The 57,048-nt window shown below is 67.3% G+C and carries 49 protein-coding genes (2 of these 49 running past the window's edge); 9 read left to right on the top strand and 40 right to left on the bottom strand.

Going from position 1 to position 57,048, the window contains the following annotated elements; translation table 11 throughout:
* Positions 1-575, bottom strand: partial view of a cache domain-containing sensor histidine kinase gene (locus GE073_RS06015; protein ID WP_153783034.1) — the start only. The gene continues 1,180 nt to the left of window position 1, outside the view; 575 of the gene's 1,755 nt are visible here — the first part of the coding sequence; the start codon lies at positions 573-575; its stop codon lies beyond the left edge, outside the window.
* A 474-nt stretch (positions 576-1,049) separates the two neighbouring features.
* Here GE073_RS06015 and GE073_RS06010 point away from each other — a divergent pair, with 474 nt between their 5' ends.
* Together GE073_RS06010 and GE073_RS06005 are read left to right on the top strand one after the other, a co-directional pair.
* Entirely contained in the window at positions 1,050-2,036 is a 987-nt protein-coding gene (locus GE073_RS06010; RefSeq protein WP_028597898.1) for a glycoside hydrolase family 5 protein, read from the top strand.
* A 93-nt stretch (positions 2,037-2,129) separates the two neighbouring features.
* Positions 2,130-2,999 carry an AraC family transcriptional regulator gene (locus tag GE073_RS06005; RefSeq protein ID WP_153783033.1) on the top strand — a complete coding sequence of 290 codons (870 nt, stop codon included), beginning with the start codon at positions 2,130-2,132 and terminating at the stop codon, positions 2,997-2,999.
* A gap of 184 nt (positions 3,000-3,183) precedes the next feature.
* On the opposite strand, the gene GE073_RS06000 is transcribed toward GE073_RS06005, so the two are convergent.
* From GE073_RS06000 to GE073_RS05985, 4 genes are all read right to left on the bottom strand, one after another.
* Positions 3,184-4,350, bottom strand: coding sequence for a Gfo/Idh/MocA family protein (locus tag GE073_RS06000; RefSeq protein ID WP_153783032.1), 1,167 nt, complete (start codon positions 4,348-4,350; stop codon positions 3,184-3,186).
* 138 nt (positions 4,351-4,488) lie between these two features.
* On the bottom strand, positions 4,489-6,309 hold the full coding sequence (locus GE073_RS05995; RefSeq protein ID WP_153783031.1) for a glycerol-3-phosphate dehydrogenase/oxidase: 1,821 nt from the start codon (positions 6,307-6,309) through the stop codon (positions 4,489-4,491).
* Between the two features lie 194 nt (positions 6,310-6,503).
* The gene (glpK, locus tag GE073_RS05990; RefSeq protein WP_153783030.1) at positions 6,504-8,000 is read right to left on the bottom strand and encodes a glycerol kinase GlpK; all 1,497 of its coding nucleotides are present in this window, start codon (positions 7,998-8,000) and stop codon (positions 6,504-6,506) included.
* A 13-nt stretch (positions 8,001-8,013) separates the two neighbouring features.
* A complete protein-coding gene (locus tag GE073_RS05985) occupies positions 8,014-8,583 on the bottom strand; it encodes a glycerol-3-phosphate responsive antiterminator (RefSeq protein WP_153783029.1) in 570 nt (189 codons plus the stop codon).
* A 159-nt stretch (positions 8,584-8,742) separates the two neighbouring features.
* Between GE073_RS05985 and GE073_RS05980 the strand changes: the two genes are divergently transcribed.
* The gene (locus GE073_RS05980; RefSeq protein ID WP_228551315.1) at positions 8,743-10,131 is read left to right on the top strand and encodes a cytochrome P450; all 1,389 of its coding nucleotides are present in this window, start codon (positions 8,743-8,745) and stop codon (positions 10,129-10,131) included.
* A 416-nt stretch (positions 10,132-10,547) separates the two neighbouring features.
* Here the strand turns inward: GE073_RS05980 and GE073_RS05975 are convergent, their stop codons facing one another.
* The 3 genes from GE073_RS05975 to GE073_RS05965 are packed head-to-tail and all read right to left on the bottom strand — an operon-like array spanning position 10,548 to position 13,492.
* Positions 10,548-11,192: a bifunctional 4-hydroxy-2-oxoglutarate aldolase/2-dehydro-3-deoxy-phosphogluconate aldolase gene (locus GE073_RS05975; protein WP_153783028.1), complete on the bottom strand. Its 645-nt coding sequence runs from the start codon at positions 11,190-11,192 to the stop codon at positions 10,548-10,550.
* Positions 11,189-12,511 (bottom strand): A/G-specific adenine glycosylase, encoded by a 1,323-nt coding sequence (mutY, locus tag GE073_RS05970; RefSeq protein ID WP_153783027.1) that lies wholly within the window; start codon positions 12,509-12,511, stop codon positions 11,189-11,191. Before mutY ends, GE073_RS05975 begins: the two co-directional genes overlap by 4 nt.
* A 12-nt stretch (positions 12,512-12,523) precedes the next feature.
* Entirely contained in the window at positions 12,524-13,492 is a 969-nt protein-coding gene (locus GE073_RS05965) for a helix-turn-helix transcriptional regulator (protein ID WP_228551313.1), read from the bottom strand.
* A gap of 121 nt (positions 13,493-13,613) precedes the next feature.
* Between GE073_RS05965 and GE073_RS05960 the strand changes: the two genes are divergently transcribed.
* A complete protein-coding gene (locus GE073_RS05960; protein ID WP_153783025.1) occupies positions 13,614-13,952 on the top strand; it encodes a c-type cytochrome in 339 nt (112 codons plus the stop codon).
* Positions 13,953-14,989: 1,037 nt separating this feature from the next.
* Here the strand turns inward: GE073_RS05960 and GE073_RS05955 are convergent.
* From GE073_RS05955 to GE073_RS05845, 24 genes are all read right to left on the bottom strand, one after another.
* Positions 14,990-16,543, bottom strand: coding sequence for an ATP-grasp domain-containing protein (locus GE073_RS05955; protein ID WP_153783024.1), 1,554 nt, complete (start codon positions 16,541-16,543; stop codon positions 14,990-14,992).
* Between the two features lie 5 nt (positions 16,544-16,548).
* Positions 16,549-17,808, bottom strand: a complete 1,260-nt coding sequence (locus GE073_RS05950) for an ATP-grasp domain-containing protein (RefSeq protein ID WP_153783023.1) — start codon at positions 17,806-17,808, stop codon at positions 16,549-16,551.
* A 71-nt stretch (positions 17,809-17,879) separates the two neighbouring features.
* Entirely contained in the window at positions 17,880-19,235 is a 1,356-nt protein-coding gene (locus GE073_RS05945) for an MFS transporter (protein WP_228551311.1), read from the bottom strand.
* A complete protein-coding gene (locus tag GE073_RS05940; protein WP_153783021.1) occupies positions 19,232-19,906 on the bottom strand; it encodes a B3/B4 domain-containing protein in 675 nt (224 codons plus the stop codon). Before GE073_RS05940 ends, GE073_RS05945 begins: the two co-directional genes overlap by 4 nt.
* Positions 19,907-19,939: 33 nt before the next feature.
* The gene (locus GE073_RS05935) at positions 19,940-21,286 is read right to left on the bottom strand and encodes a nucleotide sugar dehydrogenase (protein ID WP_153783020.1); all 1,347 of its coding nucleotides are present in this window, start codon (positions 21,284-21,286) and stop codon (positions 19,940-19,942) included.
* A 16-nt stretch (positions 21,287-21,302) separates the two neighbouring features.
* A complete protein-coding gene (locus GE073_RS05930) occupies positions 21,303-21,713 on the bottom strand; it encodes a DUF6917 domain-containing protein (protein ID WP_028597889.1) in 411 nt (136 codons plus the stop codon).
* Positions 21,710-22,627 (bottom strand): Gfo/Idh/MocA family protein, encoded by a 918-nt coding sequence (locus GE073_RS05925; RefSeq protein WP_028597888.1) that lies wholly within the window; start codon positions 22,625-22,627, stop codon positions 21,710-21,712. Before GE073_RS05925 ends, GE073_RS05930 begins: the two co-directional genes overlap by 4 nt.
* 79 nt (positions 22,628-22,706) lie before the next feature.
* Positions 22,707-23,819, bottom strand: coding sequence for an Ldh family oxidoreductase (locus GE073_RS05920; protein WP_043111008.1), 1,113 nt, complete (start codon positions 23,817-23,819; stop codon positions 22,707-22,709).
* A complete protein-coding gene (locus tag GE073_RS05915) occupies positions 23,816-25,144 on the bottom strand; it encodes a M20/M25/M40 family metallo-hydrolase (RefSeq protein WP_028597887.1) in 1,329 nt (442 codons plus the stop codon). The genes GE073_RS05920 and GE073_RS05915 overlap by 4 nt, the downstream gene beginning before the upstream one ends.
* Positions 25,141-26,034, bottom strand: a complete 894-nt coding sequence (locus tag GE073_RS25325; RefSeq protein ID WP_043111007.1) for a sugar phosphate isomerase/epimerase family protein — start codon at positions 26,032-26,034, stop codon at positions 25,141-25,143. The genes GE073_RS05915 and GE073_RS25325 overlap by 4 nt, the downstream gene beginning before the upstream one ends.
* The gene (locus GE073_RS05905) at positions 26,027-27,154 is read right to left on the bottom strand and encodes a DegT/DnrJ/EryC1/StrS family aminotransferase (protein WP_153783019.1); all 1,128 of its coding nucleotides are present in this window, start codon (positions 27,152-27,154) and stop codon (positions 26,027-26,029) included. Before GE073_RS05905 ends, GE073_RS25325 begins: the two co-directional genes overlap by 8 nt.
* The gene (locus GE073_RS05900) at positions 27,151-28,284 is read right to left on the bottom strand and encodes a DegT/DnrJ/EryC1/StrS family aminotransferase (protein WP_043111006.1); all 1,134 of its coding nucleotides are present in this window, start codon (positions 28,282-28,284) and stop codon (positions 27,151-27,153) included. Before GE073_RS05900 ends, GE073_RS05905 begins: the two co-directional genes overlap by 4 nt.
* A 42-nt stretch (positions 28,285-28,326) precedes the next feature.
* The gene (locus GE073_RS05895) at positions 28,327-29,367 is read right to left on the bottom strand and encodes a Gfo/Idh/MocA family oxidoreductase (RefSeq protein ID WP_153783018.1); all 1,041 of its coding nucleotides are present in this window, start codon (positions 29,365-29,367) and stop codon (positions 28,327-28,329) included.
* Complete coding sequence (gene trpA, locus GE073_RS05890) at positions 29,360-30,169, bottom strand: tryptophan synthase subunit alpha (protein ID WP_028597884.1); 810 nt, start codon at positions 30,167-30,169, stop codon at positions 29,360-29,362. The genes GE073_RS05895 and trpA overlap by 8 nt, the downstream gene beginning before the upstream one ends.
* The gene (gene trpB, locus GE073_RS05885; protein WP_028597883.1) at positions 30,166-31,359 is read right to left on the bottom strand and encodes a tryptophan synthase subunit beta; all 1,194 of its coding nucleotides are present in this window, start codon (positions 31,357-31,359) and stop codon (positions 30,166-30,168) included. The genes trpA and trpB overlap by 4 nt, the downstream gene beginning before the upstream one ends.
* Complete coding sequence (gene trpC / locus GE073_RS05880; RefSeq protein ID WP_153783017.1) at positions 31,356-32,198, bottom strand: indole-3-glycerol phosphate synthase TrpC; 843 nt, start codon at positions 32,196-32,198, stop codon at positions 31,356-31,358. Before trpC ends, trpB begins: the two co-directional genes overlap by 4 nt.
* 201 nt (positions 32,199-32,399) lie before the next feature.
* Positions 32,400-33,191: a helix-turn-helix transcriptional regulator gene (locus GE073_RS05875; protein ID WP_101808661.1), complete on the bottom strand. Its 792-nt coding sequence runs from the start codon at positions 33,189-33,191 to the stop codon at positions 32,400-32,402.
* Positions 33,192-33,396: 205 nt separating this feature from the next.
* Positions 33,397-33,783 carry a holo-ACP synthase gene (gene acpS, locus GE073_RS05870; RefSeq protein ID WP_028597881.1) on the bottom strand — a complete coding sequence of 129 codons (387 nt, stop codon included), beginning with the start codon at positions 33,781-33,783 and terminating at the stop codon, positions 33,397-33,399.
* A gap of 10 nt (positions 33,784-33,793) precedes the next feature.
* Entirely contained in the window at positions 33,794-34,603 is an 810-nt protein-coding gene (gene nadE / locus GE073_RS05865; protein WP_153783016.1) for an ammonia-dependent NAD(+) synthetase, read from the bottom strand.
* A 34-nt stretch (positions 34,604-34,637) separates the two neighbouring features.
* Positions 34,638-35,072, bottom strand: coding sequence for a BrxA/BrxB family bacilliredoxin (locus GE073_RS05860; RefSeq protein ID WP_028597879.1), 435 nt, complete (start codon positions 35,070-35,072; stop codon positions 34,638-34,640).
* 166 nt (positions 35,073-35,238) lie between these two features.
* Entirely contained in the window at positions 35,239-35,574 is a 336-nt protein-coding gene (locus GE073_RS05855; protein WP_153783015.1) for a DUF3905 domain-containing protein, read from the bottom strand.
* A complete protein-coding gene (locus tag GE073_RS25765) occupies positions 35,574-35,702 on the bottom strand; it encodes a hypothetical protein (RefSeq protein ID WP_255309712.1) in 129 nt (42 codons plus the stop codon). Before GE073_RS25765 ends, GE073_RS05855 begins: the two co-directional genes overlap by 1 nt.
* A gap of 99 nt (positions 35,703-35,801) precedes the next feature.
* Positions 35,802-37,499 (bottom strand): two-component system sensor histidine kinase NtrB, encoded by a 1,698-nt coding sequence (locus GE073_RS05850; RefSeq protein WP_052333018.1) that lies wholly within the window; start codon positions 37,497-37,499, stop codon positions 35,802-35,804.
* Positions 37,500-37,574: 75 nt separating this feature from the next.
* Entirely contained in the window at positions 37,575-38,567 is a 993-nt protein-coding gene (locus GE073_RS05845) for an alpha/beta hydrolase (RefSeq protein ID WP_228551308.1), read from the bottom strand.
* Positions 38,568-38,650: 83 nt separating this feature from the next.
* On the opposite strand from GE073_RS05845, the gene GE073_RS05840 reads away from it, so the two are divergent.
* Positions 38,651-39,961: a BaiN/RdsA family NAD(P)/FAD-dependent oxidoreductase gene (locus GE073_RS05840; protein ID WP_153783013.1), complete on the top strand. Its 1,311-nt coding sequence runs from the start codon at positions 38,651-38,653 to the stop codon at positions 39,959-39,961.
* Between the two features lie 85 nt (positions 39,962-40,046).
* On the opposite strand, the gene GE073_RS05835 is transcribed toward GE073_RS05840, so the two are convergent.
* The 3 genes from GE073_RS05835 to xylA all read right to left on the bottom strand — a co-directional run bounded on the left by GE073_RS05835 (position 40,047) and on the right by xylA (position 44,180).
* Entirely contained in the window at positions 40,047-40,454 is a 408-nt protein-coding gene (locus GE073_RS05835; RefSeq protein WP_052333016.1) for a hypothetical protein, read from the bottom strand.
* Positions 40,455-41,359: 905 nt separating this feature from the next.
* Complete coding sequence (gene xylB, locus GE073_RS05830; protein ID WP_153783012.1) at positions 41,360-42,874, bottom strand: xylulokinase; 1,515 nt, start codon at positions 42,872-42,874, stop codon at positions 41,360-41,362.
* Positions 42,867-44,180: a xylose isomerase gene (gene xylA, locus GE073_RS05825; protein WP_153783011.1), complete on the bottom strand. Its 1,314-nt coding sequence runs from the start codon at positions 44,178-44,180 to the stop codon at positions 42,867-42,869. Before xylA ends, xylB begins: the two co-directional genes overlap by 8 nt.
* A gap of 195 nt (positions 44,181-44,375) precedes the next feature.
* Here xylA and GE073_RS05820 point away from each other — a divergent pair, with 195 nt between their 5' ends.
* Positions 44,376-45,545, top strand: a complete 1,170-nt coding sequence (locus tag GE073_RS05820; protein WP_153783010.1) for an ROK family transcriptional regulator — start codon at positions 44,376-44,378, stop codon at positions 45,543-45,545.
* 123 nt (positions 45,546-45,668) lie between these two features.
* Here GE073_RS05820 and GE073_RS05815 read toward each other — a convergent pair whose 3' ends face one another.
* A complete protein-coding gene (locus GE073_RS05815) occupies positions 45,669-47,027 on the bottom strand; it encodes a sodium-dependent transporter (protein WP_043111003.1) in 1,359 nt (452 codons plus the stop codon).
* A gap of 173 nt (positions 47,028-47,200) precedes the next feature.
* Between GE073_RS05815 and GE073_RS05810 the strand changes: the two genes are divergently transcribed.
* Complete coding sequence (locus GE073_RS05810; protein ID WP_153783009.1) at positions 47,201-48,790, top strand: catalase; 1,590 nt, start codon at positions 47,201-47,203, stop codon at positions 48,788-48,790.
* A 628-nt stretch (positions 48,791-49,418) separates the two neighbouring features.
* On the opposite strand, the gene GE073_RS05805 is transcribed toward GE073_RS05810, so the two are convergent.
* The 3 genes from GE073_RS05805 to GE073_RS05795 form a co-directional block, all read right to left on the bottom strand.
* A complete protein-coding gene (locus GE073_RS05805; protein ID WP_028597872.1) occupies positions 49,419-50,978 on the bottom strand; it encodes a methyl-accepting chemotaxis protein in 1,560 nt (519 codons plus the stop codon).
* Between the two features lie 176 nt (positions 50,979-51,154).
* Positions 51,155-51,931 (bottom strand): ThuA domain-containing protein, encoded by a 777-nt coding sequence (locus tag GE073_RS05800; protein WP_153783008.1) that lies wholly within the window; start codon positions 51,929-51,931, stop codon positions 51,155-51,157.
* Between the two features lie 409 nt (positions 51,932-52,340).
* Positions 52,341-54,560 carry an alpha-galactosidase gene (locus GE073_RS05795; protein ID WP_153783007.1) on the bottom strand — a complete coding sequence of 740 codons (2,220 nt, stop codon included), beginning with the start codon at positions 54,558-54,560 and terminating at the stop codon, positions 52,341-52,343.
* Between the two features lie 252 nt (positions 54,561-54,812).
* On the opposite strand from GE073_RS05795, the gene GE073_RS05790 reads away from it, so the two are divergent.
* Both GE073_RS05790 and GE073_RS05785 read left to right on the top strand, forming a co-directional pair.
* Entirely contained in the window at positions 54,813-55,430 is a 618-nt protein-coding gene (locus GE073_RS05790; RefSeq protein WP_153783006.1) for an NUDIX hydrolase, read from the top strand.
* A gap of 174 nt (positions 55,431-55,604) precedes the next feature.
* Positions 55,605-56,834 (top strand): MFS transporter, encoded by a 1,230-nt coding sequence (locus GE073_RS05785; RefSeq protein WP_153783005.1) that lies wholly within the window; start codon positions 55,605-55,607, stop codon positions 56,832-56,834.
* A 121-nt stretch (positions 56,835-56,955) separates the two neighbouring features.
* Here GE073_RS05785 and GE073_RS05780 read toward each other — a convergent pair whose 3' ends face one another.
* Positions 56,956-57,048, bottom strand: partial view of an MFS transporter gene (locus tag GE073_RS05780; RefSeq protein WP_028597867.1) — the 3' end only. The gene runs 1,143 nt beyond the window's last position; 93 of the gene's 1,236 nt are visible here — the last part of the coding sequence; the start codon falls outside the window, past its right edge; its stop codon occupies positions 56,956-56,958.

Below are 57,048 nucleotides of genomic sequence, written 5' to 3'. Positions count from 1 at the left end.
ATGCGGACGAGCAGATAGCCCGCGCTCTCGAACGAATGGTCCATCAGCCGCACGCTGCGGACGGCGAGGAAGTACGCCGGGTCCTTCGGATCCTCGCCGATCCACGCCAGCCGGCCGCTGCCGCGATCGGCGAGGGCGATCTGCTCCGGCTGCAGCCGGTCGGTCAGCCGGCTCTCGTCGAGCGGCGACAGGCTGCGGTAGTCGCGGGTGAACAGGTCGAACGAAGCGATGCCGTCGGAATACACCTGCAGCGTGCGCACGCTCTGCAGCAGCGACTGCCGCTGGCCGAGCGTCGAGCGGCGGCCGCGGGACTCCTGCAGCAGCAGCTGCTGCACCTCGGAAGCGGTCATCACCTGGCTGGACAGCATGTCCACCTGGCGGTAAAGCGTTTCCAAGCGGCCGATCGCCTCGATCGCCGTCTGCTGCAGCTGGCGCTCCGCGTTGCTTGTGATGACCGTCGATACCCGGCTGTACGTATAGAAGCCGACGAACAGCAGCACGAGCGCCATAACGAGCACGCAGACGGCGAGAATCTGGTTCCGCAGCGTATTGGCGTTGCGCAGCCGCGTTCTCATAGCGGATCTCCCTTTCGTGAAGTGGCTTGGGCTCGAGGGTGAAGCCGTGACTCATTATAGGAGCAGGCGCTCGCGGGACGCAAGGGGGCGGAAAGGCGAGCCGCATTCGGCGCCTGCGGCATGGAGCCGCGGCAGCTGACGGACTTTTGCCGGCATCCAGCGGGCATGGCGGCTCGCTATGAAAGCTTTTTACAATCTTGTAATCTGTTTGTAATCTTTCCTTCAGCTAGCCTTCATTTAACGGCTTTATAGTAGAGGCAGACCCCCCTTATTCATATATTCTCTCTAGGCCCGCGCCTCGCGCGGGCCGCTTTTTTTTGGAGCGGGGACGCCTTGGCCTGCAAAGCAAACCGCCGCCAAACAAACACCATAAGCAAAGACAAGAAATCCAAACGGATTCCATCTTTATCTTTTTCTGGGCGTGCTATCCTCTACCTATCCCCCCAGCAAAGGAGAGAATTGAAGATGAACAAGATGAAAGCGCTTAAGATGCTGCTCGCCTTGATGACCGCATGGACGCTCCTCGCCGCGATGCCGGGCCTGGAGCGCACCGCCCATGCCGCCTCCGGATTTTATGTCAGCGGCACGACGCTGTACGACGCGAACGGCAAGCCGTTCGTCATGCGCGGCGTGAACTATGCCCATACGTGGTTCAAGAACGACTTGAACACGGCTATCCCGGCGATCGCCGCGACCGGCGCCAATACGGTGCGCGTCGTCCTTTCCAACGGCAGCCAGTACACCAAGGACACCGCCCAAAATGTAAGCGCCATCCTATCGCTGCTCAAGCAGCATAAGATGGTCGCCGTCCTGGAGGTGCATGACGCGACCGGCAGCGACAGCGCCGCCGAGCTGGACAAGGCGGTGAATTACTGGATCGAGATCAAGAACGCGCTGATCGGGCAGGAGAAATACGTCATCCTCAACATCGCCAACGAGTGGTACGGCACCTGGAACGGCAGCGGCTGGGCCAACGGCTACAAAGCCGCCATCCCCAAGCTGCGGAACGCCGGACTGACCCATACGCTCATGGTCGACAGCGCGGGCTGGGGCCAGTATCCGGATTCCATCCGCGATTACGGCCAAAGCGTGCTCGCCGCCGATCCGCAGCGCAACACGATGTTCTCCATCCATATGTACGAGTATGCCGGCGGCAACGCGCAGACGATTAAGACGAACATCGACAACGTGCTGAACAAGGGGCTGTGCCTGACGATCGGCGAATTCGGCCAGTACCATACGAACGGCGACGTGGACGAGCCGACCATCCTCAGCTACGCGCAGCAAAAGAAGGTCGGCTGGACGGCCTGGTCCTGGCACGGCAACGGCTCGAGCTACGCCTACCTCGATCTCGCCCATAGCGCAGGCGGCGGCCTGACCGACTGGGGCAATACGGTCGTGTATGGCTTGAACAACGCGAACGGCATCAAGCAGACGAGCGTGAAGGCAAGCGTGTACTGAAGCCGACCCCGCCCTTGCCTCCCTTCGGACGGCTCGCTATCATGAGGAGAGCAAGGCCGCATCGGCAGCGGCCGCCCGAAGGGAGGACGCTTCATGCCCTATGAGGAAGGCACCGGCTTGAACGAGTCGCCGCTTTACTTCGCCTATCGCCGCGTCAGCTCCGGCTATCCGCATACGGAGACGTTCCACTCGCATCGGGGCATGGAGGTGCTGCTCGTCCACGAGGGATGGGGAACGCTGATCGTCGGCAACGTCAGCTACGCGATCCGTCCCGGCATGGTGTGCGTGTTCCAGCCCTACCAGCTCCATCATCTGAAGCTGGAGCACGGGGACGGCGGACGGTTCGAGCGCTCGCTGGCGATATTCGAGCCGACGCTGTTCGAGGCTTATTTCGAGCCGTGGCCCGCCCTGCATGCGTTTTACGGCGCGTTGTCCAACAGCCGGCTGCCGTCGCCCTGCCTATATGGAGCCGAGGAAGCGGGATTGGCGGAGCTGTTCCGCGACATGCGGTGCAGGCTCGATCGCCTGACGGAAGCCGAGCAGCTCGAGGAGATCTCGCTTTTTCTCGTGCAGCTGTTCCGCGTCCTGAAGGAGGCCTGGCGGCAAGAAGCCGCTCCGGCCGCTCCGCTGCCTTCCCGCAGCCAGCACCATGCCGAGCGCGTCCTCGACTGGATCGAGCAGCGCTATGCCGAGCGGTTCCAGCTCGAGGAGCTGGCCCGCGACCTTCATCTGTCTCCCCATCATCTGTCCCATCTGTTCAAGGAGGCGGTCGGCATCAGCATCACCGAGTACATGACGACGAGGCGGATGCACCAGGCGGTCAAGCTGCTCACGTCGACGGGCAAGCCGGTCGCGCTCGTTGCGGAGGAGGTCGGGTTTACGAACGCCTCCTATTTCTGCAAGCTGTTCAAGTCCCGCATGGGCGCGACGCCGCATCAGTACCGCTTGCGCGCCTCCCGCTAGCCGCAGCCGCCTTGCCCGGCCCAAAAGACGAACAAGCCCGGCCCCCGCATGAAGCGGAGGCCGGGCTTGCTGCGCGGCATGGAGGAATGCTGCCCTCGCCTGCCGGGAAGAGGGGGGCGCTTGGCGATCTGGGGGCTGGGGGCTGTGGCCTGGGGGCTGCGGTCTGTGCGGGCGCAAGGCAGCCTTACGGCCCGTTCTTCGGCTCGAGCGGACTGCCGGTCGTAATGCCGATGTCCGCGAAGTTCTCGACGGAGCTTTTCTTCTCGTGAAAACGAGGCGCATGGCGCAAGACGCCTTCCCGCGTATAGAACGGATCGTCCGGCTGCAGCGGCAGCCGCGCGGCCTCGCCGGTAGCGGCCGACTTGTAGATGGCCGTGATCAGCTCCAGCGCCGCCCGGCCGTCCTCCGCCCCGACAAGCGGCTGCACGCCGGCCTCGATCGCGCTCAGCACGTCGTCGATCTGGCCCGCATGGCCTTCATGGGCGAGGCTCGGCAGGCTTTCGTAATGGCGGCACAGCTTCTCCTCGAGCTCGCGGTTCGGCTCGGGAAAGCCATTCGCGCGAGAGGTCGAGGCGACGGCCTTCCACGGCGCGGAGACGCGGGCGTTCGTTCCCTGGAACACGAGCTGCTGCTCCTCCCCGTGATGGACGACCGAGCTGGCGATCTGGCCGAGCGTGCCGTCGGGATAGCGGAGCATCGCGATCGACAGATCCTCGACCTCGGCATTGTCATGGGCGACGTTGCCCATGAACGCCATCACCTCGCTCGGGCGGCCGCGCATCCAGAGCAGCGCGTCGATATGGTGGACGGCATGGTTGAGCGTCGGCCCGCCGCCTTCCTTTTCCCATGTCCCGCGCCACCACAGATCGTAATAGCTATGCCCCCGCCACCAATAGGAATCCGCCTGGGCGTGCAGGATCCGGCCGGCGAGGCCGCTGTCCAGAACGGACTTCAGCTTCATCATCGGATCGCGGAACCGGTTCTGCGCGACGACGGAAACGAGGCGTCCCGCTTGCCGCGCCGCGTCCGCGATCCGGTCGCATTCCTCGAGGGAAGCGGCCATCGGCTTCTCGATCAGGACGTCGCTGCCCGCGCGCAGGAAGTGGATCGCAGTCTCGGCATGCGTGTACGGCGGCGTGCAGACGGAGACGAGATCGAGGTGCATGCCGCCCAGCTCGCGCCAGTCGGAGACGACTTTTGCGTCGAGGCCGTACCGGTCGGCTCGGGCTTGCGCCTTCTCGGGATAGAGATCGCAGATCGCGACGATGCGGCAGCGCTCCGGGAAGCGCAGATAGCCTTCGATATGCGCGGCGGAGATCGCGCCGGCGCCGATGATCGCAACGTTCAACATAGGTCAGCCCTCCTGGGATGGTTCGAATCGCTTGATCGCTTTCCTCCCAAGCATAGCGGGGCCGAGCATGCGGCAGTCGGCTGCGGTTGCGGAAAAAATAACGCTCTGTTGCGGAGCGCCGCCTCGGAGCGGCGGCGGTCAGCGTCCGGGCTCGATCGCGTTCTCCAGCTCCCGGTCGAGGTCGGCCGCGCCGGCGCGCAGCTGCTCGTCCGTCCAGCCAAGCTCGCGCGCCATGAAGCGCAGTACCGGCTCGCGCCAGCGGAGCGCCGCCGCCCGGTCGAACAGCGAGAGGCCGGTGCGGCGGACGAGGAAGTCCGCCGGCCGCGCCGCCATCTCGCTGCGCAGCGCATAGCGCAGCTCGGCCATCAGCGCGCGCGGCAGCCCGGCTGCGCTCGCGGACGCCTCGTCCGGCAGCTCCGCCAGCACCGCGGCGGCGTTGCTGCCGTAGCGGGCGGCGATGCGCCGCGCGTCCTCCTCGGCGAGGCCGAGCGACATGCCGCGCGCCGCGGCCGCCTCCACCGCGGCCGGCAGTCCGGCCGAGCCGCCGACGTCGCCGCCGGAGACGGGCAGCGTGCGCGTGCGGCTGCGGCCGAACGGGCCGCGCCCGGCGCGCTCCAGCTCGCGGACGACGAGGTCCGTCACCGTCTCCGCCATCTTGCGGTAGCCGGTCAGCTTGCCGCCCGCGATCGTGAGCAGTCCCGAGTCGGAGCGGAAGATCTCGTCGCGCCGCGAGATCTCGGACGGATTTTTGCCTTCCTCGAAGATCAGCGGCCGCAGCCCCGCCCAGCTGGACTCGACGTCGGCCGCCGTCAGCCGCAGCTCCGGGAACATCGCCGCCGCCGCGTCGACGATGTAGCGCCGGTCCTCCTCCGTCATGCGGGGATGGATCGGATCGCCCTCGTAGTCCGTGTCGGTCGTGCCGACGTACGTCTTGCCGTCGCGCGGAATCGCGAACATCATGCGGCCGTCCGGCGTGTCGAAATAGACCGCCTGGCGCAGCGGGAAGCGCGCGCCGTCGAAGACGAGATGCACGCCCTTGGTCAGCCGCAGCGTCTTGCCCTGCCGCGAGCCGTCCAGCTCGCGGATGCCGTCCACCCAAGGTCCGGCGGCGTTCACGATGACGCGTGCGCGCACGTCGAAGGCGCCGCCGCCGAGCCGGTCGACCGCGCGGATGCCGCTCAGCCGGCCCCGGGCCGCCGAGCCCGCGGATGCCGAGCCGCTTCTGGACGCAGCGGCGCCGGATGGCCGCGCTCCGCTGCCTTCAGCGCCGATGCCGTCAACGCCGCCGTCGTACAGCAGCCCCTCGGCCTTGACGTAGTTGACGGCGCAGGCGCCGAGCTCCGCCGCCTTTTTGGCGACCTCGATCGTCAGCCGTGCGTCGTCGGTGCGGTACTCGACATAGCTGCCTCCGCCGAGCAGTCCGTCCCGCCGCAGCAGCGGCTCCAGCTCCGCCGTCGCCTCCGCGCCGAGCATACGCCGCCGCTCCCGCAGCTTGACGCCGGCGAGCCGGTCGTACAGCGCGAGGCCGAGCGAGGTCGACCAGCGGCCGAACGTGCCGCCCCGGTAGATCGGCAGCAGCATGCGCTCCGGCACGGTCACATGCGGGCCGTTCTCGTACACGATCGCCCGCTCGCGCCCGACCTCGGCGACCATCCGCACCTCCAGCTGCTTGAGATAGCGGAGCCCGCCGTGCACGAGCTTCGTCGAGCGGCTCGACGTGCCGGCGGCGAAGTCCTGCATCTCCACGAGCGCCGTCTTGAGCCCCCGCGACGCGGCATCGAGCGCGATGCCGGCCCCCGTGATGCCGCCGCCGATGACGAGCAGGTCCCAGGTCTCGTCCTGCAGCCGCGACAGCAGCCGCTCCCGCTCCAGCGCGGAGAATGCCGGCGCGCGGCCTCCCGCCGCCGTTCCTTGCTCCCTTGCCGTTCCCCTTTGCCCTTCCGATCCGTTTCTCTCCATCTGTCCGTCCTCGCTTTCCCGCCCGCCGCCGCTTTGCCCCCGAGAGCCCCGCTCCCCGTCCCCAGGCATGAAAAAACGCCGCAAGGAACCGCGGCCGGCCTGCATTCCTGCAGGCGGTCCGGTCCTTGCGGCGTTCTCCCGTTCTCAGCGCCGAGCGTATCAACTTGTTGCTACAAGCGTACCAGATGATGGCGCTATTGAAAAGCCCTCGCGGCAGCGACCGCTTTTTTCCAGCCTGCGTACAGCTCCTCGCGGCGGCCTGGCTCCATGGCGGGGCGGAAGCGCCGCTCCATGCTCCAGATCGCTCTGAGCTCCTCGAGATCCTGCCAGTAGCCCGAGGCGAGACCGGCCAGATAGGCCGCTCCGAGCACGGTCGTCTCGTTGATCTCGGGCCGCTCGACCGGCACGCCGAGGATGTCGCTCTGGAACTGCATGAGGAAGCCGTTCTTGACGACGCCTCCGTCGACGCGAAGCGAGCTCAGCCGCATGCCGGAGTCCTCCTCCATGACGGCGAGCACGTCGCGGGTCTGGTAGGCGAGCGACTCCAGCACGGCCCGTACGAAATGCTCCTTCTCCGCGCCGCTCGTCAGCCCGAATACCGCTCCGCGCGTCTCGCTGTCCCAGTACGGCGTGCCGAGCCCGACGAACGCCGGCACGACGTAGACGCCCTTGGTCGAGTCGACGCGCATCGCGTACAGCTCGCTGTCCTTGGCGGCCTTGAGCATGCGCATGCCGTCGCGCAGCCATTGCACGGCCGAGCCGGCGACGAACACGCTTCCCTCGAGCGCGTACTGCGCCGGGCCGCCGTCCGCGCTGCAGGCGAGCGTCGTCAGCAAGCCATGCGCCGAGGCGATCGCCCTGGACCCGGTGTTCATCAGCATGAAGCAGCCGGTGCCGTACGTGTTCTTGGCCATGCCTTCCTCGAAGCAGGCCTGCCCGAACAGCGCCGCCTGCTGGTCGCCCGCGACGCCGCAGATCGGGATGCGGCAGCCGAAGAAATGCGCCTCGCTCGTCTCGCCGAAGCTGCCCGAGGACGGCCGCGCCTCCGGCAGCATCGCCTCCGGCACGCCGAGGATGCCGAGCAGCTCCGCGTCCCACTTCAGCTCATGGATGTTGAACAGCAGCGTGCGCGAGGCGTTGGTGTAGTCGGTCGCGTGCACCGCTCCTCCCGTCAGCTTCCAGACGAGCCAGGCGTCGATCGTGCCGAACAGCAGCTCGCCGCGCTCCGCCCGCTCCCGCGAGCCTTCCACATGGTCGAGGATCCACTTGATCTTGGTGCCGGAAAAATAAGGGTCGAGCAGCAAGCCGGTCTTGCTGCGGAACGCATCCTCGTGCCCCGCCTCGCGCAGCTCCTGGCAGATGCCCGCCGTCTGGCGCGACTGCCAGACGATCGCGCGATGGATCGGATAGCCCGTCGCCCGGTCCCAGACGACGGCCGTCTCGCGCTGGTTGGTGATGCCGATCGCCCCGATCTGATCCGGGCGCAGCTGCGCCTTGGACAGCGCCGCGGCGATGACGCCGAGCACCGACACCCAGATCTCGCTGGCGTCATGCTCGACCCAGCCCGGCTGCGGATAGTGCTGGCGGATCTCCTCCTGCGCGGACGCGACGAACTCGCCGCCGCGGCCGATGATGACCGCGCGGCTGCTCGTCGTGCCCTGGTCGATGGACAGGATGTAGGTATCGCTCACGGTGGATCTCCTCCTAGGGGTTGGATGATGCCTCGAACTGCTTCCAGAGCGGCTCGCGCGAGGTCGTCACCGCCGAGGCGCCGGCCGCCAGCGCCGCCTCGACCTCAGTGGCCGTGCGGACGAGCCCGCCCGCAAGCACCGGCAGTCCGGTCCGCTCGCGCACCTCGGCGATGAGGCCGGGCAGGATGCCCGGCAGCACCTCGATGCAGTCCGGCTGCGAGCGGGCCAGCAGCGCGTAGCTTTTTTCCAAAGCGCCGCTGTCGAGCAGGAAGATCCTCTGGATCGCCAGCAAGCCGTTCTGCTTCGTCTTGGCGATGACGCTCGCCCGCGTCGACAGCAGGCCGGCGGGACGGATCGTCTGGCAGAGGAACTCGGCCGCCGCCTCGTCGTTCTTGAGCCCCTCGATCAGGTCGGCATGGATGAACAGCCGCTTGCCGTGCGCGGCGGCGAGATCGGCGGCGGGCTTCAGCCGGCTGACGTGGCTGTCCAGCAGGATGAGATGCGTGTAGGACGAGCGGAGCAGCCGCTCCAGCTGCTTCATGCTCCGTGCGGCCGGCAGCACGGGCTGGGATGGAAATGTCATGCGCGCCTCTCCTTCCTTCGCCTTCTGCACGATTGTATCGGGCCGTTGGAAGCGATGTCAACCGCTCGTCTGCGCCCGGGCGGCGTATGCTTCCGCGCGCGCTTGCCGATGCTTGCAAGGAGGCCCTTGCGGGTAAGGAGCACCAGAGGAGGAATCGCCATGGACAACGCCAAGCCGCTTGCGCGGGAGGAAGGACTGGACCACACGCTCGCCCTGCTGAGAGAGGGCTACCGCTTCGGCCAGAATCGGGCGGACGCCTTCCAGTCGGATGCGTTCGAGACGAGGCTGCTGGGAGAAAAGGCGCTCGTCCTGCGCGGCGAAGAGGCGGCGCGCTTCTTTTACGACAGCGGCAAGCTCGTCCGCAGCGGCGCCATGCCGAAGCGCGTGCAGAAGACGCTGACCGGCGAGCAGGGCGTGCAGTCGCTCGACGGAGCCGAGCATCGCCATCGCAAGGCGATGTTCATGTCGCTCATGAATCGCGGGGCGCTGCGCGAGATGCGGGAGATCGTCTCCCGCGAGTGGATGCTGGCCGCAGGCCGCTGGGAGGGACGCGGGGAGATCGAGCTGTACGAGGAGGCCAAGCTGCTGCTGGCCCGCGCCGCCTGCGCCTGGGCCGGCGTGCCGGTCGACTCCGAGGACGCTCCGCGGCTCGCCGAGACGCTCGGCGCGATGTACGAGGCTCCGGCCTCGCTCGGCCTCGCCTACGTCAAGGGCCGCCGGAGCCGCCGCCAAGGCGAGAAGCGGTTCGCCGCCCTGATCGAGGACGTGCGCGAGGGCAGGCTGGATGCGCGCGAAGGCTCCGCGCTGCGGACGATCGCGCTGCATCGCGATCTGCAGGGCCAGCCGCTGCCGGCGCGGATCGCCGCCGTCGAGTTGCTCAACATCCTGCGGCCGATCGTCGCCGTCGCGGTCTATGTCGCTTTTACCGCGCATGCCGTCATCCATCACCCGGAGGAAGCCGCCCGATTGGCGCGGGAGGAGGAGGAGCGGCAGGGCCAAGAGCCGGAATCGATCGCGGAGGTCGGCGGCCCTCGCGGATTGGCTGCGGAATCGATGCCTGACCACGGCGGCCCTCGCGGATCGGCTGCGGAATCGATGCCCGGGAAGCGCGAGGAGCGGCTCCAGCGGTTCGTGCAGGAGGTCCGGCGCTTCTATCCGTTTTTCCCGGTGGCCGCAGCGCGCGCCGGAGAACCTGCCGAATGGGCCGGCTTCCAGCTGGAAGCCGGACAGCTCGTCATGCTTGACCTTTACGCCACGAACCGCCATCCGGCGCTGTGGTCCGATCCGGAGTCGTTCCAGCCGGAGCGCTTCGCCGGATGGCAGGGCAGTCCGTTCAAGTTCGTTCCCCAGGGCGGGGGCGGCCACGATGCCGGCCACCGCTGCGCAGGCGAGTGGATCACGCTCGAGATCATGAAGGAAAGCCTCGATTTCCTCGCGAACCGGCTTGCCTACGAGCTGCCGGAGCAGGATCTGAGCTTCAGCCTCGGCGACATCCCTTCCTTGCCGCATAGCCGCGTCCGGCTGCGGAGCGTGCGGCTGGAGCGCTGACGGCCCGGCGAAGCGCGTGCGGCTGAGCTCTGGCGGTCCGATGCAGAGCACGCGGCGGCTGCGCCGGCGATACGGCGTAGAGCACGCGGCGGCTGCGCTGGCGATACGGTTCGGAGCTGCACCGTTGCAAAAAAGCCTTGCCCGTTGAACGGGCAAGGCTTTTTTGCGTGACCATCGTTTGTGCTTTCATCGCTGGACCGCACGCACAGCACGCGTCAAGAAGGCAGTTTCGACCCCGTCGTCGCATGCTGCACGCCCAGCTCGCCCGCCTTGAGCCAGGCCTCCCCGGACTGTCTAGCCCTATAGGGCGAAGACGAGCAGGCTTTGCCGATCCGGCCGCGGCGTATCCATAAGGACATCGCATCTTGCGCCCGCATGCTCCATCCAACCGGCCGCGGCCAAGCCGCGCGGCCGTCCTAAGCTTGCGGCTCCGCCGCGCGTACGGCCGCGACGAACTCGGCGGCGCGGCGCTCCATCTCCTCGAACCGCCCTTCGCGGGCCAGCTGGAGCTGGACGAGCTTGCTGCCGAGTCCGACGGCGTCCGCTCCCGCACGCAGGTAGTCGCCGATATTGTCCAGGTCGACGCCGCCGGTCGCCATCATCGGGATATGATCCAGCGGCGCCTTCAGCTCCTGCAGGTAGCGGTGCCCGAGCGAGCCCATCGGAAAGATCTTGACCGCCTCGGCGCCGGCCTTCCAGGCGCGGACGATTTCCGTCGGCGTCATGACGCCCGGCCAGACGGAGACGCCGCGGCTCGCGCCGTACTCGACGACCGCTTCGTCGAGATTCGGGGAGATGAGGAACTCGGCCCCGGCCGCCACCGCCTCGCGCGCCATCCGCTCGTCGAGCACGGTCCCCGCGCCGACATGCGCCTGTCCGTCCAGCCGCTCCCGCCAGCGGGCGAGGATCGGCAGCGCCCCCTCCGTGTTGAGCGTCACTTCCATCAAGCGGATGCCCCCGGCCGCAAGCGCGCGAGCCGCCCCGTCGGCCTCCTCCCGTCCGATGCCGCGGAAGATCGCGACGATCTTTTCCCTTTTCAGCGTATCCAGCAGCAGGCTCATCCTTCGTCCTCCTCTTCCCCGATCGAGTCCCAGTAGTCGTACAGAATCTTGGCGAACAGGTTCGGAAAAGCAAACTCCCGCATCTGCCCCCGGCCGATCCAGACGTAGCCTGCGGGCAGCTGCGGCTCCGCGTCGGCGGCTGCCGCTTCATAGAGGGCGGCAGCCGTCTCGCCCTCGGCCGCGATGCTCGCCGCGCCGAGGGCAGCCGCTCCGCCGCCGGCAGCCGGCAAGCGCAGCCGCGCTGCCGCTCGGCGCTCGGAGTATGCGCCGAGGTCAAGCTCCGCCGCATACACGCGCATCAGCCAGTGCAGGTGGCTGAACGTATGCTCCTCCGTCGCCTGCCAGCGTCGGGCGACGACGCGCAGTCCCGCCTCCTCCTCCAGCCGGCGCAGCAGCTCGGCGGCATCCGCGGCCTGCCGCTCCACCGGCGGCTGCGCCGCGGCGGCCAGCTTCGCCGCGCGGCCGCGCGGCTTGGCGGCAGGCTCGTCCAGCAGCACATGCGGCAGCTCCCACAGGCTCGCGAGCAGCCCGCTGTCCGGCCGCTGCCGGATGAGCACCTTGCCGGCATGCGCCCCGGAGCCCTCGATGACCGCGGCGAGGCGCAGCTGCGGCTTGGGCGGCTTCGCTTTGGCCTTGACGGGCAGCTCCGTCTCGCGTCCGGCGAGCCGTCCCGCGCAGAGCGCCATGACCGGACAGGTCAGGCAGCCCGGCGTGCGCGGCGTGCAGACGAGCGCTCCGAGCTCCATGAGCGCCTGGTTGAAGTCGCCCGCCGCTCCCTCGGGGATGAGCGAGGCGGCGAGCTTTTCCATGCCGATGCGGGTGGACGGCTTGGCGATGTCCTCGTCGCGGTTGAAGTAGCGCGACAGGACGCGCATCACGTTGCCGTCGACGGCCGGCTCCGGCCGGTTGAACGCGATGCTCATGATCGCTCCGGCCGTGTACGGGCCGACTCCTTTGAGCGCCGATACGGCCTCCTTGTCGTCCGGCACCCGTCCTCCGTGCCGCTCCTTGACCTCGCGCGCTCCGGCCTGCAGGTTGCGGGCGCGCGAATAGTAGCCGAGGCCCTCCCAGTGCTTGAGCACGTCGGCTTCAGGCGCCTCGGCCAGCGCCTCCAGCGTCGGGAAGCGGCCCATGAAGCGCTCGTAATAAGGAATGACGGTATCGACTCGCGTCTGCTGCAGCATGATCTCGGATACCCAGACCCGGTAGGGGTCCCGGTCGCGCCTCCAGGGCAGCGTCCGCTTGCTGGTTCGGTACCAGGCCAGCAGCTCGCGGCTGAAGTACGTTTCCGGCGTATCCGTCTTGGTGGTTGGGTTCATGTCGTTCTCCTTCTAGGCCAGGCTGACGATCTTGCGCGCGATGGAAGGCGGACACGCCTGGGGCTCGTCCAGCCAGGCGAACTCCTCCAGCCAAGGTCCGGCTTCGGGCAAGGCGGGCTGCTGCTTCTCCTGCTGCTCCAGATGCTCCCTGCGCTCGGCCATCAGCTGGCGGTAGCGCCTCGGCGAGAGGCCGATCTGCTGCTTGAACAGGCGGGAAAAATAAGGATTGTTCAAGCCGATCGCGCGCGCCGCCTCCTGCACCGGCAGCTCGCCGCTGTCGAGCAGCTCCCGGGCGTATTCGATCTTCCTCTGGTTGACGTATTGGATCGGCGTCAGCCCTGTCAGGCTGCGGAAATAAGTGATAAAGTAGTTGGGATGGAGATAGGCCAGCTTCGCCAGCTCCTCCACCGTGAGGGCATCCATCAGATGCTCGTCGATATAGCTCAGCACTCCGGACAGCAGCTGCAGCTCCGGATGCTCGGACAGCATCTCGCCTGAGCGCAGGCCCTCCTCCAGGAAAAAGGCGACCAGCTCCATGACGACCGCCCTCGCCTTGAGCTCGTCGGAGAGCGTCCTTCGGCTCCGGCTGTCGGCCAGCTGCCGGAACAGCGTCTTGACCCGCTCCGGATCGTCGACCCGAGAGCGGAGCGGCAGCTTCAGCAGGCGGATGAACTCCGTGCTGCCGGCATCGAGATGGAAGGAGATCCAGTAGAATCGGAACGGCTCTCCGTCCAGCACGGCGCAGCTCGTCTGGATGCCTTCGCGAAAATAGTACAGGCCGCCGGCTTCGGCGACATGCGTGCTTTTGCCCTCCATCTCGATCTCGCAGCGTCCCGTAACGGGCAGGACGAGGCAATGCTGGTCGTGAAGCAGCAGCTCCCCATGCTTCCCCGGCTGCAGCTCGCTGGCCGATGCCATCGAAAACGTGGCATGCAGCTGCCTCAGCCGGTGCCTGATGATAACCGATTCATTCCGATTCATCCGCTCAGCTCCCTGTCCGCAGGTTTGGAATGGGACCATGCAAAAATCCCGTTTCGGGTATTATACGAAATATACTCTAAAATTGAAATCATTCTAAACGAAGGAAGGGGCTTCCATCTTCATGAAAGCAGCCTTGAAAACGGCTTCTGCCGCGCTGCTCCTCGCGCTGCTCGCAGGCTGCGGAAGCGGCGGAGAGCGCGGGGCAACGGCTATCGAAGGTCCCGAGCAGGCGGTCAAGCTGTACAAGCAGAGCTGCATCAGCTGCCACGGCACCGATCTGAAAGGGCGCATGGGGCCGGACACCGATCTCCATGACGTCGGAGCCCGGCTGTCCGAGCCGGAGATTCAGCGCCAGATCGAGCAAGGCGGCGATTCCATGCCCGCCTTCGGCGAGCGGCTGACGGCCGATGAGATCCGCGTCCTGTCGAGCTGGTTGTCCGGCCTCGGCAAAAGCGAGTAGCGGCCCTTCAGGACCATCTCGTTCTCCATGCATGGATGAAGATGATACGAGCGAGCCTTGCCCCGTTTCGCGTTTTTGCCCCCTGCTCACTCATTGCTATGGGGCCTTGAACGAAATCGCGCCCCCGCCGCATGCTTCCATCAGGGCAGCTTGAGCCTATACGAGCCTCGCCGGAACTGCCTAAGACGGTTAAGGAACTCCTTCATCATCTGCAGATTTTCCGGACGAACTCCATCCTGAAGGCGTCTAGACAACTGGAGGATGACTCGGACTCGCGAGGTCCCATTTTCTTCGTAAAAAGCAAACGAGACGAAGCCGGTTCAATCCGGCTTCGTCTCGTTTGCGTAGCAAGCTCCAGTTCTTGATGCGGTTAGGCCGACGGCAAGGGGGTCAGGACCACTGAAGTCAACTGCAAGCAGCTCAAAACTCTTGCGGGTATAAGCATCACGCAGATGCCGGACGACAGTTTAAGCAACCGATTGCTGTTCACGCGATGAGTCCGCTTTACGCTTACGACTCCTGGTACGCTTAGAGGCCCTTTTTTCGCGTTCATGACCAGCTAACGACGCGTCAGACGCTTACACGTCTGCAACGCCCCCATTCAGCTCGTTTTTTCAGACTTTTTTACGGCTAAGCTCGCCACACGTCGTTAGCTCGACTAGCATCCCGATTTCAGCCTTCTAACGAGCTCATTCGTCGTAAGCTTCCTAAGTTGCGGCGAGGGATCCATTTTGGTTGCGGCGAGGGATCCATTTTGGGATGGTGCCGCTTCGGCGACTGCTGCCTGGCGGGCGACTGGAGCCGCTGCTGAAAGCGCTCCGCCTTATTTTCGACTAGCGCTAGGGTTGGGATCAACCGCTTCAAGAGCCAAGGTCCTTTCGCTCCCTGATCGAGCTAGCGCGTCAGATATATGCGAACCAAACCAAGGCCCTTTCGGCTCTCTCGCGCAGCCATTCCGGAAGACCCCATGACGCATAACGCCGTTCTCTCTGTCCATTTCATGACAACCGATTGGAGAACCGGACTGCAGACACGGCCTAGAATGAAAACGACTCCTGCAGCGGCTGCCCGTCGCGAACCGGCTCGCCTTCCGCTGCCTGGCCTGGCCGCGCTCCGGCCGGCGCTTCGGCCGGCGCCAATCCGGCCGGCGCTGCCGCCGCGTCCAGCCCGGCCGCCCCGTCGGCGGCCGCCAGCCGCAGCCGCACGGCGGAGCGGATGCGGCGCACGGCGGCCGCGAGCGCCTGCGGCCGGTCCGCCTCGAGCTGCAGCGTCGAGACGAAGCTCATCGCATTCTGCCCCGCGACGCGCCGCACGACGCTCCCGGCAGGCAGCTCCTGCTCCGCCGCGAGCCGGACGCCGTCGGGCAGCAGTCCCTCCCGCTCATAGCCGGCGTAGACGTACGTCCCGCCGACCCGCGTGCGCGCGTCGTCCTCCAGGTAAAGGCGCATGTTGCAGCGGGCGGACGCCGCTTCCCGCAGCGCCGACGGCGGCAGGCCTTCCGCCGAGCCGTACAGCACGGCGAGCGCCCAGGCGCGCGTCATGTCGATGCCGTACACGTCGCGCAGCTGCGGCACGATGCTCCAGCCGCCGAACCGGGCGGCCGTCTCGATGATGCCGACGCGGCGCCCTTTCAGCAGCTTGACCTCGGTGTGGGTCGGGCAGGTGCGCAGGCCGAGCGCCTCGTTGGCGAGCCGGCACGCCTCCACGATGACCTGCTGCGCCTCGGCATCGAGCGCGGACGGCACGAGATGCGCCGTCTCCGTGAACTCGCTGTGCTGCGGCGCCTTGTCCGTGATCGCCACCGGATGGTAGACGCCGCCCACCATCATGCCCTCCACGGAGACGTAGTCGCCGTACAGCGGGGCCAGTTCGCCGTACCAGTCCTCGGCGCAGCCTTGCATGTACGTCTCGGCGAGGAACAGGCACTCGCCGCCGAACAGCAGCCGGTCCTCCTCCGAGCTGCCGAGGCTCGCCTGCACCTCGCGGAACACCTCCGCCGGATCGCGGCTTCCGTCGAGCCGCGTGACGCCGATCGAGCAGGCCAGATAGGTCGGCTTGAGCACGAGCGGATAGCCGAGCTCGCTCGCCGCGACGGCCAGATCGTCCGCGCCGTAGATCGGCCGGAAGTCCGGGCCGGGCGCTCCGCCGGCGCGGAACGCCCGGCGCATCTCCAGCTTGCCGCGCGCCTGCACCGCGCCTTGAACGCCGGCCGAGCGCAAGCCGAGCCGCTCCGCCGCCTTGGCGACGGACAGCACGATATTTTCCGCGCCGCCGAACAGGATGCCGTCCGCGCCGAACAGGACCGCGGCCTCGGCGATCCGGTCCGCCAGCTGCTCCTCCGTCAGCGTATACGGGCGGGCACCGGTGAACGTGACGCTGGCCGGATGCTCGTAGCCGCCGGGAGGACAGGCGGTGCGCTCCTTGAGCACGCCATGCGCGCAGCGCCCGATGTCCTCCATGTAGCGGGCCGTGACCGCGCTCGGGCGCGGGATGTACACGTAGACGTCCGCCAGCTCCGCGAGCGTCCGGAGGTCCGGCGGCGAGCCCCCTAGATCGGCGACGACGAGCAGCTTCTTCCTCGACCTTTCCATCCGTCCTAGCCCTCCACGGCCGCCAGCGGCCGCGCCTCGATGCGGAACAGCCCCATCGCCCGCAGGATCGCCTTCTCGACCGCCGCCTCGCTCTCGCCGCGCAGGCGGTAGCGGCCGCTGATATGGTAGTAGGAGCCCTTGCCGTCGAGAATCTCGCCCGGCTGCGGCGTCCACTCGTCGTAGATCTCCGGCACGACGCCGAGCAGCGAGGAGACCGAGACGACCTCGGCCGGCGTGCCGGGAGGCTCGGGGAACTGGATCAGCCCGCCGTGCACGCCCTCCTGCGGAGCCTGCAGCGGCTCGAACGTGCCGAGCTCGATGCGGATCCATTCCTCGCACAGGTTGACGCCGTACAGATCGACGGTCAGGAACGGCGTCTCCGCCCCGCCCATGCGCGCCCCGATCTCCAGGAATACCGCCTCGCGGCCGTCGCGGTCGATCACCTCCAGATGGAAGCAGCCGTCCGTCAGCTCGAGCGAGCGCAGCACCTCCTCCGTGAAGCCTTGCAGGCGGTCCCGCAGCTCCTGCCGGTCGGTGACGATGAACGAGCCGTTGGGCCGTCCCTCGGCGAAGCCGAGGCAGCCCCCGACATACTGCGACGGGGCGTAGAACGCCAGCTCGCCGTCCTTGACCAGACCGTCGATATGGAAAATCGGCCCGGCGACGAACTCCTCCACCTGGCAGTCCCCGGCCGTGCCCGCCTCGTGCACGGAGCGCAGCGCCTCGCGCAGCTGCCGCTCGTCCTCGGCGCGCCTCACGCCCTGGCTCGCCGCGCCGCGGCGCGGCTTGACGATGACCGGGTACCCGGCCTCGCGGGCGAACGCGACCGCCGCGTCCTCGTCCGCTCCGTCGAGGAAGCGCGGCACGCGGATGCCGTCGCGCCGCAGCCGCTCCTTCATGACGATCTTGTCGCGGTACAGGGGGATGCGGTCCAGGCCGACGCCGGGAATGCCGAGCTCGGAGCGCAGCCGCGCCGCATGGCTCAGGTCGAACTCCGACAGCGCGATCAGCAGGTCGAAGCCGCCCAGGCGCTCGGACGCGCCCGCGAACGCTCCGTGCAGCGGCTCGTAGGCTTCCAGCTCGGCCAGCTCATGCACCTCGGCCGCCAGCGGCTCCACGGCGGCGATGTCCTTGCGGCCCCGCGCGTTGACGAAGTAGACGACCTGGTCGCGGGAGTGGTCGATGACGCGGGAATAGTCGACGAAGCCGCCGAGCACGACGTCGCCGAAGCGATGGATGACGGCGATTTTGCGGGATGTGGTCATAGTGGTCCTCCTTGGGCCCTCATGGGCGGGGGTATACGGCTCGATCGGTCAAACGGAAAGCCGCCCCGGCGTCAAGCCGAGGCGTCGATGGCGGCGGGTCCGGTCGCCGATCCGGCGGCAGGCCGAGCTCCGCCGAAGAAGCCGCTGCGGATCCGGCGGACGAGCAGCGCCTGCAGGATGCCGCAGGCGGCGAACAGCGCGCCGAGCGCCGAGAACAGCACGGCTCCGTCCGTCGCGGAGTAGAGCAGGCCGCCCAGCACCGGGCCGACCGCCAGCGGAACATGCATGTGCAGGCCGAAAATCGCGAAGTAGTACCCCCGCTCCCGCTCCGGCGCGAGCTCGGCGACCGTGTTCTGCAGATGCGGCCCGATCAGCATCTCCGCCACGGAGAAGACGAGCTCGACGACGAACAGCAGCAGCAGGACGGTCGAGAACGCGTAGCCGACCGATACGGCGGCGAACATGCCGTAGGAGACGGCCGCCGCGAGCGAGGCGGACATCCGCTTCGTGCGCGCGATGATCCACAGCTGCAGCGCGATGACGAGGATGCCGTTGAACGTCATCAGCGAGGCGAGCACGTCCTCGGGACGGGCGAACGACTCGCCGAAATGGAACGGCAGGATCGAGATGACGAGCGCGAAGATGAGCCCGATCGGCATCGCCAGCGACGTCAAGCCGAACAGCGCCCGGCGGCGCGCGGCCGCATCCGGCGCGGCGGCATCCGGCGCGGCCGGCGTCCTTGACTCGCCGCCCGCGTAGCCCGAGGCCCCCGGCTCCTCCGCGTCCGCTCCCCGGGCGGCGCCGGCCGTCCTTCGGGCCTTGCCCGGCCGCGTTTCCGGCACCTTCGACAGCACGAGAAAGAGGTAGGCGAGCAGCAGGACCGCGCCGGCCGCGAACACGACGTTCTCCCCGGCGCGCAGCAGCAGCAGCCCGACCGCCGGGCCGAAGGCGGCGCCGACGTTGGAGGCGGTGTGCAGCAGCGCGAACACCTCCCGCTGCCGCTCCGACGGAACGACGTCGGCGACCATCGCGTTCGCCGCCGGGTTGAACAGCGCCGAGCCGACGCCCATGACGGCGGTGATCGCCGCGAATGCCCACACCTGCTCGGCGAACGCGTACGCGCCCATGCACGCCGCCTGCAGCAGCAGCGCGCCGAGCATGACCGGGCGGCGGCCGAGCCGGTCGCTCAGCCCGCCGGCGATGAAGCTCGTCGCCATCGAGGCGAACGGCTGCAGGCCGATGACGAGCATCGCGAGCAGCAGCGAGCCGCCCGACTGCTCGTACAGGTAGAGCGCCAGGAACGGACGGATCAGGAACGTCGTCGTCGCCGTCACGGCGTTGCCGCAGATGCGGATCCAGAGCGCGGAGTCATAGCGCCGGATCAGGCCGCCGAAGCGGGCGAGAGGCGAGCCTGCCCGCCCGCTCATCCGGCCGCCCGCACGCCGCATGCCCGCTCCAGCCGGGCGACGGCCGCGTCGAGCGCGGCCTCCACCTCGGCGCGCGCGATGCCCGGCACCTGGCAGCCGAGCAGCCAGACGGAGCGCGTGTCCGCCGTCACCTTCTGCGCCTCGCCGTCGCGGTAGCAGAAGCGCGAGAGCACCTTCTCGCTGTCGGCGAGCACGAGCACGCCGGCGGGCAGCTCGGCTGGCTCCGGCTCGCCCAGCCCCTGGAACGGCTCGCCGCCTCGCGTGAAGTCGAGGCGCAGGCTGCCGGCGACCGCGCCGGAATCGAACGCGCCGAGCGGGATCAGATGATCGAGCGCGGCGAGGTTGACCGCGTCGACGGCCGGATGGATGAGCGGCAGCCGCGCCAGCTCGTCCTTGATGAAGAAGCGCTGCAGCAGGTTCTGCACCGACGGCGGCGTCTTTTTCGGATCGAGGCCGATGCTGCGGTAGAACTCGCTGTACGCGCGGATACGCGGCTCGTCGGCGACGTCCGCCTTGCTGCGGCCGCGCCAGCGGGCATGCACCTCCGCCCAGGCGGCTTCATCCGGCTCGGCCGAAGCCGCCCGGTCCTGCAGAGCGACCTCGCGGCCGTACACCTCGACGTCGCCCAGCCGCAGCCGGACCTCGTCGGTCACGTGAATTGATGGATACATGACAATCTCCCTTCTGCGGGTGGATGCGTGGAGTCAGACGATCGCGAGCGCGCGCTCGCGTCCGTCGAGTCCCGGCATGGCGTCTCCGATCCTCACGATGGAGGCGGCGTCGTAGCCGGAGAAGGCGTTGCGCGTGTCGAGCACGGGCACGCCGGAGCGGGCGATCTCGCCGAGATCGAATGCCGAATGCGCGGTCAGCAGCAGGATGCAGTCGTAGGAGGCGAGACGGTGCGGATCGAGCTCCGCCGCCTGCTCCGGCCGATGCCCCTTCTCCGTGCGCACGCCGGCGCAATGCGGATCGTGCACGGTGAGGCGCGCTCCTTTTTCATGCAGCAGATCGTAGATCTCCAGGCTCGGCGATTCGCGCCAGTCGCCGACATCCGGCTTGTAGGCCATGCCGAGCAGCAGGATGCCGGAGTTCTTGACGCTCTTGCCGGAGCGGTTCAGCAGATCGGCCGTCTTCTGCACGACGTAGCGCGGCATGTTGCGGTTGAGGTCCTGCGACAGCTCGATGAAGCGGCTGAAGAAGTTCTCGCCCTTGGCCTTCCACGACAGGTACATCGGATCGAGCGGGATGCAATGGCCGCCGATGCCGGGACCCGGGTAGAACGGCATGAAGCCGAACGGCTTCGTCGCCGCCGCCTGGATGACCTCCCAGACGTTGACCTCGATGCGGTCGCACAGCTGGGCGATTTCGTTGATGAACGCGATGTTGACGCTGCGGAACGTATTCTCCAGCAGCTTGGACATCTCGGCCGCGCGCGTCGAGCTGACCGGCACGACGCGCTCGACGATCGTCTCGTACAGCTTGACGCCGAGCTCCAGGCAGCGCGGCGTGCTGCCGCCGACCACCTTGGGCGTATTGCGGATGCGGAAGGTCTTGTTGCCGGGATCGACCCGCTCGGGCGAGTAGCACAGGAAAAAGTCCCGTCCCGCCTGCCGCCCGTCCGGCGCGAGCGCCGCGGCGACAAGCTCGTCCGTCGTGCCGGGATACGTCGTGCTCTCCAGCACGACGAGCGCCCCCGGCTTCAGATAGGCGCCGAGCTGCTCGACCGCCGAGGCGATGCAGCTCAGATCGGGCTCCTGATTGCGCGTCAGCGGCGTCGGCACGCAGATGCAGACCGCGTCGAGGCCGGCGATCGCGGCAAAATCCGTCGTCGCCTCGAAGCGGGCCAGCGCCGCGGCCGTCATTTTTTCCTGAACGTCGGGAATGTAGCACTCTCCCCTCCTCAGGCGGGCGACCTTGTCCTCCGACAGGTCGATGCCCGTCACCGCGAAGCCCGCCCCGGCGAACTCAAGCGCCAGCGGCAGTCCGACATATCCCATGCCGACGACTCCGATCCTCGCCTGCCGGCTCTCCAGCTTCGAAAGCAGCTCCATATGGGGTTCTCCTCCTTCAATCGCCGATCTCTTCTCCCGGCTCGAATCGTATCGCCTGCTCGACCTCCAGCAAGACATCGCCGGACGCCAGCAGCTCGTCGGCCGCGATCAGGATGTTGTAGTGGTTCGGAAAATGGCAATCGTCGAAGCCGAGCACCTCGCCGAGCAGCCGTCCGCCCGCGACGAGGCGGTCGCCGCGCTGAATGACGCCGCCGGCCTCGAATTCGGCAAAGCCGAGGAAGCCGACGCGGTCGATCGCGTCGCCGGCCGCGGCCGAAGCCTGCGTCGTCGTGACCAGCTCATGGATGTCGCCCTGCCGGATGCAGCGGGCGCGCTCCTCCATCAGCCGCATGCCGCGGTCCATGCGCTTGTGATGCAGCAGCTTCACCATGCGGCCGCGCACGATCCGCTTGTCGGCGAGCCTCACGAGCGGACCGTCTCCGCCAAGTACGTGTCGCGCACGAGCCGCACCGCGTCCAGCCCGTCCTCGCCGTGGCAGCCGCCCGCCTCAATCTTGGCGTCGAAGTCGCGCAGAATCTCCGCGTATTCGTGGTACAGCGACGACTTGAACGCCTCGAAGCCCGCCAGCATGTCGACGTTCAGCTCCGTGCCGTCCTTCAGCCGGATGAGCACTTCCTTCTTCTCGCCGTGCGGGTACGCCCAGTCCAGATGCACCGACACCGGCACGCCCGTCTCCGACACGAGCTCCACGCGCGCCTCCGTGTCGGCCTGGCCGGTCCAGGAAATATCCGCCGAGACGACATCCAGCCGGCCGAGGAAAAAGGCGAGCGTGTCGTACACGTTCGGGCCGTTGTCGGCGATGCAGCCGCCGCCGCAGCGCGCCGGATCGAGGTACCAGCGGTCCTCCCCGGCATGCTCCTCGATCTTTTCCAGGTAGCGCGCCTCGACCGAGGCGATCTCGTCGCGCGTGGAGATGCGCTCCAGCGCCTGCTGGAAATGCACGTTGTAGCGGCGGTGAAACGCGGTGAACAACGTCTTGCCCGTGCTGCGCGACCAGGCGGCGAGCTCCCCGGCCTCCTGCAGCGTCAGCGCCATCGGCTTCTCGCAGCATACATGCTTGCCCGCCAGCATCGCCTCGCGGCAGATTTCGTAATGCTTGTCGTTCGGGACGTTCACGATGACCGCGTCGAGATTTTGCTGGCGCAGCAGCTCGCGGTAATCCCGATAGGCATGCAGGCCTTCTTCCTGAAAGGCCGCGATGCGCTCGAGGTTGAGGTCGCAGACAGCCGCCAGCTGCGGCAGTCCGGCCTCATTCCGCATCGCATGCACATAAAATTTCGAGATGACGCCCATTCCGATCAAACCGACTTTCCTTGCCATTGCCGATCGCCTCCTTCTTCTGCCGAGCCGTTAGATTCGTAATCGCCGTCCGCCGGCCATGCAGGCCGCGCTCCGACCGTCAGCCGCGCTCTGCCGCCGCCGGCTCGCGCGGCGGGACCAGTCCGAGCCGCTCGGCCAGCCCGTCCAGCTGCCGCGCGAGCGCAGCGTCCAGCTCCACCTGCTCCCGGCTCGCCCGAGCCGCCTCCAGAAAGCCCGGATAGACGACCCGGCCGCCCTCGCGCGCCGGCGGACAGGCGAGCAAGGCGCCGAGCATGCCGCCCATCTCGCGCTCGAAGCCTCCGTCCGGGCGGAAGCGCGCCGGGTCGATCGCCAGGAAGAAATGTCCGACATTCGCGTCCTCCGCGCCGGCTTCCCGGCCTTCGGGCGAAAGCAGCCGCTCATGCGGCCCCATCTCCGCCCCGGACAGCGCCCCGCAGAGGATGTCGACCATAAGAGCGAGGCCGAAGCCTTTGGCGCCGCCGGTCGCCAGGTCGCCGCCGAGCAGCTGCAGATGGCCGCGCCCTTCCTCGTAGGCGGCCGGGTCGGTCACCGGCCGGCCCTCGTCGTCGACCAGCCAGCCCTCCGGGATCGGCTCGCCCCGGCGCAGCGCCGCCTTGATCTTGCCGGTGGCGACGACCGTCGTGCTCATGTCGAGCTGGAACGGCGGATGCCCTTCTCCCGGCGCGCCCATGGCGATCGGGTTCGTGCCGAGCATCGCCGCCGAGCCGCCCGGAGGGCGGGCGATCGCCTGCGAGCCGAGGTTCGTCATGGCGATGCCGATCATGCCCCGGCGCACCGCCTGCTGCGTGTAGTAGCCCGCGCTGCCGAAATGCGACGAGCGCCGCACCGCGACGCAGCCGATGCCCGTCTCGGCCGCCTTGGCGATCGCGAGCTCCATCGCCCGGGCTCCGGCGGCCAGGCCGAGCCCGCCGCGGGCGTCCAGCGCCGCGATCGAGGCCGTCTCCGCCGTCAGCTCGAACTCCGCCTGGGGGTCGATGCGGCCGTCCAGCAGCCGCGCGACGTAGATGCGCTCGAGATTGGCGACGCCATGCGTGTCGAAGCCGTTCTCGTCGGCGTAGCAGAGCACCTCTGCGGCTGTCCGGGCCGTCGCCTCGGGCGCTCCGCAGGCCCGGAACACCTCCTCCGCGAACCGCCGCAGCTCCTGCGCCGGCACGATTTTGACGCTTGTCATGCGCTTCCCGTCCTCTCCAGCTGCCGCTTTCTGCGCGCCGTGCGGGCGAAAGCGAGCAGCAGCTCCTTGATCTGTCCGGCGTACCGCTCCAGCTCCGCGAGCTCCATGCTCTCACGGGCCGTATGCGCGCCGTTACCCTCCAGGCTGCCCGGTCCGTATACGACCGTGTAGCAGCCTTTGGCCATCATCCACATCGCGTCGCAGGTGAAGGCGCGTTCCGGCCGGTCGTCCGGATTGCGCTCCCAGCCGAGGCCGCTCAGCAGCCGCTCCCATGCAGGATGGCGGTTGTCCAGCACCGGCAGGCCGCTCTTCACCCAGCTCAGCCGGCAGAGCCGCGTCGCGTCGCGGGCCGTGCGGCGCGCCTCCGGCACGTCCGCCCATTCGTCCGCGAAGCGCAGCAGCGCGTCGCGCGCGCACCGCTCCGTCAGCAGGCGCAGCTTTTCACCGGCAAAGGCCGACGGATAAGCGATGTTGAGCAGCAGCGTGCCGGTGCCGTACACCTTGTTGTGCATCCCGCCCGTATGGAGGCCGGCCAGGCACACCTTGCCGCCGAGCTCGCGCGCCGGCTCCGCCAGGCCGCGCAGCAGCGCCGCGCCGACCTGCCCGAGCAGCAGCGTCGCGTTGTGCCCCGCTTGCGGAGCGTCGTCGGTCGCGTCCTCTCCGAACATCTCGACCCGCGCCGTCATCGACGTCGTCGAACGGTCGAACCAGACGCCGCCCGAAGGCTCGGCGAACACGTTCAGCGCGCCGACATGCCCGAGCTCGGCCAGCTCCCGCGTGCCGCAGACGCCCATCGCGCCGCCCTCTTCGCCGCAGACGCTCTGCACGAGCACCGAGCAGCGCTCCGCCAGCTCCGGGTCCTCCGCCAGCGCCGCCTCGATGCCGGCGAGCAGCGCGACGCCGGCGCCCTTCATGTCGGCGCTGCCCCGGCCGTAGAAGCGGACGCCGTCGAAGCCGATCTCCTGCCCGCCGTCCGCGACGGTATCCATATGGAAGTTGAACGCGATCGTCTCCTCCCGGGGCCGCTCCCGGCCGATGCGCAGCAGCAGGTTCGGCTGGGCGGCGAGGAACGCCTGCTCGCCCATCCGCTCCGCCTGCCGCAGCACGCTCAGCGGCACGCCGTCCCGCCGCAGCGCCTCGGGCGGAGCCGGAGCGAGCAGCAGCTGCGCCGCTCCGGTCCGCCGCGCCGCGAACGCGGCGTACGCCTGCTGCGCCTCCGGCAGCCGTCCGGGAGCGTCCGACTCGAGCGGCGACACGGTGTCGAGCCGCAGCAGCGCCAGCAGCAGCTCGGCATGCTCGTCCGTGAACAGCCTCGCCGCGCTCACGCCGGCTCCTCCCCGGCGGCCGCCGCTTCGGAGCGGGCGTCCGCCCGGACCGCGGCGAGCAGCCGCTCCAGCTCGCGGCCGTACGCCGCGTACGCCTCCAGCTGGCCCGCGCCGCCGCCGCGCTCGCCCAGATGCGGCACGACATGCAGATGCGGCTCGATCGCGAGCAGTCCCGTATAGCCGGCGTCCAGCAGCAGGCCGAGGCATTCGGCTACGCCGGCGTCGCCGCGTCCGGGCAGCGTGTACATCGCCTTGCCGTTCTCGAGCCGGCCGTCCTTCACATGCACATGCTCGACATAGGGCAGCGCCCGGCGCAGGTAGTCCGGCGCCGAGTAGCGGTAGGCGATGCCGTTGCCGGTATCCACCAGCAGGCGCAGCGACGGGCGGCCCACCGTCTCGACGAGCCGCAGCGCCCGCTCGGGGTCGCAGCCGGCCCATCCGGCGCAGTTCTCATGCAGCAGCGTGACGCCGCAGCGGCCGGCCTGCTCGGCGAGCCGGTCCATCCGCTCCAGCACGCTTTTTTCCCAGTCGGACTCGCTCAGCCCGTCGTTCGGCCAGGACATGACCCTCAGGCCCCATCCGCCCAGCCGCAGCAGCCGCTCGGCGCAGCGCTCCAGCTCCTCCAGCTCCCGCTCGTACGGAGTGGAGATCGTCCGCTCCCAGTTGCCGATGCGCGAGTCGGCGATCGAGGCCTTCAGCCCCGCGCCCGACAGCAGCCTCCGGGCCTTGCCGGTCAGCGCGTCGTCCCAGTCGGCGAACGCGGCTCCGTCCGCCGAGCGCAGCTCCAGCTCCGTCCAGCCGAGCTCCGCATGGACCCGCGCCTGCTCCTCCAGCGAGGACGACGCCTCGTCGCCGATGCCCGACAGGGCGATGCCGCCGCGCTCAAGCATGCTGCGGCTCCTGGGCCAGGAACGAGACGACCGCCCGGATGACGGCATCGACGTCGCCGTCCGGCATCTCGGGATAGAGCGGCAGCGCCAGCGAGCGGCTCGCGAACCGCTCGGCGCCGGGATAGTCTCCCGGACGGGCGCCGAGATCCGCGAACGCCGGCTGCAGCGGCAGCGCCGCCGGATAGTACACCTGCGTCTCCACGCCCGCCTGCTCCAGCTCCGCGCGCAGCTCGTCGCGCCGCTCGGCCTGCACGACATAGGTGTAGTACATGCGGCTTTCGTGATCGTCCACCGTCACGAGAAGCCTCGGGTCCAGCCCTGCGAACGCCTCGTGATAGCGGGCCGCAAGCTCGCGGCGGCGCTCCAGCAGCTGCCCGATGCGGCCGAGCTTGTGCAGCAGATAGCCGGCCAGCACCTCGTCCATCCGGCTGTTGTAGCCGAGCCGATGATGGAGGAAGCGGGTGACGCCGTCCTGCCCATGGTTGCGCAGCATGCGGCAGCCGCGGGCGAGCTCCTCGTCGTCGGTCACGATGACCGCGCCGTCGCCGATGCCGCCGAGCGGCTTGGCCGGGAAAAAGGAGTACAGCCCCGCGTCGCCGTGGCGTCCGGCCGGAATGCCGCGCTGGGAGGCGCCGAGCGCGACCGCGCTGTCCTCCAGCACGAGCAGCCCGCGTTCTCGGGCGACGGCGCGGATCGCCTCCATGTCGGCCATGACGGAGAACAGATGCGTCGGGATGACGATCCGGCTCTGCGGCGTGACGCGCCGCTCGAGATCGGCCGGATCCATCATGCCGGTGCGCGGATCGGCGTCGACGAACACCGGATTCGCCCCGAGCAGCCGGATCGCGCTCGCCGTGGAGATGAACGAGAACGCCGGCGTCAGCACGTCGACGCCCGGACCCGCGCCCATCGTCCGCAGCAGCAGCACGAGCGCCGACGTGCCGTTCGCCGCCGCGACCGCGTGGGCCGCGCCGGTATAGGCGCAGATCGCCTCCTCCAGCCGCCGCACGTCTTCCTTGAGGATGAACTGGTCGGTCGTCCCCGAGCGGTACACCAGCTCCTTGATGAGGTCCTTGTCCGGCGCGAACCGCGCACTGTAGTTGAAGAACGGCACGTTCATCGTGCAGCCACCTCCGCGTAGAATTCCTGGACGGCCCGGCAGACGAGCCTCGCCTCCTCGTCGGTCAGATCGGGATACATCGGCAGGCCGACGGCGCGTCCGGCCGCCCGCTCCGCATGCGGGAGCTGCCCCGGGCGTCCGCCCAGCTCCGCGAACGCCGGCTGCAGATGCAGCGGCAGCGGATAATACACCTCCGTGCCGATGCCCCTCGCCGTCAGATGCTCCACAAGCCCGTCGCGGTCGTCCGCTTCGATCAGATACACATAGTAGACGGCGTTGGCCGCTTCCGAGCCGGCCTGGATGACCGGCGTCGACACCTGCGGCACGGCCGCCAGCTCGCGGTCGTACAGCGCGGCCAGATGGGCGCGGCGGGCGATGTTCGCCGCCAGCGACTCCAGGCGCACGGCGATGACCGCCGCCTGCACGTCGTCCATGCGGCTGTTCCAGCCGATCTCGTGGTGGATGTACGGCTGCCCGGCCTCCTGTCCGTGGCTGCGCAGCCGGCGGGCGCGGGCCGCCAGTCCCGCGTCGTCCGTCAGGATCATGCCGGCGTCGCCGATCGCGCCCAGCGTCTTCGTCGGGAAGAACGACAGCACGCCGCCGCGTCCGTGCAGCCCGGCATGCACGCCGCCGCTGAACATGCCGATCCCCTCGGCGCTGTCCTCCAGCACCTGCAGTCCGTGGCGCCGCGCGATGTCGAGGATCGCCGGCATGTCCGCCATCTGCGTGAACAGATGGACCGGCATGATCGCCCGCGTGCGCTCGGTGATCCTGGCCTCGATCCCGGCCGGGTCGATCGCGTAGGTGGCCGGATCGATGTCGCAGAACACCGGGGTCGCGCCGGCGTGAGCGACGCAGGATGCCGTCGCGAAGAAGGAGTACCCCGGGACGATCACCTCATCGCCGGGACCGATGCCCGCGGCCTGCAGCAGCAGGATGAGCGCGTCGGTCGCGTTGCCGACGGCAATCGCGTGGCGAGCTCCCGTATAGCGCTCCAGAGCCTGCTCGAGCCGCGCGACCTCCGGTCCGTTCGTGAACTGGCCCCCGTCGATGACCCGGTCCAGCCGCTCCGACAGCCGGGGCCACGCTTCCTCGAAGGAGCGCGCTCCCGTATAAAAGGCAATGCTCATGATCGATGCCCCTCTCTGGCGTCTTGGCCTCTTTTTCGTTGCTCAGCCGCCGGCGGCTGCCGGACGGGCCGGCCGCTCGCGGGCGGGAATCGCCTTGGCGTCTTCCAGAACCTTCATGACCGCGCGGTTGAAAGCGGCGCCGCTGAGCGGACTCGATCCGATGCCGGCGTAATAGAGATAGAACTCCTCCAGCACGGCCGTCAGCGGATCGTCCTCCAGCCATAGCTGCTCGACGATCCGTCCGTCCAGGCTCCTCACCTCGAGCCAGGAATAGCTGTCGTCGCCGCTGGCCGGGAAGTAGCCGGTCACGGCCGCGTCGTCGAATTCCAGCTCGAGCCTGCGCTCCCGCACCGGGCTCATGAGATCCGAGCGGATGCGGGAAACGGCGCCTGCGGCATGCTGCAGCGTCAGCTCGGCCCGTCCGAGCATCGGCAGCCGCCGCTCGCCGACGACCATGTCCTCGGCCGCAGCGCCTGTCACCTGCGCCGCCTCGCCGCCGAGCGCGAGCGCCAGCGCGGCCAGATGCGGCAGCTCGACGTCGAACGCGCTGTCGTGGCCCGGCTGCCGCAGGCTGCGGGACAGGCGGGCCTTGTTCTGGCAGGCGTCGATGCTCCGCAGCCTTCCGAGGCGGCCGCTCTCCATCCGCTGGCGGATCGTTTTGTAGAGCGCGCTGGACAGCCAGTTCGCCACGACGAGCAGATCCAGGCCGCAGCGCCGCTGCAGCGACAGGATCGCATCCGCCTCCTCCAGCGTGCCGGCCAGCGGCTTTTCGACGATCAGCCGACGGTAGCCGTGCCGCGCCGCCTGCTCCGCCGCCTCGGCATGCTGGCCCGGCGGCGTGCACACATGCACGACCGTCCGCTCCGGCGGGTAGTCGCGCGCCGCCTCCGGCCAGCCCGCCAGCAGCGCCGCGTCCGGCGGAGCCGCCTCCTCCCCCGTCAGCCCCGGATCGAGCACGCCGACCGGGCCTTGCAGGCGCCCCCGGAGCGACGGCAGTGCCGCCGCCTTGCGCAGGCAGGGCAGATGCAGCTCGCGGCCCGCGCGGCCGAAGCCGACGAGCAGCGACCGCAGCGGCTCAGACATGCTGGGCCTTGCCGGTCGCCTGCTTGAGCTCGCCGATGAATCGGCCGACCTCGGCCTCGACCTGATCCGCCGGCGTGCGGCGGATCAGGTTGACGAGCGCGCTGCCGACGATCGCCCCATCGGCGTAGCGGCTGACCTCCTCCACATGGCCGGCATGGGAGATGCCGAAGCCGACCGCGAGCGGCAGCTCCGTCCGGCGGCGGACCTCGTCCAGGAAGCGCTCCAGCTCCTCCGGCATCCGCTCCCGCTCGCCGGTCACCCCGGCGACCGAGATGCAGTAGAGGAAGCCGCTGCCCTGCTCGACCACCGCCTGCGCCCGCTCCGGCGTCGTCGTCGGCGCGATGAAGAAGATCAGGTCCAGCCCTTGCGGACGGAACACGTCGACCCAAGGCGCGGCCATCGTCGACGGAAGATCGGGGATGATGAAGCCGTCCACGCCGGCCAGCGCCGCGTCATGGGCCAGCTTCTCCAGGCCGTAGGCGAGAAAGGAATTCGCATAGCCCATCAGCGCGACCGGCAGCTCCAGCCCCTCGCGCCGCATTCCGGCGACCGTCTCCAGGCAGTCGCGCAGCCGGGTGCCGCCAAGCACCGCCTGCAGGCTCGCCTCCTGGATGGCCGGGCCGTCGGCGAGCGGATCGGCATAAGGCACGCCGAGCTCGATCATGTCCGCGCCCGCATCCGCGATCGCGCGGATTAGTCCCGGCGTGCTTCCCGGCTCGGGGTAGCCGCATGGCAGATAAGGGATGAGCGCCTTCTCGCCGCGCTCCTTCAGCCTGCTGAACATCGTTTCGATCCGGCTCATGCCCTCGCTCCTTCCAGCTCCAGCTTGTCCAGCGCCTCGATGGCCTGGCTCAGATCCTTGTCTCCGCGCCCCGACAGGTTGACCAGCACGATCTGTCCCGGCTCCATCGACGGCGCCAGCTTCAGCGCGTGCGCCACCGCATGGGCCGACTCCAGCGCCGGCAGGATGCCCTCCGTCCGGCACAGGCAGCGGAACGCCTCCAGCGCCTCGCGGTCGGTCGCCGACGTGTACTCCACGCGGCCGCTGTCCTTGAGGTAGCTGTGCTGCGGGCCAGCGCCCGGATAATCGAGGCCCGGCGCGATGCTGTGCGTCTCGCGGATGCCGCCGTGCTCGTCCTGCAGCATGTAGGTCAGGCTGCCCTGGATGATGCCGAGCGTGCCCTGCACGAGCGGAGCCGCGTGCTTGCCCGACTCCAGCCCCTCGCCGGCTGCCTGCACGCCGATCAGGCGCACCGCGGGGTCGCTCAGGAAGCCGCTGAAGATGCCGATCGCGTTGCTGCCGCCGCCGACGCAGGCGACGACCGCGTCCGGCAGCCGGCCCTCCGCCTGCAGCAGCTGCTCGCGGGCTTCGCGGCCGATGACGGACTGGAAGTCGCGCACGATCTCGGGAAACGGCTGCGGTCCGACCGCCGAGCCGAGCAGGTAATGCGTCGTGTCGACGTTCGCGATCCAGTCGCGGATCGCTTCGCTGATCGCGTCCTTGAGCGTCTGCTGTCCGAGCGTGACGAGCCTCAGGTCGGCTCCGAGCAGCTTCATGCGCTGCACGTTCGGCGCCTGGCGGGCCGCATCGACCGCGCCCATGTAGACGACGCATTCGAGGCCCAGCTTGCAGCAGGCGGTCGCGACCGCGACGCCATGCTGGCCCGCTCCGGTCTCCGCGACGATGCGCTTCTTGCCCATGCGCTTTGCCAGCAGCGCCTGCGCCAGCGCGTTGTTGATCTTGTGCGCGCCGGTATGGGTCAAGTCCTCCCGCTTGAGGTACACGCGCGCTCCGCCCCGCTCTCCGCTCAGCCGCTCCAGCGGCGTGATCGGCGTCGGCCGGCCGACGAACTCCCGCAGCAGCCGGTCGATCTGCGCAAGGAACGTCCCGTCCTCGCGGACGGCCGCATACTCCCGCTTCAGCTCCTCCAGATTGCGAATCAGCGTCTCCGCGACGAATGCCCCGCCGAACGGGCCGTAGAACTCGTTCATCCCGCCACTCCTTCCTTTCCTGCCGCAGCCTCTTCGGCCGCTCCGCCTTCCGCCTCTCGTCCGACGAAGCGGCGCACCGCCTCGCCCGGATCGGCGGCGCTCAGAATCGCCTCGCCGACGAGCATCGCGTCGAATCCGTCGCTTTGCGCCTGCAACGCATCAGAGCGAGAATGCATGCCGCTCTCGCTTACGGTGACGATGTCCCCCCCGAGCAGCGCCCGGATTTGGCCCGCCCGCCGGATGTCCACCTCGAACGTCTGCAGGTCGCGGTTGTTGATGCCGACGATTTTCGCTCCGGCGCCAAGCGCCCGCTCCGCGTCGGCCGGCGTGAAGCATTCCGCGATGACGCCCATGCCCAGCTCTCCCGCCAGCGCGAGCAGCTCGGCCAGCTGCCGGTCGTCCGGCACCGAGCGCACGATGACGAGCGCCGCGTCCGCGCCGACCGCGCGGGCCTCGAGGATCTGGTACTCGTCCACGATGAAGTCCTTGTACATCACCGGCAGCGACAGCCCGCCGAGATTGGCCACCTGCTCCACGACCGACGCTCCGTTGCCGAAAAACGCCTCGTCCGCCAGCACCGAGATCGCGCTGGCTCCGCCCGCCTCATACGCCCTCGCCAGCTGCTCCGGCTCGAACTTCGCGCGGAATTCCCCCTTCGACGGCGACTTGCGCTTGATCTCAGCGATCAGCGAGATGCCCGGCGCCTTCAGCGCCCCTCGGAAATCCCGCGGCGCTCTCGCCGCAGCCAGCTTGTCCCGCAGCCGCGCGGCGCTCGCCTCTCTTTTTTTGCGCTCCAGCTCTACACGCTTGTGGGCTACGATTTCGTCCAGCATGAACATGCCTAGCCTTCAGCTCCTTCCCGATAGGCGGATGTCCGCCGATTTCGGCCGATTGCGCGCGCGTTTGGGCGCGGCTCTTGCCTGCTGATGTAAAAGGATGGGGAAACTGCGTCCATCATAGTCAAAACGGCCGCATCGTCATATGCCCTAAATTGGGTATTGTAGGAGCCGATTGCCCGCGCTTCCAGGCGGGGCAAGAGCCTATCGCTTCAAAAACCGGATGAAGAACTCCCCTTTATGGTTCACGCCGGTCTTTGCATATATTTTTTTGATGAACGTCCGCACCGTCTGCTCGGCAATGCCGAGCCGCTCCGCGATCTCCTCCACGGTCAGCCCCTCCAGCCAGTCGCCGGCGACCTGCATTTCGCGGAAGGTCAGCCGATGCTCCTCCAGCCGCTTTTGGACCGTGTCCGGATCGGACGCCGCACGCTCCGTCCGCCCCTCTACGGAGCGCGCCAGCTGCTGCAGCAGCGGCACGCGGAACGCAAGCTCGCCGCTCGGCGGGCTGCCGAGCGCCACGTATCCGCTGGTCCGAGCCTCCCGCCGCAGCGGCGAGCAGATCCAGGACAACGCCCCGAAGGCCCGCTTGTCATGCTCCAGCCCTTCGACGACGGACAGCCGGCCGGTCGCCATAGCCAGCGCTACCGCATTGCGGCCCGCCTGCTCCCGCGCCAGGCTGGCCCCGGCGCGCAGTCCGGCCTCCCCCAGCCGGGACGTCAGCCGGCTTTCGCCTTGGATATGGCGCACGACGCCCGCTTCATCCGCATAGAGGAACAGATGCGGCTTGACGAGCGTCAGCTTCTCGATCTCTCCGGCCAGCTTCCGGATTGCCTCCGCATGCTTGGCATGCGGGCCCAAATCCGTCTTTTCCTTCTGTTCTCCGGGCCTCTCCCGTTCCTGCTTGTCCGCCGGGTTCCTGTCGAAGTCGTCGACGGTGCACCAGGGCTTGAGCGGCTTGCGTATCGCGCGTATTCCTGCTTCCCTTCTCCTCATCGCTGCCTCCTCTGTCGGTGTCAGATCTTCCCCGTGCTGCAGAGTTCCCCCTTTTTCGCATCGGATTAAATGAATCCTAGCAAGTTGGCGATGAAAAAACTGTCGAATCCCATAAATTTTAATTTAATTGACTTAAATTGGTTCAAATGATGCGAAAAAACCCTGGGCGCCGAAGCGTCCAGGGTCAAGGGATCGAAGGTATTCATTAGGTCTCCAGAACGACAACAGCCGAAGCGAGCTGCCGCTCATGCGTGATGCTGACATGCAGCGCCGCCGAAGGGCCGAGCCCGAGGGCGGCCGCGGAGCGGGCGGAGAGCCGGCAGACCGGCTTGCCCGACGGCGCGCGCAGGATCGAGACGTCGCGGAAGCCGGCGCTCGCTCCGATGCCGCAGCCGAGCGCCTTGACGGCCGCTTCCTTGGCGGCGAAGCGGCCGGCGGCGAACTCCGCCAGCCTGCGCCCCGCAAGGCCGGCGGCAAGCTCCAGCTCCTCGTCGGTCAGAATGCGGCGGAGGAATTTCGCTCCGGCCTCGCCTGCGAGCATCCGCTCCACGCGGCCGATGTCGCATAGATCATGGCCGATGCCGGCGATCATCGGACGTGCCTCAGATGCCCGGAATCGGGGCGCGCTTGTGCATCGTCTTGACGTACTGCTTCTCCAGCAGCTCGCGCGCGGCTTCCGGAATCTCGCGGCCTTCCAGATAGGCGCTGTTGTCGTCGTACTTGATGCCGAGCTCGCCCTCGTCGGTCTGGCCTTCCCAGAGGCCGGCCGTCGGAGCCTTGTCCTGGACGCTCCGCGGCACGCCGAGCGCGGCGGCCAGCTGGCGCACCTGATGCTTGTTGAGCGTGCTGAGCGGAGTGATGTCGACCGCTCCATCGCCCCATTTGGTGTAGAAGCCGGTGACCGCCTCGGACGCGTGGTCGGTGCCGACGACGAGCAGATTAAGCTCGCCGGCCAGCGCATACTGGGTCACCATCCGCGTGCGCGCCTTGATGTTGCCCTTGACGCCCCGGTTCACATGGCGGGACAAGCCGATCGACTTGAGGGCGTGCTCGACCTCGAGCGCGATCTCGTCCACCGCCTCGGCGATGTTCGTCTCGACGCGGTGCTTGAGCTCGAACGCCTCGGCGACCTCATAGCTGTGCGCGATGTCCGACTGCTCGCCGTAAGGCTGGAATACGCCAAGCGTCATGTACTCGCGGCCCTTCTCCTGCGTCAGCTCGTCCGTCGCGCGCTTGCACAGGCCGGCGGCCACGGCGCTGTCGATGCCGCCGCTGATCGCGATCAGCAGGCCCGAAGCGCCGGCGCCGACGACATACTCCTTGAGGAAGTCCACCCTGCGGCGGATTTCCTGCTCCGGATCGATGCTCGGCTTGACGCCGAGCGCGGCTATGATTTCCTGCTGCATGCTCATGGCTTTGTTCCTCCTTCGAAAATCGGCGGGACGATCAGCGGCAGTAGCGGTCGAACGCGCTCGTCAGCTCGGCCGAGATGTCCGCCGCGGAGCGGTTCTCGATCTGATGGCGCTCGATGAAGTGCACGAGCTCGCCGTCCTTCATCAGCGCGATGGAAGGAGAGGACGGCGGATACGGCGCGAAGTATTCGCGGGCTTTGGCCGTCGCTTCCTTGTCCTGGCCGGCGAACACTGTGTACAGATGATCCGGCGTGATGTCATGGCCCAGCGCGTCGGCGACGCCTGGACGGCATTGTCCCGCGGCGCAGCCGCAGACGGAGTTGACGACGACGAGCGCCGTGCCCTTGGCCGTCGGCAGCTTCTCCTCGACCTCCTCCGGAGTGCGCAGCTCCTGGATGCCGAGGCGCGTCAGCTCGTCCCTCATCGGCTGCACCATATCAAACATGTATCGCTCAAAAGACATCGACATTTGAAACCCACACCTTTCGGGGAAATGGAATTGGCATTATCCCCGCTATTATACCCGATTGCCGGCGCCAGGGAAACGCCGCCCGCTCCGGCCGGCGGCGGCCAGTCCGGCCGGCCGCTAAAAAAGCCGCCTCATTCCTGCGCGGGAACGGGCGGCGCGGCGAAGCTCAAGGCTCCTGCGGCGGCTTGACGCCGCTTTCGGCCGAATGCTCGGGATGCTGGAGCGGACCGGGCTCCGGCGCCTCGCCCTGCTCGAATAAGGCGCGGTTCTGCGCGGTCTGGAAGCCGATGTCCTTGTACGGATGCACCCACTCGTCGCCGGCCATGACAGCCGGATCGGTCTCCTCCGACCACTGCTCGAGCGGCGACTGCGGCGAGGCGTATTCGTGGTCGCCGATCGTCACCCCGTACCGGTTCACAAACGGCTCCCGCGGCCCTCTGCCGCTGCGGAAGCGGGGCAGGAAGTCGATCTCGAACGGATCCAGACGGGGATCGTCCGCCATCAGATCGAGGGACGGTTCGGTCCGTCCAGCTTCTTGTCGTAGCCGGGCGATCCCGGCGCGGCTGTTTTGCGCCCCGCCTGCTGCTCCTGCTTTTGCTGCTCCTTGGAGTCGTTGCTCGGATTGGCCATCGTATGCGTTCAGCTCCTGTCGGTTATGGACGCGGCCGCTTGCTGCCGCTATGGGGCTAGTATGCCGTTCGCGGCAGCGGACTATGCCCCGGAGCGGAGCTAGCCGGCGTCCGGCCCGCGCAGGCGGAGCCCGTCCCGGACGGGACTGTCGAAGACGACCTTGAACACGGTGCCCCGGCCCGGCTCCGAATCGACGTCGATGCGGCCGTTGTGGCGCTCCGCGATGCTCAGGCAAAGCGGCAGGCCGAGGCCCGTTCCGCGCGCCTTGGTCGTATAGAACGGCTCGAACAGGCGGGCGAGCTTGTCCGGCGGGATGCCTTCTCCGTCATCCTCCACCGACAGCTCCACGGCCGAGCCGCTGAAGCGGGTCGCGATCCGCAGCACGCCTTTTTCCCCCATCGCCTCCATGCCGTTGCGGGCCAGATTGAGGACGAGCTGCTTGATTTCCTTGCCGTTGAGCTCAAGCGTCGGAATCTCGTCGGCGAGGCTCAGCTCGATCGACTGTCCGCGCAGGTTGGCGTCGGCCCACAGCAGCGGCAGCAGCTCCTGGACAATGTCGTGGAGAGAGCCCTGCTCCTTGGAGATGACGCGGTTCTGCGCCAGCGAGAGGAAGTCGTTGATGATGGCGTTCGCCCGGTCCAGCTCGTCGATGACGATGCGGAAATACTCCTGCTGGCTGTCCGGGCTGCGCTCGCGCATCAGCTGCACGAAGCCGCGGATGACGGCCATCGGATTGCGGATCTCATGCGTGATGCTGGCGGCCATCTGGCCGACAAGGCTCAGCCTTTCCATCCGTCCGAGCTCGTCCCTGAGCTGGGTCAGCTCGGTGACGTCCTGCACGACCATCGCCGCTCCCGTCACGATGCCGGCCTGCAGGTTGCGGATCGGGAACGCCGTCGTCAGGTAGGAGCGCTCGCCCTCGACGAGTATCGTCGACGGAGACATGCTGCCCTTCATCGCTTCGTCGAACAGCTGCTTGAACGGCTCCTGGCTGCGGAAGAACCGTTCGTACGGCATGCCGGCGAACTCCAGCTTGCTGCGGCCCTTCAGCGCCTGGCCGCTGAGGCGGATAGCCGCGTCGTTGAGATGCGAGATCCTGCCGTCCGCGTCCACGAGCACCGTCCCCATCGTGCCCATCGCCATCTGGTCGATGAACTGCTGGAGCTTGTGGACCTCGTTCATATAATTGGAAGACATCCGCCGCAGCTGATGCTGCAGCTGGTAATGCTGGATGACCTGGTGGATCGTATACAGCGTCAGCGATACGGCGATGTAGCTGATGAACGCGATGACGGCGATATCGCCTGCGGCCGAGGCGAGGCGATCCGGCTCGAACTGCCGGATATAGCCGGCATAAAGAAACGCGTGATAAGCTCCCCCGACCGTCAACAGCAAGAGCAGGATCTTGTACTTTTCCTTGAGCCGCGCGAGCTGGAACGGCCGGATCGTCAGCAGCAGCACCGGCACGGCGATCAGCAGGAACAGGACGAAGCCGAGCGTCTCCCCGCCGTCGTCGAGCTGCGGCAGCCGCAGCGCCGCATAGATCGTGGACATCGTCGCCAGTCCCGGCACCCCGCCGTACAGGGAGCCCATGAGGAAAGGAATGTACCACAGGTTCAAGTCGAAGCCGAAGCGGGTCGTCTCGGTGAGCAGGACGCAGGCCGCGAGCGAGGCTCCGTAAGCGATGGTGAAGAAAGGAATCGAGCTGCGGCCCTGGTTCAGCCGATACATCCATAGCTGATAGAGGAATACGGGCAACAAGGAGACGAAGGCCTGCAGTATCAATTTTTCCCACATTGACGCAGAAGGTTCCCCCCTTTGCGAGCCGTCTTGCATAACTCCGATTAAAGCACAGGAGGGGAATTTTGACAATCAAGAGTTTGCATAAATCCACATCTTGACCGTCTCGATCACTTCCTCCCGGCGCTCGTCATGATGCAGCTCGTGGTAGCCCCTCTCCCAGCGCCGGAAGGTACAGCGCGGACCGAGCGCGTCCGCCAGCTCCTCGCTCGCCCGCAGCGATGTCACCCGATCCTCGGTGCCGTGCAGCAGCAGCGCCGGCACGGCCAGCCTGCCGGCGTCGGAGAGCGCGCGCTTTCCGGCGGCCGTCACCGCCCGGTACATCGAGACACTGATCCGGGTATGGCAGAGCCGATCCATGACGCTGCCCGCCACCGTATGGACTCCAGGGCGATACAGGTCCCGCTGCTTGATGCCGGTCGGCAGGGCAAAGGTCGGCCGGAGGCGGCCGATCCAGGACGCCGCCGCTTCGGAGACGCGCGATGGCGGCGAGGCGAGGCGGAGCCAGGGGCTCGTCAAAATGAGGCCCGCGATCGGCAACTCGCGCTCGAGAGCGGCCGCGAGCGCGACCGCTCCGCCCATGCTGTGCCCGTACAGGAACAGCGGCGCATCCGGCCACAGGCACGCCGCCTCGGCCACCGCCCGCGCCGCGTCGGCCGTCAGCCGCTCCATGCTGTCCGCGTGCCCGCGCGGTCCCGGAGAGCGTCCATGGCCGCGCTGGTCGTAGGCGAGCACGGCGATGCCCGCCTCCGCCAGCGCCTGCGCGAGCTCGGCGTAGCGGCCGCTATGCTCGCCCATGCCGTGTACGAGGCAGACCGCCGCCCGCGGCTTGACGCGGCTGGGCGATGCCTTCGGCGCTGCGAGAAACGGCTCCGGCCGCTCGGCGCGGCTTGGATTTTTTCCGGTTCCCCTGGAGCCGTCCGAAGGCTCCTGGCGACCGGGCGATGCCGCCCGCCTGTCCGTCTCCTGCCGCTCCGGCGGCCGGCTCTCCTCCTCTGCCTGCGGCTCCAGGCTCCATCCATGCAGCTTTGCCCCATCCTCCGCCTCAAGCGCCAGCTCCCGCATCGCCATCCGCTCCTTTTCGCTTTGCTTCCGCATTTGATACACTGATTGTAGCCTATTGTCTCAAAAGGAGAGAAGCGTCAAGAATGGCAAGCAAGGATAGATTCGACGTCATCATCATCGGAGGAGGGCCGTCCGGCCTGATGGCCGCCGCGGCCGCAGGCCGCGAGGGAGCGCGCGTGCTGCTGCTCGACAAGGGCAGCAAGCTCGGACGCAAGCTGGCCATATCCGGCGGCGGACGCTGCAACGTCACCAACAACAAGGAGCCGCAAGAGCTGATCCGGTACATCCCGGGCAACGGCAAGTTCCTGCACAGCGCGCTGTCGGAGTTCGGCAGCCGCGAGATCATCGGCTTTTTCGAGGCGCTCGGCATCCGGCTCAAGGAAGAGGACCGCGGGCGCATGTTTCCCGTGTCGGACAAGGCCAAGACCGTCGTCGACGCGCTCGTCGCCTCCGTGCGATCGAGCGGCGTCGAGACGCGATTGAACGAAAAGGCCGCCGGACTGCTCATCGCGGGCGGACGCATCCGCGGCGTCCGGCTGAGCGACGGACAGGAGCTGCGCTCCGCGGCGGTCGTCGTGGCGACCGGCGGCAAGTCGGTGCCCCACACCGGCTCGACCGGAGACGCCTACCCTTGGGCGGAGGCCGCTGGCCATTCGGTGACGGAGCTGTATCCGACCGAGGTGCCGCTGACGTCGGCCGAGCCTTTCATCCGCGATCGCCGGCTGCAGGGGCTGTCGCTCCGCGGCGTCGTCCTGACGGTGTGGAGCGCCAAGGACAAGCGCCTCACCGAGCAGGAGGGCGACATGATCTTCACCCACTTCGGCCTGTCCGGCCCGGCCGCGCTGCGATGCAGCCAATTCGTCGTCAAGGAGCGCAAAAAAAGCGGCGCTCCGGAAGTCCGGATCACCGCCGACCTGTTCCCCGACCGCTCGGCGGACGAGCTGTACGGCGAGCTGCTGGCGCTCGCCGCGGCCGAGCCGCGCAAGGCGTTCAAGAACGTGCTGCCGCCGCTCATGCAGGAGCGGATGGCGGAGTTTTCGCTGGAGCGCTCCGGGATCGACCCGGCCGTCACGTACGACAACCTGAACCGCTCGCTGCTGCAGGACTACGCGCGGCTGCTCAAAGCGCTGCCCATCCTCGTGAACGGCACGCTGTCCATCGAGGAAGCGTTCGTCACGGGCGGCGGCGTCAACCTGAAGGAGATCCATCCGAAAACGATGGGCTCCAAGCTCGTGCACGGCCTTTATTTCTGCGGGGAGGTGCTGGACCTGCACGGCTTCACCGGAGGCTACAACATCACGTCTGCGTTCACGACCGGCCGCCATGCCGGCCTGAGCGCCGCCCTCCAGGCGTTGGAGGACCGCGCCGAGGCGCAGCGGAGCCGATCGGAATGATTCCGCTCCGCTAAAAAACGAACGGGTCGAGCGGCGCAGATGCGCCCTCGACCCGTTTTTGCTAGCGGCGATGGCTTACTCCGCTTCAGCCGTGCACGTCGCCCGAGAAATAGCTGAGCGAGCCTTCCTGCTCCGGGAAGGCCGACTCTCCCTCGGTCGCTTCGTCGCGGTTGCGCAGATCGCTTCCGTCCGAGGCGCCGGTCGAGATGCCGGTCGAAGCGCCGTCATAGCCGAAGCCCTCCTCCCAAGCGACAAGATCCTCGTTGACGAGATGGGCCGGGATCGGAATGACGTCCTGCTCCTGCACGTCCAGCTCGCCCCCGTGGGCGAAAGCGATCTCCAGCGCCGACGTCAGGTCGCTGCCCCGCAGCGACAGCCCGACCTCCTGCGCGCCTTGCGCAGCGGCGTCATACCCGAGCTCCAGCAGCGTAGCGGCCGCGACGGAGGCGGACTCCGCATCGTGGAATCGGAACAGCAAGCGGCGGTCAGTCATGGCTTTAGTCTCCTCTGCTCGAAGCGGAATCGAACCGGCTTTTGGCCGTTCTTCCATACGGTAACCATCCCCGCGCCAGTTTATGAGCGGCTGAATGGTGGAGCGGCTGAATGGTGGAGCGGCGGAACGATGGAACCGGCAGGTCAGAAGAGCGGCAAATCGAGGGGCAGCGGATCGGAGGAGCGGCGGAACAGCGTAGCGCCGAGGATGCTGGGTGCTGTTTCGCCGCCGCCGACATCGAGCGCCTGACCTGTCGGTGCGGCAGAAGGCTAAGGCAGAGACATGCCCCGGTGGTGGATGGCTGGAGAACTAACGATACTGCGCGACGCTATCCGGCCAAAACCGAGCATTTTGAAAATGTAACGATACTCACGAGCGCTATGGACGCAAAATGAGGCGTATTGGCTCCTTCACTGAGTAAATAGCGTTTCTCCGTATCGTTAGCCGCAGGAAAGCACGATTATAGGCAAAATAGCGCTCCTCTGTATCGTTAGCCTATCCCGGTCCGGAACCGCACGCCGGTGCAGCCTTCCCCGGACGCCGACTTGCCGAACGAGCGGCAATTTCGGTCCTCGATCCGCCCGCTGACCGCCCATTCGCCGAACGAGGAGTAATCTCGATCATCGGCCCGCCCGCTGACCGTCCGTTCGCCGAATGAGGAGCAATTTCGAACATCGATCCGCTGCCGACCGCCCCCCCCCTGACATCAAAAAAGCGGGAAGAAGACGGAGGGTTTCCGTCTTCTTCCCGCTTGTTCATTCATCCAAATCGACCGAGGCAGCAGCACGCCGCTGCGCCAGCATACGACGCTCCGCCGGCCAACTGCGGCCATCGCGCAGCTCCGCCGGCCAGCCCCGGCCAGCCCGCAGATCCACCAGCCGCGGCCAGCCGCCGCCGACAACGATCTAGCCCTGCGCCAGTCCCTCGCGGAACCGGCCGAGGCCGGCGCTGAGCGAGCGCGTCGCCTCGTACACCTGCCGGTACAGCGGATAAAGCTCGCGGTACGCGGCCGCCGCCTCCGGCTGCGGCTCGTACGTGCGGCCGCGCCGCACGAAGGCCGCCGCGCAGGACGCCAGGTCCGGGAACCAGCCGCAGCCGGCCGCAGCCAGCATCGCCGCCCCGAGGCCGGGGCCTTGCTCGTTCTCGAGCGCCGTCACCGGCAGGCCGAACAGATCCGCCTGGATCTGCAGCCAGTCGGGATTTTTCGCGCCGCCGCCGATCGAGACGATCGAGCGGATGTCGCGTCCCGCCTCGCGGTAGATCGTCAGCGTGTCGTTCAGCGAGAACGTGATGCCCTCCATGACGGCCCGCGCCAGATGCTCGCGGCGATGGCCGCCGTCGAGCCCGATGAAGCTGCCGCGGATGTCGGCGTCCGCATACGGCGTGCGCTCGCCCGCCAGATACGGCGCGAACAGCAGCCCGCCGGAGCCGGGCGGCAGATCGCCCGTCCCGGCAAGCAGCTCGGCGTAGTCCAGGCCGCCCATGAGCCGCTTGAACCAGCTCATCGAGTAGCCGGCGCCAAGCGTGACGCCCATCGAGTAGAACGCGCCCGGCGCGCCGTGGTTGAAGAAATGGACGCGGCCGCCATAATCGCGGTCCTGCTCGCCCTCGTAGGAGAGCAGCACACCCGAGGTGCCGATGCTGCACAGCGCCTCGCCCTCCTGCAGGATGCCGGCGCCGATCGCGCCGCAGGCATTGTCCGCCCCGCCGGCAAATACGCGCAGCGGACCGGCGAGGCCCGTGCGCTCCGCCAGCTCCGGCAGCAGCGTGCCGGTCTGAGCGGTCGACTCGACGAGCGGCGGGCATAGCTCCGCGCCGAGCTCCAGCGCGGCGAGCACTTCCTGGCTCCAGCGCCGGTTCGGCACGTCGAGCAGCAGCGTGCCGGCAGCGTCGGACAGATCCATATGCAGCTCGCCGGTCAGGCGCAGCCGCACGTAGTCCTTGGGCAGGACGAAGACGCGCCCCTGAGCGAACGTCTCCGGCTCATGCTTGCGCACCCACAGCAGCTTCGGCAGCGTGAAGCCCTCCAGCGCCGGATTGCGGGTGATGTCGAGCAGCCGCGTTCCGAGCGCGCGCTCGATCTCGCGGCACTCGGCCGTCGTGCGCGTGTCGTTCCAGAGAATCGCCGGACGCAGCGGCTGCAGCTCGTCGCCGAGCAGCACGAGCCCGTGCATCTGCCCGGAAAAGCTGATCCCCTCGACCGTCCAGCCCTGCGGCAGGCCGGGAGCGGCGGACAGCTCGCCGAGAGCGGACAGCGTCGCCTCGACCCAATCCTCCGGACGCTGCTCGCTCCAGCCCGGTCGCGGGCTCGAGAGCGGATACTCGCGCGAGGCCTCGGCGGCGATGCGGCCGTCCTTGCCGACCAGCAGCGTCTTGACCGCGCTCGTGCCGAGGTCGATGCCGATGACGAACTCAGACACGGTAGATCACTTCGTTGAGCTTCGCCTTGATCTGCTCCAGGCGTCCCGAGCGGTTGTTCATCGGGTTGTTCTGCAGCGCGTACTGCTCCAGCGAGGCGAGCGTCGCCTTGCCGCTGACGATGTCGGCGCCGATGCCTTGCTTGAACGTGGCGTAGCGCTCCTCGACGATGCCGTCGATGACGCGGTCCTCGATCAGCTTGGCGGCCGCCTTCAGGCCCCAAGCGAAGCTGTCCATGCCGGCGATATGCGCAAGGAACAGATCTTCCAGCTCGTAGGAGCCGCGGCGCACCTTGGCGTCGAAGTTGACGCCGCCGCGCCCGAGGCCGCCGGCCTTGAGCACCTCGTACATCGTCAGCGTCGTCGCATACAGGTCGGTCGGGAACTCGTCGGTATCCCAGCCGAGCAGCAGGTCGCCCTGGTTGGCGTCCAGCGAGCCGAGCGCGCCGTTGATCGCGGCGACGCGGATCTCATGCTCGAACGTATGGCCGGCGAGCGTCGCATGGTTCGCTTCCAGGTTCAGCTTGAAGTGGTCCTGCAGGCCGTATTTTTGCAGGAATGCCAGCGTCGTCGCGGCATCGAAGTCGTACTGGTGCTTGGACGGCTCCTTCGGCTTCGGCTCGATCAGGAACTGCGCGTCGAAGCCGATCTCGCGGGCATAGTCGATCGCCATCTTGTACAGGCGGGCCAGGTTGTCGAGCTCGAAGCCCATGTCGGTGTTCAGCAGCGTCTCGTAGCCCTCGCGGCCGCCCCAGAACACGTAGTTCTCGGCGCCGAGCTCCTTGCCGACCTCAAGCCCCTTCTTGACCTGGGCGGCGGCGTAGGCGAACACGTCCGCGCTCGGTGCGGTTCCGGCTCCGTGCGTGAAGCGCGGGTTCGAGAACATGTTGGCCGTATTCCACAGCAGGCGGCGGCCGCTCGTCTTCATGCCGTCCTTGAGCAGGGCGACGATCTCGTCGAGATTGCGGTTCGTTTCCTGCAGCGTGTCGCCTTCCGGAGCGATGTCGCGGTCATGGAAGCAGAAGAACGGCAGATCGAGCTTCTCGAGGAACTCGAAGTTCGCCTCGACGCGGGCCTTGGCCAGATCCATGCCGCTGAAGCGGTCCCACGGACGCACCGCCGTGCCCTTGCCGAACGGGTCGGAGCCGTCGGCCGTGAACGTATGCCAGTAAGCGGCGGCGAAGCGCAGATGCTCCTCCATCGTCTTGCCGAGCACGACCTGCTTCGGATCGTAGTGGCGGAACGCGAGCGGATTGTCGGTGTCGCGGCCCTCGAACTGAATGCGGTTGATGCCGTTGAAGTAAGCCATGAATGATAGCCTCCCTAAAGTGAGTGGATAGAATGTAAACGCTGTTACACTGAGTTCTATCCGTAGAGTACCATCCCATAACTTCGTTTGTCTACTAAACAAACCAAGTTTTTTATGTTATGCTTTCGAGGACATGGTATCGTAGTGTGCAGAACGAAAAGCGGCTGCAGCCGCTTCGACCCGAAGGAGACCGCAATGAAATCAACGACGACCGGCGATCCCGCCCTCATCCGCCGCATCAATACCGGCATCGCGCTCGACGCCGTGCTGAAGGGCGAGCCGCTCTCGCGCGCCGCGATCTCGGCCGGCACCGGCCTCAACAAGGCGACCGTATCGTCGCTCGTGCAGGACCTGCTCGACCGCGGCTTGCTGACCGAGACGGGCCAAGGCGCCTCAAGCGGCGGCCGCAAGCCCGTCATGCTGGAGTTCCGCGCCTCGGCCGGCTGCGCGATCGGCATCGACGTCGGCGCCACCTATCTGATGGGCGTGCGCGCCGACCTGCGCGGCGAAGTGCTGGCCGAGCTGCGGCGGCCGATGGAGGCCGCCGGCGGCCGCAGCGTCATGGAGCAGCTGATCGGCTTCATCGAGGAGCTGCTGCCGAAGCAGCCTCCGCAGCCCTACGGCGTCGTCGGCATCGGCATCGGCCTGCCGGGCATCGTCGACGGCGCCGGCTCGCTGCTGCTCGCGCCGCATATGGACTGGGAGCCGACTGAGGTCGCGCGCCGGCTGGAGGAGCGGTTCGGCGTGCCGGTGCATGCCGACAACGAGGCCAACTTCGGCGCCCAAGGCGAGCGCATCTTCGGAGCCGCCGCCGGCATCCGCCATCTCGTCTATGTGAGCGCGGGCATGGGCATCGGCACCGGCCTCGTGCTGGACGGCCAGCTGTACCGCGGCGCGTCCGGCTTCTCCGGCGAGCTCGGGCATCTGTCCATCCAATTCGACGGTCCCGCCTGCCGCTGCGGCAACCGCGGCTGCTGGGAGCGCTTCGCCTCCGAGCAGGCGGCGCTCGAGGCCGCCGCCGCGATCGGCTGCGGCAGCCTCGAGGAGCTCGCGCAGCTCGCCGAGCAGGGACATCCCGAGGCGCTGCGCATCTGGGACGAGATCGGCTCGTACCTCGGCATCGGCATCGCCACGATCATCAACGTGTTCAATCCCGAGGCCGTGCTCATCGGCAGCCGCCTCAGCATGGCGGCCCGCTGGCTGGAGCCGGCCGTGCAGCGCGAGGTGCAGGCGCGCGCGCTGCCGTTCCACCGCCGCCAGGCGCGGGTCCGCTTCGCCGAGCTCGGCGACGGCTCGGCCGTGCGCGGCGCGGCCTGGCAAGCCGCGGAAGGCTTCCTCGCCCGCGTCAAGGCCGGCGAGGCGTAAACGCGCTCCCCGAGCGGCGGCACCGCCCGCGGCGCCTCTTCGCTCCGCAGCCGAAAATAAAGCGGCTTCGCCGCCTGTCCGGACCGGACAGGAGCGAAGCCGCTTTTTGGCATTTGAACCGGCTCAGACCGGCTTGACGAAGATCGAATACAGGAGCACCGCCAGGATGAGCAGCGGCGCGACATAACGCAGGCAGAACATCCAGGCCCGGTACCAGAAGCCGGTCAGGCCGGCCTCTTCGCCGGCACGCTTCCACGCGTAGCCGGTGAACAGCGTCACGGCGAGGCCGCCGAGCGGCATGAGCACATAGGCGGTCGTGAAGTCGAACCAGTCGAAGATCGACTTGCCGAAGGGCGTCCAGCCGCTGAGCGGACCGGCGACGGACAGCCCGGCGGGAACGCCGAGCAGGAAGCTGACCGCGGCGATGATCGCCGCCGCCTTGCGGCGCGACCATTTCCAATAGTGCATCGCATAGGCGACCGGCACCTCGAGGATCGAGACGGCCGAGGTGAGCGCCGCGATCGCCAGCAGAAGGAAGAACAGGCCGCCGAACAACGAGCCGAGCGGCATCTGCGAGAACGAGGCGGGCAGCGCCATGAAAGCCAGGCCCACGCCTTTCTGCGGCTCGATGCCGTAGGAGAAGATCGTCGGGAAGATGATCAGGCCCGCGATCAGCGCGTAGCCGAGGTCGCCGACGCCGATCGCGACGGTCGCCTTGCCGAGCGACTGCTCCTTTTGCACGTAGGAGCCGTAGGTGAGCATGCAGCCCATGCCGAGCGACAGCGAGAAGAACGCATGGCCGAGCGCGATCAGCGCCGACTCGCCGGTCAGCACGGAGAAGTCGGGCTTCAGGAAGAAGTCGACGCCCTCCGCCGCTCCCGGCAGCGTCAGCGCGCGGACCATCAGCACGAGCAGGATGATCAGGAAGCCGGGGATGAGGATCTTGTTGAACTTCTCGATCCCGCCCGAGATGCCCTTGCCAACGATGATGCCGCAGACGATCATGACGACGAGCTGCCAGAACACAGGCCAGCCGCCTGCCGCGAAGTCGATGAAGTGCTGGTCGAAGTTCGTGCCCTTGCCGAGCGAGCCGATGACGGAGTCGACCGTGTACTGGAGCGTCCAGCCAGCGACGACGCCATAGTAGGAGATGATCAGGAACGCCGTCACGACGGACATGAAGCCGAACCATTTCCACTGCTTGTTGCCGGTCAGGTTGTAAAAGGAGCTGGCGGCGTTGCCGCGTCCGCCCCGGCCGATCGTCATCTCGGCGAGCAGCACCGGCAGCCCGACGAGGATCAGGCAGACGATGAACAGCAGGAAAAACGCCGCTCCTCCGTACAAGCCCGTAATATACGGGAATTTCCACATGTTTCCGAGCCCGACCGAGCTGCCGATCGCCGCCAGGATGAAGCCGGACGACGTGAAGCGCTCGGCTTTTTTGCTTTGTCCCAAAGCGGTTTCCTTTGGTTGTTTGTCCATCATGATGTCCTCCGACCGTTCGCTAAGTAAAATACAAAATACAGAATACAAATTTATCGAAAAACGCATGGCATGTCCACACCAAATCGAGCCAGCCGCCATTTTGATCCCGCTCGCATAAATTAACCTTTCTTTGCCAAAATAAACCGGGAGCAAACAGGCAAAGAAAGGATGTGGGCCATTTGGACCCGAACAAGCAGGGCAGCGAAGCCGATCGGACGCTGACGAACCGGCAGGGCCACCCGATTACGGACAACCAGAACATCCGCACGGTCGGAGACCGCGGTCCGTCGACCTTGGAGAACTACCATTTCATCGAAAAGATCTCGCATTTCGACCGCGAGCGCGTGCCGGAGCGCGTCGTGCATGCGCGCGGAGCAGGCGCCTACGGCGTCTTCGAGGCCTACGGCACGGTCGGCAGCGAGCCGGTCTCCAAGTACACGCGGGCCAAGCTGTTCCAGGAAAAAGGCAAGCAGACGCCGGTATTCGTCCGCTTCTCCACGGTCGTGCACGGCGGACATTCGCCGGAGACGCTGCGCGATCCGCGCGGCTTTGCCGTCAAGTTCTACACCGAGGACGGCAACTGGGATCTCGTCGGCAACAACCTCAAGATCTTTTTCATCCGCGACCCGCTCAAGTTCCCCGACATGGTGCATTCGTTCAAGCCCGATCCGGTGACGAACCTGAACGATCCGGAGCGCATGTTCGACTTCCTCTCCAACTCGCCGGAAGCGACGCATATGGTGACGTTCCTGTTCTCCCCCTGGGGCATCCCGGCCAACTACCGGCAGATGCAGGGCTCGGGCGTGAATACGTACAAGTGGGTCAACCAGGATGGCGTCGGCTATCTCGTGAAGTACCACTGGGAGCCGCTGAAGCAGGGGATCAAAAACCTGACGCAGGACGAGGCCGAGGCGATCCAGGCGAAAAATACGAGCCATGCGACGCAGGACCTGTACGAGGCGATCGACCGCGGCGACTATCCGGAGTGGGAGCTGAACGTGCAGATTCTCGAGGACGGCGAGCATCCCGAGCTCGACTTCGATCCGCTCGACCCGACGAAGCTGTGGCCGCAGGAAAAGTTCCCGTTCCTGCCGGTCGGCAAGATGACGCTGAACCGCAATCCGGAAAACTACTTCGCCGAGGTTGAGCAGGCGGCGTTCGGCACCGGCGTGCTCGTCGACGGCCTGGACTTCTCCGACGACAAGCTGCTGCAGGGCCGCACCTTCTCCTACTCGGACACGCAGCGCTACCGCGTCGGCACGAACTACCTGCAGCTGCCGATCAACGCGCCGAAGGCTCCGGTCGCCACGAACCAGCGCGACGGCCAAATGGAATACAAAGTCGACCTCGCGCCCGGGCAGAACCCGCATGTCAACTACGAGCCGTCCAGCCTGGGCGGGCTGACGGAAGCCCGTCCATCCGGCGCCGAGCACGAGCCGGCGTACGATGCGAGGCTCGTGCGCGAGAAGATCGGACGGACGAACGATTTCGGCCAGGCGGGGGATACGTATCGCAAGTTCGAGCCGTGGGAGCGGGACGAGCTGGTCAAAAACCTCGTCGATGCGCTCAAGATGTGCCGTCCGGTCGTCCGCGACAAGATGATCGGCTACTTCAAGGAAGCCGACGCCGACTACGGCAAGCGCGTCGCCGAGGCGCTCGCCCGCGCCGAAGCGGCGGCGCCGGAGCATCTCGGCAACGAGTCGATGCGCCAGGGCCAGGAGCTGGCCGACCGTTTCGGCCACCGCACCGACGGCTATTGATTGTTTGGCCGGGGAGCCGGGAGAGCCGCAGATTCCCATCCCGATCGCAAAAAAGGTCCGGTTCCCGGCCGGCGGGCCGGATCCAAGGCACATTTCTGCCTTGGTTGGTCCGGTTCCCGGCCGGCGGGCCGGATCCAAGGCACATTTCTGCCTTGGTTGGCCCGGTTCCCGGCCGGCGGGCCGAATCCAAGGCACATTTCTGCCTTGGATGGCCCGGTTCCCGGCCGGCGGGCCGGATCCAAGGCACATTTCTGCCTTGGTTGGTCCGGTTCCCGGCCGGCGGGCCGGATCCAAGGCATATTTCTGCCTTGGTTGGTCCGGTTCCCGGCCGGCGGGCCGGATCCAAGGCACATTCCTGCCTTGGATGGTCCGGCTCCCGGCCGGCGGGCCGGATCCAAGGCACATTTGGACCTTGGATGGTCCGCGCCGGCCGATTGGATGCACAAAAAATCTTCCTCTTTGGCCGATGACGGGGTGATGCCTGCATCTTGCCAGAGGAAGATTTTTTTGTGTTTAACCCATTTATAAAGAGGGTGTCCCTAAGCCAAGGCTTTCGGGACACCCTCTGTCGCGTTCATGGAATCGACGCTGCCGGCTCGACATGCCCGGCAGCGGACGGCACCAGGCGTCAGCCTGCTGCCGACAGCTGGCGAAGCGCCGCCTCGGACTCTTCGATCCTCGACTGCAGCTGCGTGTTTTGGCGGACGAGCGTCTCGACCGTAGCCAGCAGCTCCTCGAGCGTCGCCGACGACTGCTGCACGACCGCGGCGAAGTCGCTCACCCGCTCCTCGACATCTCCGCTCGAGGCGCTGACCGCGTCCATCTCCACGCCGATCCGCGCCGCATCCGACTGCAGCGACTCGACGGACTGGCGGATGCCGTCGAACGCGGCGCTGGTCGCCTCCACATGGCCGAGGCTCTCCTCCATGCGCAGCACGTTCTCGCGCATCGCCTCGCGAGACTGCTCCGTACGGACGGCGGCCTCCTCGAGGCTGCCGGTCATCCGGTCGGCCGTATCGCCGGCCGTCATCGCCAGCTTGCGGATCTCGGCCGCCACGACGCCGAAGCCCGCTCCATGCTCGCCGGCGCGCGCCGCCTCGATGCTGGCGTTGAGCGACAGCAGGTTCGTTTGGCGGGCGATGTCCTGGATCGAGGCCGTGAACGGCAGGATGCCCCGGATCGTCTCGTTCAGCCCGTCGAACCTCTCCTGCAGCTCCTCCATGCTTGCCCGGAACTCGCCGATCGTGCGGCTAAGCTCGCCGACGATGCGCGCGCCCTCGGCGGACGAGCCGCCCGTCACCTCGATCTGGCCGACCATCGAGCCGAGCGTGCCCATCATCCGCTCCATCTGGTGCATCGACTCGCTCACCCGCGAGGAGATCTCTCCCATCGTCTCGGCCTGGGTCGTGACGCCGGACGTCAGCTCCTGGAACGCGGTGTTCATTTCCTGGAAGGAGGCGTCGTTCTCGCGGCCGTTCTCGCGGATGCGGCCCATGCTGTCCGACAACGTCTTGACCGTCTCAAGCGTCATCCGCTCGCGCTCCTGCTCCTTGAGCAGCTGCTGCTGGGCCGCTTCCTGGAGGCCGAGCGCGCGCCGGAAGATCGAGCGGCCGATCTCCGACTGGGCGATCATCGTGACCGCCGCCAGCACGAAGTAGAACAGGAAGTAGACCAGATGGGACTCGCCAGCCGAATCAGCCGCGGGGAAAGCCAGATATTTGTACAAAATGATGAATATCCCGCTCAGCGTGCCGTAGGCGAGCGACAGCCGGCTGTTGTACATGATGCCGATGGCCATCAGGTAGAAGGCGCTCAGCGCGTTCAGCGGATCGTCGGGACTGTCCTGGATGCCCGTCGCCGCCAAGTAGCCGACCAGCATGAGCACGGCGATCGGGATCGCCCTCTCCAGCACGCGCAGCGCATGCGCCCCCCAGAGCAGCGCCATGCCGACGGCCGTAGGCAGCAGCATCTTGAGGGTGAACTCCAAGGTCGAGCTGAAGGCGATCATCATTGCGCCCAGCAGCAGGACGTTCGAGCTGACGATGGCCAGCACCGTCTGGTTTCGCTTGCGCAGCTCCAGGTAGGCGTGGTCGGCCTCGCCGGCCGCTTGCCCCGCTCCTCGCTGGAACAGCTTGCCGATTAAGGGAGACTGGTTTTGACGGTTGATGCCGGATGGTGTTGAAGCCATGATGAGCCCTCGCTTTTGTCGATAGTCGATTGCACTTTCGTGCAGTAGTATAGGTATCGACACCGAACTTTCTTATCGTGATAGAGAAATCGAAGGGCGCTGAAAAAAAATTAGCTCCAGCGGCTGGAGAAGCCGCTGGAGCTATGTTTGCGAACTTCGCGGACGATTCCGGCGAATCAGATCCGCCCAGCCGCCCACAGCGAGCTGCGGCGGATCAGCCGCTGCAGCTGCGGATGCCGCAGCGAGTCGGAGCTATGGCCCGGCATGATGGATACGACGCGGCCCCGGCCGACCCGATGCGCCCAGGCGGCAGGACGGCGCACTCCGCCCAGCACGTACTCGAGGATGACCTCGCGGTCCATCGACGGCCGGAACGAGTACCGGTACGGCTCGTCGGTCAGCTCGAACGGCTCGAGGTCCTGGACGGCCGGATGCACCCCCGCCTTGCCGACGACCGGATCGAAGCTGAGCAAGCGCCCTTCCGGATGCTCCTCGCAGCGCGCGCCCGCGAGATGCTCCAACAGCGGATGAGAGGCGAGCGAAATTCCGCAATGGAGCAGCACGAGCCCGCCCCCGCGCTCGACGAACCGGGCGAGGCCGGCTGCCTGCCGATCGGACAGCGGCCGCTCCCAACGGTCGCTGCAGGCGACGATCAGCGACTGGTCGGCCGGCATGTCGTCTTCGAGCAGGCCATAGCTGTCGCTCGCCTGCATGTCGAAGTCTTCGCCGAGCAGCCGGCAAAGCGCCTCCTGCAGCGACGCCAGCGGATGGCTCTCCGCCTCGCGGTCGCCGAGCAGCAGTCCTCCCGAGCCCGCCAGCGACCGAGCCGCCGGCCTCGCCGGCTCGAACGGCAGCGCCTCCCGCGTCATTCGATCCGCGACGAGCCCCGCCAGAGCTCCGGCCTCCGCATCCGGCACATGAGCCGAGCCTCCTCTTCCCACTTGGATGACCATTTCCGATTCCCCTCCCGAACGATTGGTTTCGACTCGTTTCGCCGTCTGTCAGTATCAATCGACATTAGGCATAACAAAAATCGACAAATCAATAACTGTTCTGGATTATAATTCCACGTCCATCCTCTGTTTCCTTCCGTCGCCGCATCCAAAAACAAACCGACAGCCGCGGGGCAGGCAGCGGTTGAAGGCTGCTTGCCCGGCATGCTGCCGGTTCGGAGAAGTCCGCTCCTCCGCGCCATGTATACGGGTCATTACCCGAAGCGCGGAGCGGTGAAACGGGAAGGTCGGAATAGGTGTCGGGGGAGTCGGGGGCTCGGGTGGCAGGAGCCTGGACTCTGAGAGACGAGACGCCGGGAGCTTGGGCGTCGGAAGCCGCGAGGCCGGAGTCGGGACCCCGGAGCCGGCCCTAGGCGCGCAGCCGCCAGACGAGGCTTTGGAAGTCGCCCGGGCGGTCCGCAAGCGCGAGGCCGGCATGCATCAGGACATCGCCGCCGACGCGGAAGGACTCGCCTGCGCCGGGGCTGGCCAGGTCGATCTCGACCGCCTCGTACTCGAGCGCAGGGTCGAGCCCGCGCAGCTTCAGCCAGCCGATCGGCGGGTTAGGCTGGGCCAGCACGCGGAAATGGAACGCGATCGCTTCGCGGCGGTCCGGCGAGACGATCATCCAGGCGGCGTCCTCTCCTTCGAAAGGACTCAGCAGGCGGTACAGATCGCCGAACTGCACCAGGCTCCGGATATCCTTGTAGAAGGCGACCTGGGCCGCCGCGAGCGCGGCTTCTTCCTCGCTGAACTTGGTCAGGTCCAGCTCATAGCCGAAATTGCCGCTCATCGCCACGTCTCCGCGCATCTTGAGGCTCGTCACGCGGCCGACCTGGTGGTTCGGCACGGCGGAAATATGAGCGCCCATCGAGCTGATCGGGTAGACGACGCTCGTGCCGTACTGGATGCGCAAGCGGCTGACGGCATCGGTATTGTCGCTCGTCCACGTCTGCGGCATGTAGTAGAGCATGCCGGGATCGAAGCGGCCGCCGCCGCCGGAGCAGCTTTCGAACAGCACATGCGGGAACTTGGCCGTAATCCGGTCCAGCACGCGGTACAGGCCGAGCATGTAGCGATGCGCCGTCTCGCGCTGACGCTCCGGCGGCAGCGCGGCGGAGCCGATCTCCGTCATGTTGCGGTTCATGTCCCATTTGACGTAGGTGATCGGCGCGCTTGCCAGCACGCTCTCGATCTGCTCGGCGATCGCATCGGCGACTTCCTCGCGGGAGAAGTCGAGGATCAGCTGCCGGCGTCCTTCGCTGCGGCGGCGGCCCGGAACATGCAGGCACCAGTCCGGATGCTGGCGGTACAGGTCGCTGTCGGGCGAGACCATCTCCGGCTCGAACCACAGGCCGAACTGCAGCCCTTCCGCGCGCACGCGCTCCGCGAGATCTCCGAGCCCTTCCGGCAGCTTGTTCAGGTCGACCTTCCAATCGCCGAGCGAGCTGTCGTCCCGGTCGCGCCGGCCGAACCAGCCGTCGTCGAGGACGAACAGCTCGATGCCGAGCTTGCCGCCCTCGCGGGCGATCGCGGCGATCTTGTCGGCCGTGAAGTTGAAATACGTCGCCTCCCAGTTGTTGACGAGCACCGGACGCTCGCGGTCCCGGAACTCGCCCCGGCACAGGCGGGAGCGGTACAGCCGATGATATGTCCGCGACATGCCGCCAAGTCCTTCGGCGGAGTAGACGAGCACGCATTCCGGCGCCTGGAACTCCGCTCCCGGCTCGAGCCGCCAGGAGAAGCCGTCCGGATGGATGCCGATCTGAGCGCGCGACATGCCGTACTGCTCCGTCTCGACGCGGCCGAGGAAGCTGCCGCTGTAGACGAGGCTGAAGCCGTACGCGTCGCCCTGCTCCTCGTCGGCCCGACGGCCGAGCAGCGCGAAGAACGGATTGTGGTTGTGGCTGCTCGAGCCCCGGCGGCTGCCGATCGACTGGGTGCCCGGCTGCAGCGGAGAGCGGCTGATGCCCCGCTCCATCGCCCAGCGTCCGTCCAGATGCAGGAAGTCGTAGTCCGACGTCTTGAAGTCGACGCTGGCGCTCAGCGCCGCCTCCAGCTCCAGCGGCTCGCTGCCGCCGTTCGCGAAGCGGACCGACCTGGCGACCGCGGCATGCTCCGCGAACACGGTGTAGGAAAGGATGACGGCGAGCCCGCTGTACGCATCGCGCAGCGTCAGCTCGAGCGTGAGCGCCTCGTCCTCCGACTCGGCGTAAACGGCCGGCAGTCCCGCCAGCGCGGGCTTGCCGCCGAGGATGCGGTGGCTCTCGTAGACGGCTTCCGTCACCGAGGTGCCGTCGGCGAGACGCGCCTCATAGGCCGGCGCGCGGAAGTCGCCCGCGCCATGCGCCGGGTATTCCTGCGGCAGCGTATCGAGCGTCAGCTCGGGGCGCGCCTGCAGCAAGGTCGGGGAGAACGAGGGACGTTCCCGGAACGCCGTTCCGAGCTGCGGGGACGCTGCTGCGAGCCTCGGCCCCCAGTAGACATGAGCGGGATAGCTGCCTTCTATGAGTTCAACGACGTAGCTGACCGCGCCTCCCTGCAGATGGAACAAACGGCGGTCGGCGTCGTAATGGATCGCGGCCTTCATCGGACATCTTCCTTCCTCGATAAATTCCGGGCAAGTCCATCTTCGGTCAAAAGAGAAGAGCTGCCCTCATCCTTTTCATTATCGGTCTTTCCGAGTTGCTTCGTCCATGAGCAAAACGCTTTCGCATATGGACATTTGTCGTTTCGTACGCCGGATCGTCGGACGAGGCAGGAATTGTCCTCCGCGGCTGGAATAAACCGAGAGACGAGGGCCCGGCGATGCGCCGGTCCGTGAAAAAGGAGGCGGCCGCTAATGGAGCCGAAATGGCTGTCCTGGGCGAGAGAGATGCAGGCGATCGCGCAAACCGGCCTTGCCTATGGCAAGGATGTCTACGATGTGGAGCGCTTCGAGCAGCTGCGGGCGCTGAGCGTAAGGATTATGAGCGAGCATACCGGCGCGGGCGAGGCGGACATCGAACTGAGCTTCGCCTCCGAGGAGGGGCACGCGACGCCGAAGGTCGACGTGCGCGGCGTCGTGTTCCGGGAAGGCAAGCTGCTGCTCGTCCGCGAGAAGTCCGACGGCCGCTGGTGCCTGCCGGGCGGCTGGGCCGAGATCGGCCTGTCCCCGAAGGAGAACGTCGTCAAGGAAATCCGCGAGGAGAGCGGCTTCGAGACGCGGGCGGTCCGCCTGCTCGCCGTGCTGGACCGGCTCAAGCAGGACCATCCTCCGGATGCCCGCCATATCTATAAGCTGTTCATTCTTTGCGAAATTATCGGCGGCGAGGCGGGCGGAGGCGTGGAGACGAGCGAGGCCGCCTTTTTCGGCGAGAGCGAGCTTCCTCCGCTGTCGCTCGGACGCAATACGCCCGTCCAGCTCGCGCTCATGTTCGACTTCCTGCGCAACCCTCAAAAGCCGGCGCTCCTCGATTAGATGAGCCCGGCTTTTAGTCTGACCGCCGCCGCGAAAAAGCAAGCGCTTGCTTTTTTCGCGGCGGCCGATCGGGCCTTTTCAGCGCATCGGAATCTGCTATACTGTCGGAAGCTGATATCAAAAAGCAAGCTTCATCCGGCTTCCACACTCATCCAGAAAGAAGGACGCACATCCATGCAACATGTCCAGTCAGCCGATGCTTCGCTGCCTCGCGGCGGCAAGGAACGGTTCCCGCTCTCCCTCTACTCCCTCACGGCCGGGGCCTTCGCCATCGGCATGACGGAATTCGTCATCATGGGCCTGCTGCCCGAAGTCGCGGCCGATCTCGGCGTCAGCGTGCCGAAGGCGGGCAACCTGATTACGGGCTACGCGCTCGGCGTCGGCATTGGCGCGCCGGTGCTGGCGCTCGCCACGGCACGATTTCCCAAAAAGCTGCTGCTCTCGCTGCTCATGGTGCTCTTCATCGCCGGCAACGCCGCCGCAGCGCTCGCTCCTACCTACGGCATCCTGCTGGCGGCCCGCATCTTCACCTCGCTGGCGCACGGCACGTTTTTCGGCATCGGAGCGGTCTACGCCTCCAGCCTCGTCTCCGCCCAGCGCAAGGCCGGAGCGGTCTCGGTCATGATGGCCGGACTGACGATCGCCAACGTCCTCGGAGTGCCGTTCGGCACGTTCATCGGCCAGGAGCTCGGCTGGCGGATGTCCTTCGTCGCCGTCGCGGTCATGGGCGTCGTCACGCTGATCGGCCTGGTCGTGCTGATTCCTTCCGTCAAGCAGGAAGAAGATACAAGCCCGGCCCGCCAAATCCGCGCGCTGCTGCAGCCAAAGCTCGGACTGGCGCTGCTCACCGGCGCGATGGGCTGCTGCAGCCTGTTCGCGCTGTTCAGCTACATCAAGCCGCTGCTCACTGACGTGACGGGCATGTCCGAGGGCATCGTCCCGTGGGTGCTCGTGCTGTTCGGCTGCGGCGTGACGCTCGGCAACATGATCGGCGGCAAGCTGGCGGACCGCGCGCTCATGCCGACCGTCATCGGCTCGTTCCTGGCGCAAGCGCTGCTGCTCGCCCTGCTCGGCCTCGTCGACACGACGCCTGCGGCGACGCTCGCCGTCGTCTTCCTATGGGGCGCGGCTTCGTTCGCCTCGATGCCGGGCTTGCAGGTGCGCATCATGACGCTCGCCAAGGACGCGCCGGCGCTCGCCTCCACGTCCAACCACGCCGTGCTGAACTTCGGCAACGCCTTCGGCGCCTTTTTCGGCGGCTGGATCGTCGTCCGCTTCGAGCTCTCCTCCGGCGCCTACGACTACAGCGTGCTCCCGTGGACGGCAGCCGCGTTCTCGCTGCTCGGCCTCCTGCTCGCCTGCGCGATGCTGGCCTGGGATCGCCGCGGCAAGGCCTTCTCTTAAGCTAGAACCCAAACGGCCACGCCCCCCACTCCTCAGCCGTTCAGCGGCAAAACGCAAAAGGACGAAGCAGAACCGATCGGTTCCGCTTCGTCCTTTGTTTTGCGTCTGGCCGAAGCTTGGCTCAGCCCGCTTTCTGCGGCTTGCCGCCGCCGGGCATGAACACCGCGAGCACGCCGGCAAGCGGCAGCACGCTGGTCCAAAACATCATGCTCTG

This window comes from Paenibacillus sp. B01 (genome assembly GCF_009649995.1).
GTDB lineage: Bacteria > Bacillota > Bacilli > Paenibacillales > Paenibacillaceae > Paenibacillus_O > Paenibacillus_O pasadenensis.
The sequence above is the reverse complement of the archived record's forward strand: the minus strand, read 5'-3'. Positions and strand labels throughout refer to the sequence as shown.

Bases quoted from the DNA above. Each gene is read 5' to 3' on its own strand.
- GE073_RS05900 (WP_043111006.1), bottom strand. From the start codon at position 28,284: ATGAGCATTGCCTTTTATACGGGAGCGCGCTCCTTCGAGGAAGCGTGG.
- trpB (WP_028597883.1), bottom strand. From the start codon at position 31,359: ATGAACGAGTTCTACGGCCCGTTCGGCGGGGCATTCGTCGCGGAGACG.
- GE073_RS05950 (WP_153783023.1), bottom strand. From the start codon at position 17,808: ATGACCACATCCCGCAAAATCGCCGTCATCCATCGCTTCGGCGACGTC.
- trpA (WP_028597884.1), bottom strand. From the start codon at position 30,169: ATGAGCCGGATCGAAACGATGTTCAGCAGGCTGAAGGAGCGCGGCGAG.
- nadE (WP_153783016.1), bottom strand. From the start codon at position 34,603: ATGAGCATGCAGCAGGAAATCATAGCCGCGCTCGGCGTCAAGCCGAGC.
- GE073_RS05935 (WP_153783020.1), bottom strand. From the start codon at position 21,286: ATGGAGCTGCTTTCGAAGCTGGAGAGCCGGCAGGCGAGGATCGGAGTC.
- GE073_RS05800 (WP_153783008.1), bottom strand. From the start codon at position 51,931: ATGGTCATCCAAGTGGGAAGAGGAGGCTCGGCTCATGTGCCGGATGCG.
- GE073_RS06000 (WP_153783032.1), bottom strand. From the start codon at position 4,350: ATGTTGAACGTTGCGATCATCGGCGCCGGCGCGATCTCCGCCGCGCAT.
- GE073_RS05850 (WP_052333018.1), bottom strand. From the start codon at position 37,499: ATGTGGGAAAAATTGATACTGCAGGCCTTCGTCTCCTTGTTGCCCGTA.
- GE073_RS05985 (WP_153783029.1), bottom strand. From the start codon at position 8,583: ATGACATTTCCATCCCAGCCCGTGCTGCCGGCCGCACGGAGCATGAAG.
- GE073_RS05940 (WP_153783021.1), bottom strand. From the start codon at position 19,906: ATGTATCCATCAATTCACGTGACCGACGAGGTCCGGCTGCGGCTGGGC.
- trpC (WP_153783017.1), bottom strand. From the start codon at position 32,198: ATGTTCATGCTGGACGAAATCGTAGCCCACAAGCGTGTAGAGCTGGAG.
- GE073_RS05845 (WP_228551308.1), bottom strand. From the start codon at position 38,567: ATGCGGGAGCTGGCGCTTGAGGCGGAGGATGGGGCAAAGCTGCATGGA.
- GE073_RS05875 (WP_101808661.1), bottom strand. From the start codon at position 33,191: ATGAGGAGAAGGGAAGCAGGAATACGCGCGATACGCAAGCCGCTCAAG.
- GE073_RS05895 (WP_153783018.1), bottom strand. From the start codon at position 29,367: ATGTCTGAGCCGCTGCGGTCGCTGCTCGTCGGCTTCGGCCGCGCGGGC.
- GE073_RS05955 (WP_153783024.1), bottom strand. From the start codon at position 16,543: ATGGAAAGGTCGAGGAAGAAGCTGCTCGTCGTCGCCGATCTAGGGGGC.
- GE073_RS05840 (WP_153783013.1), top strand. From the start codon at position 38,651: ATGGCAAGCAAGGATAGATTCGACGTCATCATCATCGGAGGAGGGCCG.
- GE073_RS05805 (WP_028597872.1), bottom strand. From the start codon at position 50,978: ATGGCTTCAACACCATCCGGCATCAACCGTCAAAACCAGTCTCCCTTA.
- GE073_RS05995 (WP_153783031.1), bottom strand. From the start codon at position 6,309: ATGGAGAGAAACGGATCGGAAGGGCAAAGGGGAACGGCAAGGGAGCAA.
- GE073_RS05785 (WP_153783005.1), top strand. From the start codon at position 55,605: ATGCAACATGTCCAGTCAGCCGATGCTTCGCTGCCTCGCGGCGGCAAG.
- GE073_RS05795 (WP_153783007.1), bottom strand. From the start codon at position 54,560: ATGAAGGCCGCGATCCATTACGACGCCGACCGCCGTTTGTTCCATCTG.
- acpS (WP_028597881.1), bottom strand. From the start codon at position 33,783: ATGATCGCCGGCATCGGCCATGATCTATGCGACATCGGCCGCGTGGAG.
- GE073_RS05980 (WP_228551315.1), top strand. From the start codon at position 8,743: ATGGACAACGCCAAGCCGCTTGCGCGGGAGGAAGGACTGGACCACACG.
- GE073_RS05925 (WP_028597888.1), bottom strand. From the start codon at position 22,627: ATGGCAAGGAAAGTCGGTTTGATCGGAATGGGCGTCATCTCGAAATTT.
- GE073_RS05960 (WP_153783025.1), top strand. From the start codon at position 13,614: ATGAAAGCAGCCTTGAAAACGGCTTCTGCCGCGCTGCTCCTCGCGCTG.
- GE073_RS06010 (WP_028597898.1), top strand. From the start codon at position 1,050: ATGAAAGCGCTTAAGATGCTGCTCGCCTTGATGACCGCATGGACGCTC.
- GE073_RS25765 (WP_255309712.1), bottom strand. From the start codon at position 35,702: ATGGCCAATCCGAGCAACGACTCCAAGGAGCAGCAAAAGCAGGAGCAG.
- GE073_RS05905 (WP_153783019.1), bottom strand. From the start codon at position 27,154: ATGAACGTGCCGTTCTTCAACTACAGTGCGCGGTTCGCGCCGGACAAG.
- GE073_RS25325 (WP_043111007.1), bottom strand. From the start codon at position 26,034: ATGCTTGAGCGCGGCGGCATCGCCCTGTCGGGCATCGGCGACGAGGCG.
- GE073_RS05975 (WP_153783028.1), bottom strand. From the start codon at position 11,192: ATGAGCCTGCTGCTGGATACGCTGAAAAGGGAAAAGATCGTCGCGATC.
- xylA (WP_153783011.1), bottom strand. From the start codon at position 44,180: ATGGCTTACTTCAACGGCATCAACCGCATTCAGTTCGAGGGCCGCGAC.
- GE073_RS05855 (WP_153783015.1), bottom strand. From the start codon at position 35,574: ATGGCGGACGATCCCCGTCTGGATCCGTTCGAGATCGACTTCCTGCCC.
- mutY (WP_153783027.1), bottom strand. From the start codon at position 12,511: ATGAACCCAACCACCAAGACGGATACGCCGGAAACGTACTTCAGCCGC.
- GE073_RS06005 (WP_153783033.1), top strand. From the start codon at position 2,130: ATGCCCTATGAGGAAGGCACCGGCTTGAACGAGTCGCCGCTTTACTTC.
- GE073_RS05835 (WP_052333016.1), bottom strand. From the start codon at position 40,454: ATGACTGACCGCCGCTTGCTGTTCCGATTCCACGATGCGGAGTCCGCC.
- GE073_RS05920 (WP_043111008.1), bottom strand. From the start codon at position 23,819: ATGACAAGCGTCAAAATCGTGCCGGCGCAGGAGCTGCGGCGGTTCGCG.
- GE073_RS05820 (WP_153783010.1), top strand. From the start codon at position 44,376: ATGAAATCAACGACGACCGGCGATCCCGCCCTCATCCGCCGCATCAAT.
- GE073_RS05815 (WP_043111003.1), bottom strand. From the start codon at position 47,027: ATGGACAAACAACCAAAGGAAACCGCTTTGGGACAAAGCAAAAAAGCC.
- GE073_RS05945 (WP_228551311.1), bottom strand. From the start codon at position 19,235: ATGAGCGGGCGGGCAGGCTCGCCTCTCGCCCGCTTCGGCGGCCTGATC.
- GE073_RS05860 (WP_028597879.1), bottom strand. From the start codon at position 35,072: ATGTCGATGTCTTTTGAGCGATACATGTTTGATATGGTGCAGCCGATG.
- GE073_RS05965 (WP_228551313.1), bottom strand. From the start codon at position 13,492: ATGAATCGGAATGAATCGGTTATCATCAGGCACCGGCTGAGGCAGCTG.
- GE073_RS05790 (WP_153783006.1), top strand. From the start codon at position 54,813: ATGGAGCCGAAATGGCTGTCCTGGGCGAGAGAGATGCAGGCGATCGCG.